Annotated in this window: 49 protein-coding genes (2 of these 49 running past the window's edge); 21 read left to right on the top strand and 28 right to left on the bottom strand. The window is 34.5% G+C overall.

What is annotated here, in order from left to right; all coding sequences use genetic code 11:
- A protein-coding gene (locus DFQ05_RS01360; protein ID WP_132702805.1) for a nucleoside-diphosphate kinase crosses the window boundary here: on the bottom strand, window positions 1–92 show its start. 328 nt of this gene lie to the left of the window's left edge; 92 of the gene's 420 nt are visible here — the first part of the coding sequence; its start codon is at window positions 90–92; its stop codon lies off the left edge, out of view.
- A 160-nt stretch (window positions 93–252) separates the two neighbouring features.
- On the opposite strand from DFQ05_RS01360, the gene DFQ05_RS01355 reads away from it, so the two are divergent.
- Genes DFQ05_RS01355 through DFQ05_RS01345 form a run of 3 tightly spaced genes read left to right on the top strand, consistent with a single transcriptional unit; the run spans window position 253 to window position 3,050 of the window.
- Entirely contained in the window at window positions 253–1,269 is a 1,017-nt protein-coding gene (locus DFQ05_RS01355) for a DHH family phosphoesterase (protein WP_132702803.1), read from the top strand.
- Between the two features lie 25 nt (window positions 1,270–1,294).
- Window positions 1,295–1,834, top strand: a complete 540-nt coding sequence (gene gldI / locus DFQ05_RS01350) for a gliding motility-associated peptidyl-prolyl isomerase GldI (protein ID WP_132702800.1) — start codon at window positions 1,295–1,297, stop codon at window positions 1,832–1,834.
- A complete protein-coding gene (locus DFQ05_RS01345) occupies window positions 1,827–3,050 on the top strand; it encodes a peptidylprolyl isomerase (RefSeq protein ID WP_132702798.1) in 1,224 nt (407 codons plus the stop codon). The genes gldI and DFQ05_RS01345 overlap by 8 nt, the downstream gene beginning before the upstream one ends.
- 71 nt (window positions 3,051–3,121) lie before the next feature.
- On the opposite strand, the gene DFQ05_RS01340 is transcribed toward DFQ05_RS01345, so the two are convergent.
- Window positions 3,122–4,588 (bottom strand): aminoacyl-histidine dipeptidase, encoded by a 1,467-nt coding sequence (locus DFQ05_RS01340; RefSeq protein WP_132702796.1) that lies wholly within the window; start codon window positions 4,586–4,588, stop codon window positions 3,122–3,124.
- Window positions 4,589–4,641: 53 nt separating this feature from the next.
- Here DFQ05_RS01340 and DFQ05_RS01335 point away from each other — a divergent pair, with 53 nt between their 5' ends.
- The 3 genes from DFQ05_RS01335 (at window position 4,642) to DFQ05_RS01325 (ending at window position 10,093) form a co-directional block, all read left to right on the top strand.
- On the top strand, window positions 4,642–5,709 hold the full coding sequence (locus DFQ05_RS01335) for a DUF3810 domain-containing protein (protein ID WP_199221951.1): 1,068 nt from the start codon (window positions 4,642–4,644) through the stop codon (window positions 5,707–5,709).
- 80 nt (window positions 5,710–5,789) lie between these two features.
- Window positions 5,790–8,759, top strand: coding sequence for an amidohydrolase family protein (locus DFQ05_RS01330; RefSeq protein ID WP_132702794.1), 2,970 nt, complete (start codon window positions 5,790–5,792; stop codon window positions 8,757–8,759).
- A gap of 23 nt (window positions 8,760–8,782) precedes the next feature.
- A complete protein-coding gene (locus DFQ05_RS01325; RefSeq protein ID WP_132702792.1) occupies window positions 8,783–10,093 on the top strand; it encodes an amidohydrolase family protein in 1,311 nt (436 codons plus the stop codon).
- 120 nt (window positions 10,094–10,213) lie between these two features.
- Here the strand turns inward: DFQ05_RS01325 and DFQ05_RS01320 are convergent, their stop codons facing one another.
- The gene (locus tag DFQ05_RS01320; protein WP_132702790.1) at window positions 10,214–11,011 is read right to left on the bottom strand and encodes a DUF6503 family protein; all 798 of its coding nucleotides are present in this window, start codon (window positions 11,009–11,011) and stop codon (window positions 10,214–10,216) included.
- Between the two features lie 67 nt (window positions 11,012–11,078).
- Here DFQ05_RS01320 and DFQ05_RS01315 point away from each other — a divergent pair, with 67 nt between their 5' ends.
- The 3 genes from DFQ05_RS01315 (at window position 11,079) to DFQ05_RS01305 (ending at window position 13,903) form a co-directional block, all read left to right on the top strand.
- Entirely contained in the window at window positions 11,079–11,876 is a 798-nt protein-coding gene (locus DFQ05_RS01315; RefSeq protein ID WP_132702788.1) for a TrmH family RNA methyltransferase, read from the top strand.
- An 84-nt stretch (window positions 11,877–11,960) separates the two neighbouring features.
- Window positions 11,961–13,193: a M48 family metallopeptidase gene (locus DFQ05_RS01310; RefSeq protein ID WP_132702786.1), complete on the top strand. Its 1,233-nt coding sequence runs from the start codon at window positions 11,961–11,963 to the stop codon at window positions 13,191–13,193.
- A 20-nt stretch (window positions 13,194–13,213) separates the two neighbouring features.
- A complete protein-coding gene (locus DFQ05_RS01305; protein WP_132702784.1) occupies window positions 13,214–13,903 on the top strand; it encodes a hypothetical protein in 690 nt (229 codons plus the stop codon).
- A 4-nt stretch (window positions 13,904–13,907) separates the two neighbouring features.
- Here the strand turns inward: DFQ05_RS01305 and DFQ05_RS01300 are convergent, their stop codons facing one another.
- The 5 genes from DFQ05_RS01300 to DFQ05_RS01280 form a co-directional block, all read right to left on the bottom strand.
- A complete protein-coding gene (locus DFQ05_RS01300) occupies window positions 13,908–14,618 on the bottom strand; it encodes a hypothetical protein (RefSeq protein ID WP_132702782.1) in 711 nt (236 codons plus the stop codon).
- Entirely contained in the window at window positions 14,615–20,074 is a 5,460-nt protein-coding gene (locus DFQ05_RS01295) for a T9SS type A sorting domain-containing protein (protein ID WP_158281881.1), read from the bottom strand. The genes DFQ05_RS01300 and DFQ05_RS01295 overlap by 4 nt, the downstream gene beginning before the upstream one ends.
- A 33-nt stretch (window positions 20,075–20,107) precedes the next feature.
- Entirely contained in the window at window positions 20,108–22,297 is a 2,190-nt protein-coding gene (locus DFQ05_RS01290; protein WP_132702778.1) for a hypothetical protein, read from the bottom strand.
- A 26-nt stretch (window positions 22,298–22,323) separates the two neighbouring features.
- Window positions 22,324–22,830, bottom strand: coding sequence for a T9SS type A sorting domain-containing protein (locus DFQ05_RS01285; protein WP_132702776.1), 507 nt, complete (start codon window positions 22,828–22,830; stop codon window positions 22,324–22,326).
- Between the two features lie 111 nt (window positions 22,831–22,941).
- On the bottom strand, window positions 22,942–23,589 hold the full coding sequence (locus tag DFQ05_RS01280; RefSeq protein WP_132702774.1) for an outer membrane beta-barrel protein: 648 nt from the start codon (window positions 23,587–23,589) through the stop codon (window positions 22,942–22,944).
- A gap of 477 nt (window positions 23,590–24,066) precedes the next feature.
- Between DFQ05_RS01280 and DFQ05_RS01275 the strand changes: the two genes are divergently transcribed.
- Window positions 24,067–25,755, top strand: a complete 1,689-nt coding sequence (locus DFQ05_RS01275) for a tetratricopeptide repeat protein (RefSeq protein ID WP_132702772.1) — start codon at window positions 24,067–24,069, stop codon at window positions 25,753–25,755.
- A 455-nt stretch (window positions 25,756–26,210) separates the two neighbouring features.
- Here DFQ05_RS01275 and rimO read toward each other — a convergent pair whose 3' ends face one another.
- Window positions 26,211–27,515, bottom strand: a complete 1,305-nt coding sequence (gene rimO / locus DFQ05_RS01270) for a 30S ribosomal protein S12 methylthiotransferase RimO (RefSeq protein ID WP_132702769.1) — start codon at window positions 27,513–27,515, stop codon at window positions 26,211–26,213.
- Between the two features lie 132 nt (window positions 27,516–27,647).
- Here rimO and DFQ05_RS01265 point away from each other — a divergent pair, with 132 nt between their 5' ends.
- On the top strand, window positions 27,648–28,715 hold the full coding sequence (locus DFQ05_RS01265) for a serine hydrolase domain-containing protein (protein WP_132702767.1): 1,068 nt from the start codon (window positions 27,648–27,650) through the stop codon (window positions 28,713–28,715).
- Here the strand turns inward: DFQ05_RS01265 and DFQ05_RS01260 are convergent.
- The 9 genes from DFQ05_RS01260 to DFQ05_RS01220 form a co-directional block, all read right to left on the bottom strand.
- Window positions 28,712–30,385, bottom strand: coding sequence for an amidase family protein (locus DFQ05_RS01260; RefSeq protein WP_132702765.1), 1,674 nt, complete (start codon window positions 30,383–30,385; stop codon window positions 28,712–28,714). The two genes, DFQ05_RS01265 and DFQ05_RS01260, sit on opposite strands and share 4 nt — an antisense overlap.
- 156 nt (window positions 30,386–30,541) lie before the next feature.
- On the bottom strand, window positions 30,542–31,516 hold the full coding sequence (gene ftsY, locus DFQ05_RS01255) for a signal recognition particle-docking protein FtsY (RefSeq protein ID WP_132702763.1): 975 nt from the start codon (window positions 31,514–31,516) through the stop codon (window positions 30,542–30,544).
- Between the two features lie 301 nt (window positions 31,517–31,817).
- A complete protein-coding gene (locus DFQ05_RS01250; RefSeq protein WP_132702761.1) occupies window positions 31,818–31,970 on the bottom strand; it encodes a DUF4295 domain-containing protein in 153 nt (50 codons plus the stop codon).
- A 6-nt stretch (window positions 31,971–31,976) separates the two neighbouring features.
- The gene (gene rpmG / locus DFQ05_RS01245) at window positions 31,977–32,159 is read right to left on the bottom strand and encodes a 50S ribosomal protein L33 (RefSeq protein WP_076616981.1); all 183 of its coding nucleotides are present in this window, start codon (window positions 32,157–32,159) and stop codon (window positions 31,977–31,979) included.
- A gap of 25 nt (window positions 32,160–32,184) precedes the next feature.
- Window positions 32,185–32,421: a 50S ribosomal protein L28 gene (rpmB, locus tag DFQ05_RS01240; protein ID WP_132702759.1), complete on the bottom strand. Its 237-nt coding sequence runs from the start codon at window positions 32,419–32,421 to the stop codon at window positions 32,185–32,187.
- An 80-nt stretch (window positions 32,422–32,501) separates the two neighbouring features.
- Window positions 32,502–33,749 (bottom strand): competence/damage-inducible protein A, encoded by a 1,248-nt coding sequence (locus DFQ05_RS01235; protein ID WP_132702757.1) that lies wholly within the window; start codon window positions 33,747–33,749, stop codon window positions 32,502–32,504.
- Between the two features lie 3 nt (window positions 33,750–33,752).
- Window positions 33,753–34,094: an Hpt domain-containing protein gene (locus DFQ05_RS01230; RefSeq protein WP_132702755.1), complete on the bottom strand. Its 342-nt coding sequence runs from the start codon at window positions 34,092–34,094 to the stop codon at window positions 33,753–33,755.
- A gap of 57 nt (window positions 34,095–34,151) precedes the next feature.
- Entirely contained in the window at window positions 34,152–34,763 is a 612-nt protein-coding gene (locus DFQ05_RS01225; protein WP_132702753.1) for a fumarylacetoacetate hydrolase family protein, read from the bottom strand.
- A gap of 2 nt (window positions 34,764–34,765) precedes the next feature.
- Window positions 34,766–35,542, bottom strand: a complete 777-nt coding sequence (locus DFQ05_RS01220) for a 3'-5' exonuclease (protein ID WP_132702751.1) — start codon at window positions 35,540–35,542, stop codon at window positions 34,766–34,768.
- Window positions 35,543–35,709: 167 nt separating this feature from the next.
- Here DFQ05_RS01220 and DFQ05_RS01215 point away from each other — a divergent pair, with 167 nt between their 5' ends.
- Together DFQ05_RS01215 and DFQ05_RS01210 are read left to right on the top strand one after the other, a co-directional pair.
- Window positions 35,710–36,438: a hypothetical protein gene (locus DFQ05_RS01215; RefSeq protein ID WP_132702749.1), complete on the top strand. Its 729-nt coding sequence runs from the start codon at window positions 35,710–35,712 to the stop codon at window positions 36,436–36,438.
- Window positions 36,439–36,766: 328 nt separating this feature from the next.
- Window positions 36,767–37,180, top strand: coding sequence for a hypothetical protein (locus DFQ05_RS01210; protein ID WP_132702747.1), 414 nt, complete (start codon window positions 36,767–36,769; stop codon window positions 37,178–37,180).
- Window positions 37,181–37,224: 44 nt separating this feature from the next.
- On the opposite strand, the gene DFQ05_RS01205 is transcribed toward DFQ05_RS01210, so the two are convergent.
- From DFQ05_RS01205 to recR, 4 genes are all read right to left on the bottom strand, one after another.
- Complete coding sequence (locus DFQ05_RS01205) at window positions 37,225–38,529, bottom strand: dihydrolipoamide acetyltransferase family protein (RefSeq protein WP_132702745.1); 1,305 nt, start codon at window positions 38,527–38,529, stop codon at window positions 37,225–37,227.
- A gap of 119 nt (window positions 38,530–38,648) precedes the next feature.
- Entirely contained in the window at window positions 38,649–39,269 is a 621-nt protein-coding gene (locus DFQ05_RS01200) for a haloacid dehalogenase-like hydrolase (protein WP_132702743.1), read from the bottom strand.
- Complete coding sequence (locus tag DFQ05_RS01195; RefSeq protein WP_132702741.1) at window positions 39,262–39,834, bottom strand: phosphoribosyltransferase; 573 nt, start codon at window positions 39,832–39,834, stop codon at window positions 39,262–39,264. Before DFQ05_RS01195 ends, DFQ05_RS01200 begins: the two co-directional genes overlap by 8 nt.
- A gap of 10 nt (window positions 39,835–39,844) precedes the next feature.
- Window positions 39,845–40,462, bottom strand: coding sequence for a recombination mediator RecR (recR, locus tag DFQ05_RS01190; RefSeq protein WP_132702739.1), 618 nt, complete (start codon window positions 40,460–40,462; stop codon window positions 39,845–39,847).
- 193 nt (window positions 40,463–40,655) lie between these two features.
- Between recR and DFQ05_RS01185 the strand changes: the two genes are divergently transcribed.
- Window positions 40,656–42,173: a sodium:solute symporter gene (locus DFQ05_RS01185; protein ID WP_132702737.1), complete on the top strand. Its 1,518-nt coding sequence runs from the start codon at window positions 40,656–40,658 to the stop codon at window positions 42,171–42,173.
- Here the strand turns inward: DFQ05_RS01185 and DFQ05_RS01180 are convergent.
- On the bottom strand, window positions 42,170–42,532 hold the full coding sequence (locus DFQ05_RS01180; RefSeq protein WP_132702735.1) for a CoA-binding protein: 363 nt from the start codon (window positions 42,530–42,532) through the stop codon (window positions 42,170–42,172). The genes DFQ05_RS01185 and DFQ05_RS01180 overlap by 4 nt on opposite strands.
- A gap of 137 nt (window positions 42,533–42,669) precedes the next feature.
- Between DFQ05_RS01180 and DFQ05_RS01175 the strand changes: the two genes are divergently transcribed.
- Window positions 42,670–45,138: an outer membrane beta-barrel protein gene (locus DFQ05_RS01175; RefSeq protein ID WP_132702733.1), complete on the top strand. Its 2,469-nt coding sequence runs from the start codon at window positions 42,670–42,672 to the stop codon at window positions 45,136–45,138.
- Window positions 45,139–45,819: 681 nt separating this feature from the next.
- On the opposite strand, the gene DFQ05_RS01170 is transcribed toward DFQ05_RS01175, so the two are convergent.
- The gene (locus DFQ05_RS01170; RefSeq protein ID WP_132702731.1) at window positions 45,820–46,830 is read right to left on the bottom strand and encodes a 3-oxoacyl-ACP synthase III family protein; all 1,011 of its coding nucleotides are present in this window, start codon (window positions 46,828–46,830) and stop codon (window positions 45,820–45,822) included.
- A gap of 184 nt (window positions 46,831–47,014) precedes the next feature.
- Between DFQ05_RS01170 and DFQ05_RS01165 the strand changes: the two genes are divergently transcribed.
- The 5 genes from DFQ05_RS01165 (at window position 47,015) to rlmF (ending at window position 53,960) form a co-directional block, all read left to right on the top strand.
- Window positions 47,015–49,471, top strand: coding sequence for an alpha/beta hydrolase family protein (locus DFQ05_RS01165; protein ID WP_132702729.1), 2,457 nt, complete (start codon window positions 47,015–47,017; stop codon window positions 49,469–49,471).
- A 119-nt stretch (window positions 49,472–49,590) separates the two neighbouring features.
- Window positions 49,591–51,474 carry a molecular chaperone HtpG gene (gene htpG / locus DFQ05_RS01160; protein WP_132702727.1) on the top strand — a complete coding sequence of 628 codons (1,884 nt, stop codon included), beginning with the start codon at window positions 49,591–49,593 and terminating at the stop codon, window positions 51,472–51,474.
- A 95-nt stretch (window positions 51,475–51,569) separates the two neighbouring features.
- On the top strand, window positions 51,570–52,124 hold the full coding sequence (locus tag DFQ05_RS01155) for a hypothetical protein (RefSeq protein WP_132702725.1): 555 nt from the start codon (window positions 51,570–51,572) through the stop codon (window positions 52,122–52,124).
- 109 nt (window positions 52,125–52,233) lie between these two features.
- Window positions 52,234–52,815, top strand: a complete 582-nt coding sequence (locus tag DFQ05_RS01150) for a Crp/Fnr family transcriptional regulator (protein WP_241974186.1) — start codon at window positions 52,234–52,236, stop codon at window positions 52,813–52,815.
- A 233-nt stretch (window positions 52,816–53,048) separates the two neighbouring features.
- Window positions 53,049–53,960 carry a 23S rRNA (adenine(1618)-N(6))-methyltransferase RlmF gene (rlmF, locus tag DFQ05_RS01145; protein ID WP_132702723.1) on the top strand — a complete coding sequence of 304 codons (912 nt, stop codon included), beginning with the start codon at window positions 53,049–53,051 and terminating at the stop codon, window positions 53,958–53,960.
- Here rlmF and DFQ05_RS01140 read toward each other — a convergent pair.
- The 3 genes from DFQ05_RS01140 to DFQ05_RS01130 form a co-directional block, all read right to left on the bottom strand.
- Window positions 53,949–54,854, bottom strand: a complete 906-nt coding sequence (locus DFQ05_RS01140; protein ID WP_132702721.1) for a TIGR01777 family oxidoreductase — start codon at window positions 54,852–54,854, stop codon at window positions 53,949–53,951. The two genes, rlmF and DFQ05_RS01140, sit on opposite strands and share 12 nt — an antisense overlap.
- 63 nt (window positions 54,855–54,917) lie before the next feature.
- Window positions 54,918–55,598 (bottom strand): tRNA (5-methylaminomethyl-2-thiouridine)(34)-methyltransferase MnmC2, encoded by a 681-nt coding sequence (mnmC2, locus tag DFQ05_RS01135; protein ID WP_132702719.1) that lies wholly within the window; start codon window positions 55,596–55,598, stop codon window positions 54,918–54,920.
- Window positions 55,598–56,113, bottom strand: a complete 516-nt coding sequence (locus DFQ05_RS01130; RefSeq protein ID WP_132702717.1) for a DUF4920 domain-containing protein — start codon at window positions 56,111–56,113, stop codon at window positions 55,598–55,600. Before DFQ05_RS01130 ends, mnmC2 begins: the two co-directional genes overlap by 1 nt.
- Before the next feature lie 118 nt (window positions 56,114–56,231).
- Between DFQ05_RS01130 and DFQ05_RS01125 the strand changes: the two genes are divergently transcribed.
- Entirely contained in the window at window positions 56,232–57,302 is a 1,071-nt protein-coding gene (locus DFQ05_RS01125) for a branched-chain amino acid aminotransferase (RefSeq protein WP_132702715.1), read from the top strand.
- Window positions 57,303–57,338: 36 nt separating this feature from the next.
- Here the strand turns inward: DFQ05_RS01125 and DFQ05_RS01120 are convergent, their stop codons facing one another.
- A protein-coding gene (locus DFQ05_RS01120) for a pyrophosphohydrolase domain-containing protein (RefSeq protein ID WP_132702713.1) crosses the window boundary here: on the bottom strand, window positions 57,339–57,671 show its 3' portion. Its footprint extends 54 nt past the window's final position; the window shows 333 of its 387 coding nt (coding positions 55–387); its start codon lies off the right edge, out of view; it ends in the stop codon at window positions 57,339–57,341.

The following is a 57,671-nucleotide window of genomic DNA, read 5'->3' as shown; positions in this document are numbered from 1 at the left end:
CCCGAAGCATTAATTTTTTCTAGTATTGCGCCAATGTGTCCTTTTTCAACAGCATCTGGCTTTAACATTGTAAATGTTCTGTTAGTTGCCATATTTTTTTAGTTTACTTACCACCAAAACCCCTTGGTGAATTTTCGTGCAAAAATACGCTATTTTATAGAATACACAAGCCCTAAGATTGGGCTTTAATACTTATACTTTTCTTGGTTTATCATTTTAGAGATTTGCCATTAAATTGTATATTCGTCCGTTATGAAAAACGAAGATATCAAAGCCATAAAGGCGCTGCTTAGTATTCCTAAAAACATTGTTATTGTTCCGCATAGAAATCCAGATGGCGATGCCATTGGCTCAACACTTGGGTTAATGCATTATCTCAAGGGTTATAATCACGATGTTACCGTTATTGCACCAAACGATTATCCTGAATTTTTAAAATGGATACCTGGCGAAGCTTCAATTTTAAAATTCGAAACCGAGCAAGAGGCGTCTCAAGAGCTTATTTCTAAAGCAGATATAATATTTACTTTAGATTTTAATGCGTTACAGCGCACAGGAAACGACATGGCTGAAGTTTTAGAAGCTTCGGATGCTCTGAAAATTATGATAGACCACCACCAAGCACCTGACAATTATGCTACTTACATGTACTCTGATGTATCAATGTCTTCAACATGCGAAATGGTTTACAATTTTATTGAAATGCTTGGCGACACAGATAAAATTACATCAGAAATAGCCACATGTATTTACGTTGGTATTATGACGGATACGGGTTCTTTCCGTTTTAGGTCAACAACAAGCAGAACGCACCAAGTCATTGCTAACTTAATTGATAAGGGTGCAGATAATACCAACATTCACAACCAAGTTTATGATACTAATAGTTATAGCAGATTGCAATTATTGGGTAGAGCGCTTCAGAATTTAAAGGTTATTCCAGAGTTTCATACTGCTTATATTACACTTTCTCAAGCCGAGTTAGATGAATTCAATTTTAAAAAAGGAGATACCGAAGGTGTCGTGAATTACGCACTATCAATTCAAAATACGCGATTAGCTGCTATTTTTATTGAAAACACGCAAGAAGGTATTATCAAAATATCGCTACGCAGTAAAGGTGATTTTTCGGTGAATGAATTATCTAGAGCTCACTTTAACGGAGGTGGCCATACAAACGCTGCTGGTGGTCGTAGTGAAGATACCTTGGAAGCTACGGTTGAAAAATTTATTGCTATATTGCCTGAATATAAAAGCCAGCTGACCTAAGGTTTTTATATTAAACCATAGAAGCATGAAACACCTACTAATTCTATTTATGGCTTTACTTCTTTTGGGATGCAAATCACCCGAAGCAAGACCTCCTGTAAACACAAAATCAGGCTCGTTTATTAAAGAATCTGTAGAACGAAATAAAAAACTTAATAAAGTAGAGCGTAAAAGAATTGAGGAAGTTATCTCTAATTTGCCTAATAAAAACTTTACGATTTCAGAAAATGGATTTTGGTATCGTTATAATAAAAAGGTTGATACTAGTGCTGAAACTCCACAATTTGGTGACCGTATAGAGTATTCTTACGATGTTTCTAATCTTAGCGGACAAACCATATACTCTAAAGAAGAGCTTGGTAACCAAGTTTACTTTATGGACAAAGAAGAATTATTTTCTGGCTTAAGAGAAGGACTAAAACTCATGAAACCTACAGAAGAAATAACATTTATATTCCCATCGCAGAAAGCCTACGGTTATTATGGAGATGATAATAAAATAGGCGCAAATGTGCCACTAATTTGTAACGTAACTTTAAAAACTATAACCCAAAACAATGACTAAGAAATTATTTATGCCCCTAGCAGCAATTTTGTTATTACTAACAGCAAGCTGTAAAGAACCAAGATACGATTTAGAAGACGGTTTGTATGCCGAATTTGTTACTACAAAAGATACTATGGTTGCTAAATTATTTTATAAGGAAGCACCTGTAACCGTTGCTAATTTTGTTGCTCTTGCCGAAGGCAAACACCCATTAGTTAAAGAAGAGTACAAAGGAAAAAAATATTACAATGGCACAACGTTTCACCGTGTTATTAATGATTTTATGATACAAGGTGGTGACCCAACCGCAACAGGTTCTGGTGACCCAGGTTACAAATTTGAAGACGAATTTAGTAATGATTTAAAACACACAAAACCGGGTATTTTGTCCATGGCTAACTCTGGGCCAAATACTAATGGTTCACAGTTTTTTATTACTGAAAAAGCCACTCAGTTTTTAGATGCTTATCAAGCCGATGGTACACTTAAAAAGTGTGGTCGTTTTCCTGGTGGCGGTTGTCACGCTGTATTTGGAGAGTTAGTTTTAGGCCTTGATGTTCAAGACTCTATTTCAAATGTCAAAGTACAACCAGGAAGTAATAAACCTTTAGAAGATGTGGTTATAAAAGAGCTTAACATTATCCGTATTGGCTCTGAAGCTAAGAAGTTCGACGCTGCTAAAGAGTTCACAGAAGGCTTACCTAAATTAAAAGAGCAACAAGAAAAAGCAGCGGAAGAAGCTCGTCTTAAAGCCGAAGAAGAGAAGAAAGCTGCAGAAGAAAAGAAAGCTGAAGCTGCGGCAGAATTTAAGCCAACGTTAGACGATTACATGTCTAAAGCAAAAGCACTGCCTTCTGGTTTAAAAGTACATTACTTAAACAAAGGAACAGGTACTAAGCCAAAAACGGGACAAATGGCTATGATAAACTACCAAGGCTATTTTACTGATGGTAAATTGTTAGATAGTAACATCGAAGAATGTGAAGAACGTTACGGTATGCTTAATCCTATGAAAGTTCAACGTAATATGTATGCCCCAACACCAATGAAAATAAGCCCTGATGCACAGTTATTTGCAGGCTTTAGAGAAGCATTAGCCATGATGCGCGTTGGAGATAAGGCATTCTTCTACTTCCCATCACACTTAGCTTATGGTGAAAGCGGACGTCCACCAGTAGTGCAACCAAACACAGATTTAGCTTTTATTATTGAAATGGTAGATATTCAGAAATAATCTGAAATAAAACAAACAAAAAAGCAGCTACTCTCTGGAATAGCTGCTTTTTTAATTTTTAGAAATCGTTGTTATTTCTTTTTAGGAATATTCTTCAATATCTCTAAAACAAATTCCCAATATTTTTGTGTAGATGATATCTGAGCGCGTTCGTCTGGTGAGTGTGCGCCTTTAATATTTGGTCCAAAACTAATCATATCCATGTTAGGATAATTTTGTCCCAAAATTCCACATTCTAATCCTGCATGGCAGGCAGCAACATGAGGTTTTTCGCCATTATTCAGTCGCTCATAAATAGGAACCATAGTTTTTAGAATATCAGAGTCCATATTTGGTGCCCAACCTGGATAATCACCAGAAAATTCGACCTCACATCCTGTTAGCTCAAAAGTTGCGCGCAACGTATTAGCTAAATCATACTTAGAACTCTCAACGGAACTGCGCGTTAAACAGCCAATTTTTATCTGTCCATCCTTAACAATAACTCGCGCAATGTTATTGGATGTTTCTACCAAGTCAGGAATGTCTGGACTCATGCGATAAACGCCATTTAATGCTGCGTAAAGTGCCCTTGTTAAACCTTCTTGGACGCCCAAATCCATAATCTTTTCAGGAGTATCAATTTTAGAAATTTCAATTTCTAAATCTGGTTCCATGGTTTTATATTCTTTCTTAATTGTTTCAGAAAGTTGTTGCATCTCCAATTTAAAAGCTTCTTCATGAACAGCATCAATAGCTACAATGGCTTTGCTCTCTCTAGGGATTGCATTTCTTAAACTTCCGCCATCAATTTCAGCAATACGTAATCCAAAATTCTCAAAACCATCAAATAACAAGCGATTCATCAACTTATTAGCATTACCCAAACCTTCGTGAATCTGCATACCCGAATGTCCGCCTTGTAAACCTTTGACTTCAATCTGATAACCAATTTTGAACTCAGGTGTTTCTTCTTCGTTATATTCTCGAGTTGCCGTGACATCAACACCGCCAGCACAACCAACACCAATTTCATTGTCTTCTTCGGTATCTAAATTCAGTAGTATTTCACCTTTAAGCAAACCACCTTTAAGCCCCATTGCACCAGTCATTCCTGTTTCTTCGTCAATTGTAAACAGCGCTTCTAAATCTGGATGAGCAATACTATCACTCTCTAAAACAGCCATAATTGTTGCAACACCCAGTCCATTATCGGCACCAAGTGTTGTACCTCTAGCTTTTACCCAATCACCATCGACATACATGTCAATACCTTGAGTATCAAAATCGAAAACTGTGTCGTTATTTTTTTGATGCACCATGTCGAGATGACTTTGCATCACGATTGGCTTTCTATCTTCCATTCCTTTTGTGGCAGGTTTACGGATAATAACGTTACCAACCTCATCCTCAATAGTTTCTAAACCAAGACTTTTACCAAAATCTTTCATGAACTTAATAACACGTTCCTCCTTTTTTGAAGGTCTAGGAACAGCATTTAAATCTGCAAACTTATTCCATAATGCTTTAGGTTCTAAAGCTCTTATCTCTGAACTCATATCTCTTTTTTTTGTGAAGCAAATGTAACCAAACTATTTCCTATTTTTGAAACATGCGCATTACAAAACGAGGAGCTTTTCTTATTTTTTTAATTATTCAGATTATAGGAATTAACCTTTTGAAGCTTTTTCCTGAATTTGTAGAAACCTATTACAGTAACGGACTTTACGTTTTTTTATCCAAACTCATGCGCTATAGCTTTGGGTGGATATCTTTCTCAGTTGGTGATGTTTTCTATACAATCGCTGTTATTTATTTACTGAGGTGGCTTTATAAAAACTTCAAACGCATTTACAAAGACACCCTTAATTGGTTTTTAGATGTGGTCACAGTAATTTCTATTGCTTACTTTGCGTTTCATTTGCTTTGGGCTTTTAATTATTACCGTTTACCGCTTCATAAATCTTTAGGCATAAAAGCGGAGTACTCTACTGAAGAATTGGTGAGTTTCACCAAAAGACTTATTGAAAAGTCTAACACTATTCATCTTCAATTGTCAAAAAACGACAGTTTAAAAGTGGATTTGCCTTATACCAAAAAAGAGGTTTTTGATAAAGTAAAGAATGGTTATCAAATACTTTCAGAAAGCTATCCGCACTTATCATACAACCCAAAGAGTTTAAAACAATCGATATATAGCTTACCATTAACTTACATGGGATTTTCGGGCTATCTGAATCCCTTTACTAACGAAGCTCAAGTCGATGGATTGATTCCTATTTATAAATTCCCAACCACGTCCTGTCATGAAGTTGCGCATCAATTGGGTTATGCAGCAGAAAACGAAGCTAATTTTATTGGTGCTTTAGCTGCAGTGAATAACGACGACTTATATTTTAAATACTCAGGATATACGTTTGCATTGCGCTACTGTCTCGCTGAAGTTTATAAGCGAGATAAAGACATCTATAATTTACTTATAAAAACCATCAACAAAGGCATTTTAAAAAACTACCAAGAAGCCCAGGATTTTTGGAAATCTTATGAAAACCCTATTGAGCCTTTCTTTGAAAAAACGTTTGACACATTCTTAAAAGTAAATAACCAATCCCAAGGGATGAAAAGCTACAGCTATGTTGTGGCGCTTTTGGTGAATTACTACAATAACAAACCTCTCTAAAAACGTTAAAAATTCTTAATACGAATTAGGGTTTGTTCTTAAGTCTTATCTTTAGAAATCTAAATTAAACTAACTATCCTATGATTAAATTCTATTTAAGGCTGCTGATTCTCTCATGCAGTTTTTCGTTGTTCGCACAGGATTATTTCCCAAGTAATTCTGGTGTAAAATCTGACAACAACAGTAATTACACGGCATTTACTAACGCTACAATCCATGTCTCTCCTTCAGAAGTTATTAAAAACGGAACACTTTTGATTAAAGATGGAAAAGTAGTGAATGTGGGAAAATCTGTAAAAATACCAGCCAACACAACTAAAGTCGATTTGTCTGGAAAGTCCATTTACCCATCTTTTATAGACATGTACACGACCTTTGGCGTGAAAAAACCAGAGCGTGGAGGAAACGGACCACGATACGCTGCAAGTCGAAGTGGCTTTTATTGGAACGACCATATTATGCCAGAGCAAGATGTTATGGCCAGTTTTAAATATGATGCAAAAGATGCCTCAGAATTACATAAACTTGGTTTTGGTGCCGTAACCACGCATATGCCAGACGGTATTGTTCGTGGAACAGGTGCATTAATAGCGCTCAATAACGATGCAGACAATGCATTACGCGTGGTTGATGGTGAAGTGTCTCAGCATTTATCATTTAGTAAAAGTGTGCGCTCTAATCAATCCTATCCATCGTCTATTATGGGCAGCATGGCATTGTTACGCCAAATGTACGACGATGCCAAATGGTATGCCGCTGGAAATATAAACACTAGAGATTTATCATTGGAAGCTTTAAACGAGAATCGAAATTTAGTACAAATTTTCGAGGCTGGAAGTCGAGCTAATGTGCTACGTGCAGATAAAGTTGGCGACTCGCACAACATTCAATATACAATAGTTGGCGGTGGTGACGAATATGAGCGTTTAGACGAAATAAAAGCGACGAATGCCACCATAATTTTACCAATAGATTTTAGAATGGCTTACGATGTTGAAGACCCATTCTTGGCATCAACGCTATCGCTAAGCGATATGCGCGCTTGGAGTCAAGAACCACACAACCCAAGATTATTAGCCGAAAATAGTGTAAGATTTGCATTAACAACGCATGGTTTAAAATCCAAAAAGACCTTTAAAGCTAATTTGATGAAAGCCATTGAAAGTGGACTTTCTAAAGAAAAAGCCTTGGAAGCATTAACCACAGTTCCTGCAGCCCTATTAGGAAAATCTAACGAGCTGGGCACACTAAAAATAGGTGCATATGCTAATTTCTTAATTACCTCTGGTGATATCTTTGATAAAAAGACAAAGCTTTATGAAAACTGGGTACAAGGGATGCAGCATGTGATAAGCAATATGAATATTAAAGATATTGACGGCGAGTACACATTTAAATTAGCCGGTCAAGATTATGATTTAACTATTAGCGGAAGTACAAGTAAGCCAAAAGGAAAACTAGAATCGGATAATAAGTCTTATGACACCAAAATGAATTACGCTGATGATTGGGTAAACTTCACATTTAAAACAGCAGATAGTACCAAAACGGAATATATTCGTGTCGCAGCTAATGTAGCTAATGGCAATACGCTCAGCGGAACTGCCATTATGCCAAATGGTTCAGAATATAGCTTCTTTGCAAATAAAACATCTTCAGATTCAGATAAAAAAGACAATAAATCTAAGGAAGAGGAAACAGACGATGCCTTTATGAGTCCTATTACTTACCCTAATTTAGCCTATGGTTTTTTAGAAAAACCAAAATCTGAAACGCTCTTATTTAAAAATGCTACCGTTTGGACCAATGAAGCTGAAGGTATTTTAGAAAATACGGATGTGCTAATTAAGAATGGTAAAATTGCAAAAATCGGAAAAGATTTATCCGATAGAAGCGCAAAAGTTATTGACGCCACTGGAAAGCACATTACCGCTGGTATTATTGATGAGCACTCGCATATTGCCGCTGCTTCAATTAACGAAGGTGGACACAATTCTTCCGCCGAGGTTACTATAGAAGATGTGATTGATGATGAAGATATTGACATCTATAGAAATCTGGCTGGTGGTGTGACTTCAATTCAAATATTACACGGTTCGGCAAACCCAATTGGTGGACGCTCGGCAATTATAAAATTGAAATGGGGAGAAGCCGCTGATGATTATATCTATGACAACTCGCCTAAATTTATCAAGTTTGCTTTAGGTGAAAATGTAAAACAATCTAGAGCTAATAGAAACGAACGTTTCCCACAATCGCGTATGGGTGTTGAGCAAGTCTTTATCGACTACTTCTCAAGAGCAAAGGCTTATGACGAGGCTAAGAAAAGTGGTAAACCTTACCGAAAAGATACAGAAATGGAAGTCTTAGTTGAAATATTAAACGGTGAGCGTTTTATTTCTTGTCACTCTTACGTACAAAGCGAGATTAATATGCTTATGAAAGTTGCTGAGCAATTCAACTTTAGAATTAACACTTTCACACACATACTTGAAGGATACAAAGTAGCAAACAAAATGAAAGAACACGGTGTTGGCGGTTCTACATTTAGTGATTGGTGGGCTTACAAATATGAGGTTAACGATGCCATTCCTTACAATGCGGCAATCATGCACAATGCTGGTGTTACCGTGGCTATAAATAGTGACGATGCCGAAATGTCCAGACGCCTTAATCAAGAAGCGGCAAAATCTGTTAAGTATGGTGGTGTTAGTGAAGAGGAGGCTTTAAAATTTGTAACGCTTAATCCAGCAAAATTACTGCATTTAGATGACCGCGTAGGTAGCCTGAAAGTTGGCAAAGATGCAGATGTTGTTTTATGGAGCGACCATCCGTTATCTATATACGCTAAAGCTGAGAAAACAATTATTGAAGGTAAAACGTATTTCGATTTAGAAAAAGACAAACAAATGCGAGCTGCAATTCAGAAAGAAAAGAGCGACCTTATTAATAGAATGCTAAAAGCCAAAAACAAAGGTCTAAAGACACAACCTATCAAAAAGAAAGAAAAAGAATTATTGCATTGTCACTCCACACAATCTGGTATTTAATGCAAATTCTAAATTATAAGATTATGAAAAATTATATATACATCGCCGTACTTTTATTAACGTTAAGTATAAGTCAGGCACAACAAACTCCTGCACCAGAGCAAACCAAGCCTATTGCAATTATGGGTGCTACAGCACATATCGGTGACGGCACGGTAATAGAAAACAGTGTTATTACTTTTGCAGACGGAAAAATAACCACAGTTGCGGATGCCACCAAAATTCGTATTAACACCGCCGAAATGGATGTTATCGATGCTACTGGTAAACATGTTTATCCAGGCTTTATTGTTGCAAACGGAACTTTAGGATTAGTTGAAGTAGATGCCGTAAAAGCGTCTAACGATTTATCTGAATTAGGCACATTTAATCCTCATATCCGTAGCTTAATAGCTTACAATGCAGAATCTAAAATCGTAGAATCTATGCGCCCAAATGGTGTCCTTTTGGGTCAAGTTGTACCACGAGGTGGACGTATTACCGGTACATCTTCCGTTGTGCAATACGACGCTTGGAATTGGGAAGATGCTGCTATAAAAACAGATGACGGCATACACATAAATTGGCCAAGCACCTTTAGTCGCGGTCGCTGGTGGCTTGGTGAAGACCCAGGATTAAAACCTAATAAAAATTATGGGAAACAAGTAAAAGAATTAGAGCTATATTTTGTTGAAGCAAAAACACATAACGCTGGTAATAAAGCAGAACGCCATTTGCCTTTTGAAGCTATGGCTGGACTATTTAATGGCTCTAAGCATTTGTACATTAACGTAAATGACCAAAAAGGAATCACTGATGCCGTTAATTTTGCTAAATCTCATGGAATTAATAAACTTACGATTGTTGGTGCTTACGAAGCAGATAAAGTCGCCAATTTTTTAAAGCAAAACAATGTTTCTGTTTTTCTAAGACGTGTACATACAAGACCAAATAACGAAGATGACCATTATGACTTGCCATTTAAACTTGCTAAAAAACTAGTAGATGCTGGTGTTTTAGTTGCTTTAGAACCAAGCGGACAAATGGAACGTATGAATTCTCGTAATCTTCCGTTTTACGCAGGAACAACAGTGGCTTATGGTCTAACAAAAGAACAAGCTTTACAGCTTATCACTCAAAACCCAGCAAAAATAATGGGTATTGATAATACGTATGGCACTTTAAAGGAAGGTAAAAGCGCCACACTTTTTATTAGCGAAGGTGATGCTTTAGATATGCGTGGTAACCAATTGACTCATGCTTTCATAGATGGCCGAGATATAAGTTTAGAAACGCACCAAACCGAACTTTGGAAACGCTATTCAGGAAAACTTGAACGAGAACAAAAAGATTAAAACGAAGAAGGGAACCATACTTCGACTTAGCTCAGTAACCAAGGTTCCCTTTTTTTTATAAAATTAAATGAGATGGTCAATCAATCCCGAAGCTGCGGGACAGTATGACAAATCGTTAATCTATTGTATAATTTTCGCACCTTGGGGCATCCCAAATATAGCATCTTTTGGCGCTTCTTCTGAAACAACAACATCTGCAAATTCAACAGTATTTCTTAATTCAGTTGGATTATTATCTTCAACTGTATACCAAGATATACGTTTAGGCAAAACTAAATCATTAACTGTTTGCCAGTCATCATAACGGATGTAGCTAAACTTATCGCTTTTTCCTTCTTTTCCGTATGTTACGGTATAAGCTAACCATTGCATTTGTCCAGAATCCGCATCATAGTAAATAATATATTCATCGTTAGGAGATTCGCCAATACCTGCCTCATAAGAAACTAAAACACCTGGATAAGTCTTACCTTCAAAAGTAAGCGGATCAGCTTCTTCATAAATAATACCATCATCACCGACAATAAAAGGCATAGCATAGAAGTACATCATTAAACCTTTATAGAAACGTGCTTTTCCTCTATACGGTTTTTCGTTCTTTTCATTTACCCATAGCGTTCTTCCGTCAAAACCAATCGCATAATCTGGAGTATCGATTAATTCGGCACGCGTTTTTAGATTTGTAGTTGTAACCTCAGCTCCATTTGGCTTATTCATGGTAAAGGATAAGGTTTTCATTTTATTCCAGTGGTCTATTCCGCCATGGGCATCAAAAACTTTAGTAATACTTTCTGGATAGATACTTGTTGTGATATCTCCTTTTTTAATATTCTTAATTTCTTCTATTGAGGAGGTTTTATCGTTTTTACAGCCGATAACAATTAAAGCTGTTGCGAATAATGCTATTATTTTTTTCATTGTATTGATTTTGTTGATGCCTTTGACGTAAGATTTCCTCCAAAATTACACTACTTTTGCTAATAGTATGCACAAAATAATTTCTAGTACGCAAAACCCATATATCAAACAGCTTATTCAGCTTAAGGATAAGTCTCGCGAGCGAAAGAAAACGGGACAATTTCTGCTTGAAGGTAAACGTGAATTGTCACTGGCTATAAAAGGCGGATATACTATTGAAACGCTTTTATTTTTCCCTGACTTATTTTCTGAAAGCGAGGCCAAAGCAATGCGGCATTACAATGTTGAAATTATCGAAATTTCTAAAGATGTGTTTCAGAAATTAGCTCATAGAGAGACTACGGAAGGTGTTATTGCTATTGGCAAAACAAAATCACATGAACTTGAAGCCTTAGAATTAAAAAATAAAAATCCACTTATATTGGTGGCCGAAGCTCCTGAAAAACCGGGTAATGTGGGTGCTTTGTTACGTACAGCAGATGCTGCAAATGTAGATGCGGTGATTATAGCCAACCCAAAGTCAGATATTTACAATCCAAACATTATTCGTTCTAGTGTAGGTTGTGTGTTTACGACTGAAATTGGTGTTGCATCTACTGAAGAAGTTATCGCCTTTTTACAGAAATATAGTTTTAATATTTACGCAGCGATTCTTCAAGAATCACAACCCTATCACAAACAAGATTACACGTTACCTACGGCTATTGTTGTTGGTACAGAAGCTACTGGATTAACACAAGAATGGCGAGACGCAGCGACTCAAAATATTAGCATTCCTATGCAAGGTGTTATCGATTCGATGAACGTTTCTGTCGCAGCTGGAATTCTTATTTTTGAAGCGAAACGTCAACGTGATTTTAAATAATATAACGCTCTGTCAGGTTGAGCGCAGTCGAAACCTAAGACCTTTCGACTGCGCTCAAGGTGACATCTATAAAAATTAAACTAAATGAATTCTGAAATTCTATTCTACATCATCATAGGTATAATCCTCGTTAATTTTCTAAAGGATAAAATTTTAGATGCATTGAATGCTAAACATTTTAACGATGCCGTTCCATCTGAATTAGAAGATGTTTACGATGAAGCTGAATATAAAAAATCTCAGAATTATAAAGCTATAAATTACCGATTTGGCATATGGTCCTCATTATTCTCGCTAACACTGACGTTAGGTTTTCTCCTTCTTGATGGCTTTGAGTATGTCGATGCTATTGCCCGAAGTTATTCAGAAAACCCAATTATCATCGCCCTTATTTTCTTTGGTATAATTATGCTAGCAAGTGATATACTTTCAACACCTTTCTCCTACTACAAGACTTTTGTGATTGAAGAACAATTTGGGTTTAATAAGACAACTAAAAAGACCTTTATTTTAGATAAAATAAAAGGCTTGTTTATGATGGCTTTATTAGGTGGAAGTATACTAGCGCTCATTGTTTGGTTTTATCAAATTACAGGCAGTCAATTTTGGTTATATGCTTGGGGAATTGTTATTATTTTCACCGTATTTATGAATATGTTTTATGCCAAACTCATTGTACCACTTTTTAATAAGCAAACGCCTTTGGAAGAAGGCGAATTGCGTGACAAAATTTCAAACTACGCCAATTCTGTTGGGTTTAATCTTGATAAAATTTTCGTGATTGACGGTTCCAAACGAAGTACAAAAGCTAATGCCTATTTCTCTGGATTTGGTAGCGAAAAAAGGGTGACGCTGTTTGATACCTTGATTACTGATTTGGATGATGAAGAAATCGTTTCGGTATTGGCTCATGAAGTTGGGCATTACAAGCGAAAACACATTATTTTTAATCTATCTGCTTCAGTATTATTGACGGGTTTCACACTTTTTATTTTATCTATTTTTATCTCCAATCCATTATTATCAAATGCTATAGGCGTAGAAACTCCAAGTTTTCATGCAGGCTTAATCGCTTTTGGATTGCTCTACTCGCCTATTTCTGAAATTACAGGTTTAATTATGAATTATTTCTCTCGTAAGTTTGAATATGAAGCTGATGATTACGCTAAAACCACTTATAAAGCAGAACCGTTAATTTCATCTTTAAAAAAACTATCTAAAAACAGTTTGAGTAATTTAACACCTCATCCTGCTTACGTTTTTATGCATTATTCGCATCCAACACTTTTACAAAGAATTAAGAATTTACAACAATAGGCTTTTTATCTTTGTAAAATATGCCACAAACCACAGTCATTTCATTTTTCACATACAAAGGCTTTAAAAATAAATGGCAAGCGCTTGGTCGCATGGGAAGACCTCCACTTCTTAATAAGGATATTTCTGGACTTACATTTTGGAAAGCACTTGGTGCTGGTAGCGGTAACGGATTTTCAATATGGCCAGATTGGTCAACCTTTGGATTGTTAACGGTTTTTAATTCGGAAGACGAAGCAAAGAAATTCTTAGATTCAGATATTATAGAAGAGTATCAAAGTAGCTCTGAAAAGCATAGTCATATTTTAATGCATTCTATAAAAGCACATGGTAAATGGAGTAAACAAGAACCGTTTAATGCCGAAGTAAAGTATAACGAATCTCAACCTATTGCCGTAATTACTAGAGCGACTATAAAACCAAAATTAGCTTACAAATTTTGGCGCTATGTGCCTTCAGTTTCAAAATCTATGGACGGACATGTAGGCTTAATTTTTTCTAAAGGCATCGGTGAATGGCCTATTTTTATGCAGGCTACATTTTCGTTTTGGGAAAAAGGAGAACACATGATGGCTTACGCGTATAGCAATAAAAAACATGCCGATATGGTTAAAAAAACCAGAGAACTCGGCTGGTATTCTGAAGAGTTATTCTCGCGTTTTCATCCGTTTGAAGTGAGAGGAAACTTAATTGATAATATCTTTATTTAGAACTTTAGTTTAATACTTTAAACTGAAAAACCACAGAACTAGACTCGTTACCTTCTGCATCTTTAGTTGTTATGCTCCAATAATAAATAGTATCTGGAGTAACTGCAACTGATTGTTCTGTATTGGTAATATCCGCGTTACTTATTTCAGGAGGATTACTCGTTCCAAAATACACATCATAACCTACAATATCATCATCTACATCATTTCCGTTCCATTGTAAAGTCACAGTGCTTGTTGCAAGAATATTTTGCGCCATTGTTGGAGAAATAATCTCTGCGGGGAAAGGTGGGTATGTTTGCACACCTATCCCAGCATTATAGAAGTTCCAAGATTCACTAGTCAATATATCATCCCTGTAAACATAGCTTACGAACCACCTAAAAGAATTTGCACGCGCTATAGTAATTGGCACTAAAAAATCAGTAGTTTCTAGTTCTATAATTTCGCCAGTATTTAAATTCTCAACTGTAACATTATAGCTATCTGCATTATTGTTGGGAACCCACTCAAATAATACGGTACTTTCGGTATCAGTTATGTTAGTTCCTGTTGTGCACAACTCATTCTCTAAAGGAAAAATTAATTGAACACCTTCAACCTCATCCTGAATTTCTCCAAAAGGAATAGTTGTATCTATCATATCGTCTGTAGTATCCTTACAGGAGGATAACAGTACCAAAAAAACACAGAATATGTAAACTATCTTTTTCATTCTTTAATAATTTTATGAGTTGTACGCATGGAATCAGATTGTAGCATAATCACATACATTCCTGAGGCTAAACTGCTAGTGTCAACTTCAATGGTACTACCTTGATTTTGAATAATCTTTGAAAAAACAAGCTGACCAAAAAGAGAGTATATTTTTATATCAACTTCTTCATCAGAAATACCGTTATATATCTTTAAGTCGTTATTGAAAGGATTTGGATAGACTAAAAACTCATCCGTAACAATAATTGTTTCTTCAAAAACACCTTGACACTCTAAATCTGTTGTGACTTTCAATGTATTAATACCTTGTTGGAGTTCTAACTGAAGTTCTGGATTATAGGTCACAAAAGATTCTCCATTAAACTCTATATTGTACCTTAAATTCCCTGACATATCAAGAGCCAATCTATTTGTGCCCGCAATTCTACTTGAAAATACCGATAATGGGTCTGGTTGCTCTATGACTATCGTATAACACAATTCGTAATCTGGCCATTCTTCAATGGTAATACATAACTCATAAGTCCCTGCTAATAGATTAAAAATATCAACATCATTCGTAAAATTATAAGCCTGATTAAAATCGTCGCTAGTTAAGGTTGCTGTATAGTTATAAACCTCTTGAGTTTCAATAGAAATGATTCCGTTATTACTATTTAAGCAAGTTTCACTGGTTATAGAGATTAAAAAATTGTTATTAGGTAAGTCTGGAATAGCACAACCAAATAAATCTACTGTTGCTCCAAATGGTGTTCCAGGACATAAATCATCAACGTTGGGTACACCATCATTATCAGCATCTAAACAAACAATTTGATAGGTTGCCGTATCGTCTTTACTCCAATTATCGTAAGTACCATCAGTGTTTTCTATAACCGCCACAGGATTATCAACCAAAATACAGCCTAAGTCTGGATTGTTGGTAGCGTTGAATATTTGAATGTTTTGATTATTTCCATTTTGAATATTCAATTGGTCATCAATAAGCATATTTGATTGACAGAAGAGTATTTCTAAATTTATGTTTTGAGTTAAACTTAAACTACCAATAAGATTATTTGAACAATTTAAATCTTCAAGATTTGTTAAGGTATCTACATTAAGGTTTTCAATAGAATTATCTGAAACATTTAAATCTATTAATCGCACATTGGCATCGATATCAATTTGAGATAAGTCATTCTTGGAGACATCTAAAACTAGTAGTTGTGTGAGAGAAGAAACATCAATTTCTGTTAGTAGATTATCTGAAGTATCTAAATCTACAAGTGCCGAATTATTACTTAAATCTACAGATGAAATAGTATTAATTTCGAAATTAAGGTTTTGTAAGGCTATAAAATCTTCAATTCCCGTTAAATCTGAAATCTCCCGAGAGGATATATTTAGAAAAGTAATGGTTTCTATAGTTGCTGTCTGCACATAATCGTCTAGAGCTCCAGAATCAAAGCCTAAATCGATTAAAGCCTGCTCAAAGTTATCGTCTGGCACAAAGGTTTGCCCAAAAAAGCAATTATCAGAAAACTGAGCCGTTGCATCTGTAAGCCAAGTTACACCTGCTGGTACCGTACCGTTATCTGTTTCGATACAAGTTAAATCTGGATTATTCTGAGCATCTAAAAAAGATAAGCTATTATTTTGTCCGTTCTTAATATTTAAAACTTCTAACAGGTTAGACGCACAATTAATACTCGTCATATTTTGATTTAACTGAAAATCGAGCTCAGTTATCTGATTAAAATCACAATTAAAACTTTCTAACGATAAGACTTCACTTGGCAAAAATGTAGTAAACGAATTATTAGAAATATCTAAATCTGTAAGGCTGCTATTGTTACTTAAATCTAATGCACTAATCGTGTTAGAGGCACAGTTAATTATATTTAGCAACGTATTATTTAAAACACTTAAGTTGCTTAATTGATTTTCTGAACAATTAAGACTGATAAGGTTAGTATTTTGGTCTATTATTAGTTCTGTAAGCGAATTATTAGAACAATTTAAAGTTTGTAAGGCCTCAAAATCTTCAATACCGGTAAGGTCAGCTATATTATTTCCACTCACATCTAAATTGATTAAAGTTTCAATATTAATAGTTGGCACGTAATCGTTTAGAGGTCCCGAGTCATAACCCAAATCTATAAGAGCTTGCTCAAAATTGTCATCGGGCACAAAGGTTTCTCCAAAATTACAATCTATGTTATACTCGGTAGCGTCATCTTTAATCCAACCTGCGCCGATAGAATTGGCATCATCTACTTGTATACAATCTAGATTAGGATTTCCTGTAGCATTTAAACTTGCGATTTCTGGGTTGATTCCATTTTGGATATTTAAAAAACTCAATAAATTATTAGAGACATTTATTGTAATAGTTTCTGGGCAAAAATCTGTTTGCCCAGGTTGAAACACACAAGCTGAAATTGCCATAGAGCTTAAATCTAAATCATCTTCAAGCTGATTATTACTGAGGTCAATGCGCTTTAAATTCCCAAGGTTAGACGAAAGATTTATAGTAGCTAAGCTATTGGTGCTTGCGTTAATTTCTATGAGATTTGTATTAGCTGTAAGGTCAATTGTAGTTAGTTGATTATTAGCACATCCTAAAAATTCTAAAAGTGGATTTGAAGCTAAATTGATTGAATTAATATCATTAAAACTACAATTAAGCTGTTCTAAAATTGGGTTTCCAGATAAATCTAGCTCTGTTAAATTATTTTGCGACAAAAGAGCTTCTACCAAATTGCCATTATTCATCAAATTGATAGCGGTAATTTGATTATTTGTTGCCGAAAGGAAACTTAAATCTGGATTATTCTGAACGTTAAGTGCATTTAAACTGTTTGTGCCACAATTAAGAAACGATAAAGCTTGATAGCTTGTTACTACTAAATCTGAAAGACTATTATTTGCGCAACTTAAACGTGTTAATGTTGTATTAAGTGTTGAAATAGTTGTAAGTGTTTGTAGCTGATTACTATCGCTATTTAAATCTTCTAAAAGTGTATTAGCACTAATATCTAAGGCAGATAGACTGTTGTTTGAACAATTTAACCTAACTAAGGCTAAATTATTTGACACATTGAGATTTGTAATATTATTGTCAGCACAGTCTAAAACCTGGAGGTTTTCGTTAAGACTAGTATCTAAATTAGAAAGGTTATTACCTGCGCAAAACAATTCTAATAATGCAATTGTTCCTGTTGTATTTAAAAGGCCATTAGTATCGTTAATATCATTTGTAAGAAAAAAATTAGAACTGCAATTTAATCGTTCTAAATTCACCATATTACTAACATCTAAATCATCTAAAAAGTTACCACTACAGTCTAACTCTACAAGAGATTTAAAATCTCTAATCCCTGTTAAATCCGAGATACCTTCATCACTAACATTTAGTGTCTGTACTAATTCAATATTTGCTGTTAATACTTGCCCATCAATCACATTATCGTATCCAAAATCAATAAGCTTTTGTTCAAAAACTGGGTCTGTGATGAGTGTAATTCTATTATTAACACAATCGTCATTATAGGATGCTGTTGTATCAATCTGCCAAGCCATAGGAATGTTTCCTAAAATTGCATTGTCTACGTTGATACAGAAAAGATTTGGGTTTCCTTCAGCATTAAAAGTTGTCAGACCAGCATTGTTGCCATTAGCTATGTTCAGCGAGATTAATGCATTATCGTTGCATATAATTGATGTTAAATTGGCATTTATTGATAGGTCTAAATCTTCAATCTGGTTATTTGCACAGTAAATTGTAGACAAAGCTAAATTTGTAGTTAACTCTAAAACCGATAGCGAATTATCTGAGCAATTTAAGTTTACTAAAGCTGTAAAATCTTCAATTCCGGTAAGGTCTTCAATTGCTAATCCAGAAATATCTAAATCGGTTAACATATTTATATCTCCGGTAGGCACATAGTTATTTAGCGTATTATCGGAATCTATACCTAGGTCGATTAATGCCTGTTCGAAATTATTATCCGGGACATAAGTACCACAATTGAGATTGTAATCAGCAGCAGCATCTTTTTGCCATCCAGCTGCACCGTTTGCAAAGGCTACATCGTCTACTTCAATACAAAATAAGTTAGGGTTATTTAGAGCATTAAAGTTTGTAATAGCTGCATTATTACCGTTAATCAAGTTGAGCGCAAATAAGTTATTATCATTACATAAAGTAGATATTAAAGCTGTATTGTTTGATAAGTCAAGACTTTCAATCTGATTAAAAGCACAATCTAAATCAGTGATTAACACATTAAAATCTAATGCTAAGTCTGTTAAACTATTTCCAGAACAATCAAGGTTTGTCAGTAACGTATTGTTTGATACATCTAAGCTAGGCATATTATTATCCTGAACATTTATTACCAATAAAGACGTATTTGCAGAAAGGTCTAAATCCAATAAAGCATTATCCGAAATATCTAAATCTTCTAAAGCCGTATTTGCAGATAAATCGACAGTTTCTATAGCGTTTCCACTACAATTTAAATTTACGAGTGCTATAAAATCTTCAATACCTTCTAAACTCACAATTGAGGCACTTGAAACATCGAGAGTGGTTAAATTTTCGATGTTTGCTCTTAACACCAAGTTATCCAAAAGGTCATCGTAGCCTTGATTAATGAGCTCTTGCTCAAAATTATCATCTGGTACATAGGTAAAAATGTCTGCACACATGTTTTCTGAAAAATAGGCCCAATCGTCTTTGACCCAATTATTTCCGGGCGTAAATCCAGCATCAATTTGAATACAAGGTAAATCGGGATTATCTGTCGCATCAAAAACAGAAACTAAATCATTAAATCCATTATTAACCACTAAAGCTGTTAGCTGATTTCTAGAGACATTAATTGTAGCAGCACCTTGACATAAGGTTACAGGGTCTGTTTGTGGGTCTGGGCATGCTATAGAATTAATGTTAGATAAATCTAAGTCAGTTAAGCGATTATTGGAAGCGTCAAGGTTTTTTAAAACCGTATTGTTATTTAAGTTTAAGAGATTTATTTGGTTAGAAGAACAAAATAGACTTTCTAAATTAGGATTGTTGCTAACAGTGAGCTCGCCTATCAATCTATTGTTGGACACATTAAGAAGTCTTAAGTTGGCATTAGCGGATACATCAATACTTGCAATCCTATTATTATTACAAACTAAAACCTCAAGAGCTAAGAACTCTTCAATCCCAATAATATTTTCAATTTGTAATTCGATAATATTCAGTGACGTCACCGTCTGAATTCTATTAGTCAGAACCAAACTATTATTCTCAATTCCATCACCCATGCTTTCTGGATTACCAACATTAACTTCAGTTCCGTCCGCAGTATGAGTTTCAAGATAGTTCTCGAAATTAGCATCTGGAATTATCGTAGTCTGAGCAAGTAAAATTTGAAAAGTACTTATAAAAAATACTATTAATCTTATGTTAGTTTTCATGGAAAACATGTTTACTTGATTCTATTTCTATTATTAATCTTTAGTAAAAACTGATTTATGATAGTGTAGCTGTTTATCCAACTTATCTATTAACTCCGTTATTAACGTTTCTTTATAAGCTGGGTCATTATCAATTTTATTCCAGAAATAATTATTTTCGACATCAACACCATTAAGCACCATTTGTTTTCTTGCCATATCAAAAGCTTTTTGAATATCTTCTTTAGTTATTTCCCAGTAAACAATTTCTCCATACTCAGCCTGCGCAACTTCATATTTTCTGTTATAATAATTATTAATAGGTAATTCATTATAAGATTCATCTTCATTAAGAGCATTTAGAGGTTTTCCGTTCTTAATATCATTAAGTGCTTTATATATGTCGGCTATTTGAGTTTTCAATTCTGTGATTTCTTGAGACTGTATCGATATTTTATTTTCAAGTTTTTTTATAATTGGATTATTATCATTTTTATTAATACCAACAGCTACATTGATCATACTCTTACTAATAGCTTGATTATTTTCTGACCAAGCTACACCAACTATATGCTTTATTTGTTCAACTCTAATATCCTCTGGTGAGATGGCAACCCCAGTACCATCATTCATTCCGCTTGGTATGATATAATCACCAATTTTAACTTTACCATAAACTTTAACTGGTACTTGGCCCATAAAAGCTACTTTTTCGTACTCTGATTCCCTATCTTTTGGTGGCATATTTCCTAATACAATTGGTTTATAGGAAACCACCATTACGCGTTCTGCACCAATGACATTTTTAGAAATTTTTCCACCTTTCAAACCCACAATATCACCATAAGTAATATTTTCATTTAAATCTTCTCGTTTTAAATATTCGGCATAATCACCAGCCCCAGAAGCATAGGTTACACCTTGATAAATTATTTTATTATTATCATAAATAGCTTTATTGAGATTAGATCTGTCCAGTACAAGCGCCGCAAGTACTGTTTGCGCTGTAGCTGAGATAAGTTCTACTCCTGCAAATCCTATATCTGCTGGACCAGGTGAAGCTAGGCAACCTCCTAATCCAATACAAGCTCGAAAATCTGTGGACGCCTTGATTAGTTGCGCGCCAGAAATTACTTGATGTGCTATTGCAAAACCTAAATCAATCTCTGAATCGTAAATATCGAATTCTAACGAAGATTGATCAAATTCATAATCTGCATTATTACCAAACTCACTTGGTATCTCCCCTTCTATCCTACCCCATGGTGTATTACTCATTTGATCATAAAAGGTTATAAAATTTGTATCGTTAGACCGACTTCCATTTACTCTAATGGCAAGACCATTATTTCCGCCATCAATTAAAAGCGGATGATTTCCTATTGTATTTCCTTGGTTTGGCAGATTAGATGTAATTCTTACTTGATTTCCTTGACCATCTATAAGTGTTTCTCCATTTATTGTAGTTACTCCGTTTAGGACGCTGCTTAAATTAACCGTTAGGTTATCTACCGACATATCTCCGAAACTGGCTTGTCCAGTTACAGTTAAATCATTTAGAGTCGTTAAGCCTAGTACACCTAAATCTCTCTCGAAATTTGCATTACCACCAACTCTTAAACTTCCTGATAAATCTGTGGGATTCTGTCCATTAACACTAAACGCATTATTTATGTTAGTTTCTCCGTCGACCGTTAATGTCCCTGACAGATAACTTGGTACATCGCCAATAACCGTTAGTGCATCGTTAAAATTAGCTGGTCCTTCCACGACCAATTCTCCGTTTAAAAATGTCCTATCATCGACAGTTAAAGTTCCTGTTGCTTTAATATCTCTATGAAGCACGTATGGCAAATAGGTTAACCTTTCGTTACTTAGAAATTCGAAATTAGTACCACCTTCAAAATCTATTTCTACCCTTAGAAATTTTATCTCACCATCCCAATTAATCTCTTTAAACTCGTCATTATCTAAACCGATAATAAGATTAACTCTACCAAACTCGTCTGTGTCTACAGTTCGTGTCTCAACAAACAATGGATTATTCTGGTCGTTATTTGCATCTAGTATAGAAAACTTTATCGCAATGGTGGCGTTTGGCAAATAATTCCCTTGAGAGTCTACGCCTGGTAATTCTAAATCATCTGGTCCAATGATGACCGCTTGATAAGATATACCATCTGTTTGCGAAAAAAGCAGTGTCGAAAAGCAAATACATAATGCTATTAATAGTAATTTTTTCATGGCTAATTGTATTGTGTTAGTTGTTTTTAAATTTTGATAAGTTTTGTATTAAAACGTTTTCTTTTTGAAGCGACTTTCAAGAAATAAGTGCCTTTTGATATGTTTTCAATCTGTATTTCTACGTCTTGTCTCGGCTCAAAGTTTTGATTGTAAATTAGTCTTCCGTTGATGTCAAAAATCAACACCGAAATATCGCTTTGAATACGTTCTGTAAAAACAATGTTTAATTGACGACTAAAAGGATTTGGAAAAACCTTTGCGGAAAGCAAACTACTGTAATCACGGCTTTGATGAATATTAAGAGGTTGCTGATAACCTTGTCTTAAGTAGTAGCCATTAGACTTATAAGTCCCTATAATACTAGATTGCCCAATACTTTGACTCACCTTATAAGTTCCTCTAGAAGTCTCTATAGTTTGAGAAGAACCTGCTACACCAAGATTTGACGATATAATTCGATAATCCGAATTATTTTGTGCTTGAAATACTTGAACACAACAAAGTAAAAATGCTAATCGTAGAAGTGTTTTCATAATTTATATTGTTTTTTGATAGTCGCAGATGACTCAAATCTATAATTAAAAACTATTAATAATCAGCTAATTATAGAATGTCCACCTTTTGTCTACTTATATTTAACAACTTTAAAAATCGCAATTACATGATGGTAGATTTATTATAAAACCAATACCAAATTGATGTGCATTTAGATTTAAGGTCTCTCTTGTATCTCCGCTATTAATTAATGCCGACTGTCCGTAGCTATAGCCAGCAGTAATAGCTGTGCTACTAGAAACTGGATATTGCATCTGAATACCTCCTCTAAAAAATAGGATTGTATTGTTAAACTCTTCTTCTCCTACCAGATTAAAAACAGAATTATTGATGGTTTGTGTACCACGAATTAAAAACTCTGGTGCTACTGTAAGATTTGCGAGAAAGGTAAGGTCTCTGACCTGAAATAGTTTTATCCCTAATCCTGCTTTAAGCCCTAAATAACTTACATCCCACTCAAAAAAATTATCTACACTCGCTTCACTGCCGATTGCACCATAGTTATTATAACTAAGTCCTACATTTAAAAACATGGTTTCTGCCGGGTTAATACTCTGACGATACCCCATACCGTAATACGATTTAGATGTAGAAATCAAGTTATCAAGAGGTTGACCCTGAGAGTTCTCGTAATCAAAAGCAGAAATTGTTGTACCTAGTTCAAAATAGAGTTGTTGAGATACACTTGGTAAACTGACCAGTAAAAAAGCCAAAAGTGACACTAATTTGTTTGACATACCTTAATGTTTTGTTTGTCGAAGATAGATTAAAAAACAACCGAAATGACTGAAAATCAGTCTTGTCCACCTTTTGTCCACCCCAAAATCATTAAAATTTTTAAAAAAATATTGACCTTTAATATGGGTGGACAAAACCTAATTAGCAATTGCTATGTTTTTGATTATCAATTAGATAAAAAATAACAAATACTATAATCACATAAATAACTTGAAAAACTAATCATTATGCTCTGCAAAAAGTCTCTCAAAAATGTCCTCGTTAGTAACTTCCTTAAAAACTTAATCCAAAGCGTAAACATTGCAATTAAATATATCTGCTTACTGTGTTTTATAATGTTTAGTATTAGTAGTCAGAGCCAGAACCAAAAATGGGTAGACAGCTTACAACTGATAATTAGATCTACAAAAAACGATAGTGTTAAAGCCAAAGCACAACTGACATTAGCTGAAAGGTTAGTTTATAAAGATCCAAGAATGGCCAAATTATATATAGATGAAGCAAGTCTTATTTACAAAAAAAGGCCTTATGTGCGTGGCTATGCAAGTTTATATGGCGTAAAGGCTAATTACTTTTACACACAGAGTGTTTATGACTCTTGCATGGTTTATTTAGAAAAATCTGGGAACGAGTTTATGAAAATTGGTGACACTCTGTTGGGCGCAACAATAAAATCTAATTTAGCCCTAACTGTAAAAGTACTTACTAGAGACTATGATAGAGTCGAAGAGTTAATCGACGAGATAGAACCTATTGCCAGAAAATACAAGGATACATCCTTATTAGCAACCGCAATAGAAAATAGAGGCATCATAGCGCTTAATAGAGGTTATAGAAATATAGCACTAAAGCATATGAAAGAAACTATTGAATTAAGAGAACAAGCCTTTGATTCGGTTTTACTGCCACAAGCCTATTATACTATTGGGAATCTATATCAAGATATGTATCAAAACAAAGAAGCTGTAAATCAGCTAGATATTGGTATAAAAATCGCCGATGCTATAGGACAAAATAATCAGAAAGCGCAATTGCTTAGAATGAAATCAATGTCGCAAATAAAATTATCTCAACTTGATGAAGCTTATGAAAGTGCTTTAAAATCTTTAGAGCTTTCTAAACAAATTAATCTAAAATCCAACATTCTATCGACCCTAATACAGTTAGCAGAAATTGAAATAAATAGAGAGAATTACAAAGAAGCTAAAGCATACCTCGATGAAGTAGAACGCACAGACGGTCAACAAAAAAATATTGGCATAGTCTATAATTATAATATAATGCGTGGTCTACTTAATACAGAAATTAACAATTATACGGAGGCCATAGCAAATTTTGATTACTGCATTTCTGAAGCAGAAAAAAACAATTCATATAGAAACTTAAAGAGAACTAAGCTCTTTAAGTCTAAAGTTCTCAATAAAATGGGAAAATATGATTTGGCATACGACTTATTGAAAGAGAGTATAAATGCCAGCGATTCTCTAAATAGTTATTTAAGAACGAGTTTGGCTGAAGAGCAAAAAGTAATTTTTGAAACCAATAGAAAAGAAAAAGAGATTGCTCTTCAAAAATCTGAAATAGAACTACTCAAAGAACAAGAAAAAGTTGCTGAATCAAGATTTCAGCTTTTAGTCATGGGACTCATTTCATTGTTGGTACTGGGAGGCTTATTATTCTATGCGATACGACAAAAAATGAAACGAAACAGACTTGAGCGTCAAAAACTAGATGGTGATTTAGAATTTAAAGAAAAACAATTGACGACGCATGCGCTTCATCTTGCTCATAAAAATGAAGTCCTACTAGACTTAAAAGAGCAATTAAAATCCATTAAATCGAAGAGTAATAACATAAGAGGATTTCAAAGTATTATTAATAATATTAATCTAGATATTAATAACGATAACAATTGGGAACAGTTTAAATCTTACTTCGAAGACGTACATAAAGACTTCAATACCAAAATAATGAGAAATTATCCTGAAGTGAGTAATAACGATTTAAGACTGATGTCTCTTTTGAAGATGAATTTATCTAGTAAAGAAATAGCCAACATCTTAAACATCTCTGTTGAAGGTGTAAAAAAAGCGAGGTATCGTCTACGAAAAAAACTAAATCTGTCTACGGAAGAGTCGCTTCAAGAATTAGTTATATCACTGTAATTCAATATTTTAAATAAATATGTCCACGTTTTGTCCGGTACTGTTATAGGCTAAGTCCACTTATTGTCCGTAGAGATTCTTTTATTTCGTTAAGACCATCATGTAGGTTTGTAGTGTCATTACAAATGACTACCAGTTTTGTGGTGTCTTGCGCTGGATATGGCTGCAGACTTCCAGTTGCGGGCCGCTACAAAAACTAATGTTTAACCACAAAACACAAACATTATGAATTTCTCTAAAAACAAATCAAAACGTGCTAAGCGTTCTAAAGAACGATTAGCTTTTACAATTTTTCTAATTCTTTCAGCTGTATTTATATTTTCTTGAGTATAGGTATCAAAAGTTGAAAACTTAAATTTTATAATATCAAATTAAACATCACAAAATCATGGGATTACTACTCTTGTATAAAATATACTGTCTAATAATAAAAAGTAAAAGAAAGCCCGCTTTAATTAGGGAATAACTTCACCATATAAGTCAAAATCTTCAGCTTCTGTGACTTTAACAGTGGTAAATTCACCTGTTTTAAGATACGTTTTAGTAGCATCGATTAAAACCTCGTTGTCCACATCTGGAGAATCAAATTCGGTACGACCTACAAAGTAATTACCTTCTTTTCGGTCAATAACTACTTTAAACTCCTGTCCTATTTTTTGCTGATTGAGTTCCCATGAGATTTGAGATTGAATTTCCATTATCTCATTTGCGCGCTGAATTTTCACCTCTTCTGGTACATCGTCTTCAAGATTATACGCATGTGTGTTTTCTTCGTGAGAATAGGTAAAGCAACCCAAACGCTCAAAACGCATATCTTTTACCCATTGCTTTAGGGTTTGAAAGTCCTCTTCAGTTTCCCCTGGATAACCAACAATCAGTGTTGTTCTAATAGTCATCTCGGGAACTTTAGCTCTGAATTCCTTAAGTAATTTAGTTGTCTTTTCTTTAGTAGTTCCACGACGCATACTTTTCAAAATAGAATCCGAAATATGTTGTAACGGAATATCTAGATAATTGCAAATCTTCGGTTCACGATTCATAATATCTAAAACATCCATCGGGAAACCTGTTGGGAATGCGTAATGTAAACGAATCCACTCAATACCTTCAACTTTTACTAAGTTTTCTAGTAATTCAGCTAAGTTTCGTTTTTTATATAAATCTAAGCCGTAATAGGTTAAATCTTGTGCAATGAGTATTAGTTCCTTCACGCCGTTTGCTGCTAATTTTTCAGCTTCGGTCACCAAATCTTCAATTGGCGTACTCTTATGTTTACCTCGCATTAATGGAATAGCACAAAAACTACAAGGTCTATCACAACCTTCGGCAATCTTTAAATAAGCATAATTTTTAGGCGTAGTTGTTAAACGCTCGCCAATTAATTCATGCTTATAATCTGCGCCTAAAGCTTTAAGTAAATGAGGCAATTCTGTAGTCCCAAAATACTGGTCTACATTTGGGATTTCTTTTTCTAAATCTGGTTTGTAACGCTCACTTAAACAACCTGTTACAAAAACCTTATCCACATCGCCATCTTCCTTTTTTTGCATATAGTGTAAAATAGTGTTTACACTTTCCTCTTTAGCATTATTAATAAAACCGCAAGTATTAATCACAACCACATTACCTTCTTGCTCATGAACCACATCCTTTCCACTGGCCTTTAATTGCCCCATTAACACCTCGCTGTCGTATACATTTTTACTACAACCGAGTGTTACCACATTAATTCTGTTCTTCTTAAGAGTTTTTGTACGCATAGTCTTTTAAATCAGCATGCAAAGATACATAATGATTTAGGATATATAATTTTTGATTCTACCATTTATGAATATTGGATTTTAAACTATTTTTATTTTTTGCAGTCTTAACTGTAACCAAATCAAAACAGCATGCGAATAAGGTTTCTAATTTCTTCATTTATAATTCTATTTTCTTGTAGCTCAACTGAGAATATTTCTCAAGAACCTATAGATAACAATACAGATATTTACTTTCCACCAATAAACTCTGATGAATGGGAAACACTTTCTATTTCAGAATTAAATTGGAATGCCTCTGAATTGCAGCCACTTTTAGATTTTTTGGAAGAAAATAACAGTAAAAGTTTTATTATACTTCATAAAGGTAAAATTGTTGTTGAAGAATATTTCAACGGACATTCCGCCACATCACCTTGGTATTGGGCTAGTGCAGGAAAAACGTTGACAACAGCAATCACTGGTGTTGCTCAATTTGAAAATCTATTAAGCCTTGATGATAAAGTTTCAGATTATTTGGGCGAAGGTTGGACCAGTATATCAAGTGATAAAGAGCAATTAATTACTAACAGAAATTTGCTGACCATGACTTCTGGTTTAGATGATTTTTCAGAAAATATAGCTACAGAGAATTTAAACTATGTTGCTGATGCTGGCGAGCGTTGGGCTTATCATGGTGTTTATGTAAAGCTTCAAGATGTTATTGCCCAAGCGTCTAACCAAGACTGGGACAATTATTTTAGCTCTAAATTAAAAAACAAAATTGGCATGTCGGGTGCTTGGATTCCTATGGGTTTGGCTAACGTCTATTGGAGCAATACGAGAAGCATGGCTCGTTTTGGCTTATTAACTTCCGCAAATGGGAAATGGGAAAACGAACAAATCATCCCTGAAGCCTATTTAGAAGATGCGACTACAACTTCTCAAAATTTAAATGAAGCTTATGGCTTCATGTGGTGGCTTAACGGAAAATCAACGTACATGTTACCGCAAACACAGTTTGTTTTTCAAGGAAAATTAATTCCAAATGCTCCAGACGATATGTATTGTGCTTTGGGAAAAAACGACCAGAAAATCTACATCGTACCCAGTAAAGATTTAGTCGTTATTCGAATGGGTAACGCTGCCGATGATGATAATTTTGCTTTGTCTGATTTTGATAATGAACTTTGGGCAAAAATCAATACATTAATCAATTAATTATAGTCTTTTGGTGCGACTCTAGCTTTTGATGCTTGCTCATAAACGTAAGCCCACTCCAGTAATTGTTTCTCTCGTAATCGACTAGAAATAAAGGTTAATCCCATTGGTCTTCCATTATCTTGGTATCCCATTGGTACTGTCAATGCCGGATATTCTGCGACAGCTGCAAAACCAGCATGATAGTTGTTAATAGACAAAAAACCATCTAGATTGTGAGCTCGCATTGGCTTGTCAAAATACTGTCTTCCATTGGTTTTTAGAGTGTCTTTAATACGCTCTAAAAAAGTAGCATCACCTTTATCGTTGGCAATACCTTTAAACAGATTTTGTCCATAAGGCATCGACGTTAATGAGTCTTTTAAGTTGAATGCCATAAAATCTTCAATAGTTCGCATAGCTATGTCCTTATTCGCATAGGCTTCCATATATGCTGGTAAATCTTTTTTCATATCGAGATTTAATAATCTTAGGAAGTTTGGTAAACCTAGCTTCTCTTCATTGATTTCAACAATCACTGCGCCTTGCGCTTTTAAAACTTCTAAAGCCCTAACATATAATGAATCCTCTAGTAAACGCTTAGGTGCTCCAAAACGCTTACCGTTAATACTTGCATTTTTTAGGTTTTCATAATAGAATCCATTATCTAGAAGCGCATCTATTGTTTTCGGGTCAGATGTATCCACTCCAAAAATAGCATCCAACAAAATGGCGTTATCCATCACAGTTTTGGTCATTGGACCTGCTGTATCTAAGGTTGAAGAAATTGGTACAACTCCAGTACGACTTACCAAGCCAATTGTAGGTTTTAGTCCAACAATAGAATTACTACTCGCTGGCGATAAAATAGAGCCCGAAGTTTCACTACCAATAGCCGCCGCTGCAAAGTTTGCAGAAACGGCAACACCAGAACCAGAACTCGAACCGCCAGTATCTATAATTCTGCGCCCGTATGGATTTAAGGTTTGGCCACCTACCGCAGAATAACCACTAGGGCAATCGCCACAGAAAAAATAAGCCCATTCGCTCAGATTGGCTTTTCCAAGAATCAACGCACCTTTAGATTTTAACTTTGCCGTTAAAACAGCATCACCCGTTTTATTATTCATTAATGCTGCTGCACCAGCAGTTGTGACCATATTTGCTGCATTAATATTATCTTTTAAGAGAATTGGCATTCCAAAAATAGGGTGCATACCTTCTTCAAACTCTGTCCCATCGGCTTCTCTTGCTTCTTTTATGACATTTGGGTTTATTGAGATAACTGAATTTAATGATAAATCGTTTTCTCTGTCAAATTTTCTAATACGGTACAAATAGAATTTTGTGAGTTGCTCGTAATTAAACTTCCCATCAGCAATATGCTTTTGAAGCGTCATTATATCGCTTTCTAAAATCAAAGGTTTTAAACGATTATAATCTGCTTCTTTTAAGTCTTCCATCTGAGGGTTAATACGTTCCCAGATTTCTGTTTTTGTGATTAGTTTAGAGTCTAGGACTTTAAACTCTCTAAAATCTTTGGTAGAAATTGCACTTAAATCGTCATCCGTATTTGTATTGTCGATTACGGTTTCTGACTCGCTGATTGGTGTACGTGCTTCATTAGATTTTGAAGCATCTTTGCACGAGAAAATAAAAAATAATAGAAATAAAGTAAGGTACTTAGTCATGGTTCGTATTTTTTATAAAAATACGAAAAGCACAACTTATATGGAATAAAAAGACCCCACAGGTTTTAAAAACTATGAGGTCTAATATTTAGATTAAATTATAAGATACTGAATCAATCCCGACGCTTCGGGACAGCATGACAAAGTGAACCTTATTTACTTGAAAAACGAATCCACAAACTCGTACTTATTAAAGACTTGCAAGTCTTCGATACCTTCGCCAACACCAATGTATTTCACTGGGATTTGAAATTGGTCACTTATACCAATCACCACACCACCTTTTGCAGTACCATCTAATTTGGTAACAGCAAGCGATGTCACTTCTGTTGCCGCAGTGAATTGTTTGGCTTGCTCAAATGCATTTTGACCTGTTGAACCATCTAAAACTAAAAGTACATCGTGTGGCGCATCGCCAACTACTTTTTGCATGACACGTTTAACTTTAGTTAGCTCATTCATTAAGTTGACTTTATTATGTAAACGTCCTGCCGTATCTATAATAATAACATCGGCATCTTGGTTAACACCAGATTGTAAAGCATCAAACGCAACAGATGCTGGGTCACTTCCCATTTCTTGACGAATCATTGGTACGTCTACTCTATCTGCCCAAACTTGCAATTGGTCAATCGCTGCAGCTCTAAAGGTATCTGCTGCACCAAGAACCACTTTAAGTCCTTTCTTTTTAAACTGATACGCTAACTTTCCAATGGTCGTTGTCTTGCCAACTCCGTTTACACCTACGACCATGAGTACGTAAGGCGTTTTCTTTCCATTTTCTTGTGCTGGAAATTCGGGAATTGTATAATCGACATCTTCACCCGAATTAGTTTCGGATAATAAACCTGCGATTTCTTCTCTTAAAATCTGATTCAGTTCTGATGTACCTAAATATTTATCTTTCGCCACTCTAGCTTCGATACGTTCAATGACTTTAAGTGTCGTGTTCACACCGACATCACTGGTGACTAGGATTTCTTCAAGATTATCTAGCACATCGTCATCAACTTTAGATTTTCCTGCTACAGCCTTGTTAAGTTTGTTGAAAAATGAGGATTTAGATTTCTCTAAACCTTTATCTAGGGTTTCTTTCTTTTCTGAAGAAAATATTTTTTTGAAAAAACTCATCGTTTGCGTTAAGTCGTTTTTTGTTAAGTTGTTTATCTTTCTGCGTTAGGGATTACTCATCCATTTTTATTTTTCTTGTACGAAATCGTGAATACTTCGTATTTGTATACTTTGTCGGAGTTCCTCGAAGAGAGCGACTGCCGAAAGCCCGACCGCGCCTTAGCGTGGTGACGCCCAAAAAATAAATCAACAACCTTGCCTTTATCAATGTTCTGCTAAGTTGTCAGATTCCGTTCAAATATAGATATAAAAAAACTGCTTTCAAACGAAAGCAGTTTTGCAAAACATTACAAAATAATGTTTATTTCTTTGCTAAAAAGTCATTGACAAATTCTGGTGCCATTACTGACTCCACAAATGTATAAGCACCTGTTTTAGGTGACTTTACCATTTTGATAGCTTTTGTCAAACGCTTTGATCCTGTCTGTAACGACGCTACTGATTTCTTTGCCATGTCTTATTATTTTATCTCTTTATGAACAGTCATACGCTTAAGTATTGGATTAAATTTCTTAATCTCCATACGGTCTGGCGTATTCTTTTTATTTTTTGTTGTAATATATCTAGAAGTTCCTGGCATACCAGAAGCTTTGTGCTCTGTGCACTCTAAGATAACTTGTATTCTATTTCCTTTTTTTGCCATTGTAAATTGACTTTAGCTAATGCTATTATTTGTAAAATCCTTTTGATCTAGCTTCTTTAAGTGCAGCAGAGATACCAATTTTATTGATAGTCTTTAATGCAGATGTAGAAACCTTTAATGTTACCCACTTATCCTCTTCTGGAATGTAGAAACGCTTTTTCACTAAGTTTGCATCAAACTTGCGTTTTGTCTTATTCATGGCGTGAGATACGTTGTTCCCAACCATTGCTTTTTTCCCAGTAAGTTCACAAACTCTTGACATTGTATTGTTCTTTAGGTATTCGTATTTTTTAAACAGGGTGCAAATTTAGTAAAACTTTACGTTTCAGCAAACAGAAAGTTTTACTTTTTTAAAATTTCTTTTTGAAGCATTTCAAAAGCCTTATTCGTAGCTTTTAAAATGGTCTTTTCACGTTGATTACTAAACCTGTAAACTTCGGCATAAACAGCATCTTTTGTAGCAATACCAATCCAAACTGTACCTATATCCGCATCTGCATCTCCTTTTGATGGCCCAGCATTTCCTGTTGTACTAATGGCAAAATCGGTATCGTATAGCTCTAAAACACCTTTTGCCATAGACTTAGCGACTTCTTCGCTAACCACAGAATGCTTTTCGATGGCTTTTGGATTAACTCTTAATATATTTATTTTAGACGCTGTAGCATAGGTTACGACACTACCTTTAAAATAATTTGATGCACCGGCATTAGCGGTAATAGCTTGCGCAATGCTACCGCCTGTACAACTTTCTGCCACGGCAAGCGTTTTCCCCATTTTTGTAAGTTGCTTACCTATAAGCGCTTCTAAAGATAAATCTTCTTCGTATCCTACGAATATATCTTCTATATAGGGTAACAACAAATTAACCTGCTTTTGTATTTCGGCCTTAAGCCTAGTTTCATCTGAGTGTTTCCCTGAAAGTCTGAGCCGTACACGGCCTAAATTGGGCAAGTAGGCTAATTTGATAAAATCTGGAAGATTCTCTTCAAAGTTTTCTATTCTGTTGGCAATTGCACTCTCACCTAGACCATAAGTCAATAATGTTTTGTGTTGGATAAAGGGAAAACTAAACGTTTTACGTAATTGCGGAAATACATGATTTTTAACTAAAGCCTTCATCTCGTATGGCACACCAGGGAGCGATATAAATACTTTTCCGTTTTTCTCTAGCCACATGCCAGGCGCTGTCCCAAATTCATTTTTTAAAACTTTACATTTCGAAGGCACTAGTGCTTGTTGACGATTTATGTCTGATATTGGTGTGCTAATGTATTTTTCAAACAAATGTTCTACATGAGCTAAAACCTCTTTATTCTGAACTAGGGTATCGTCAAAATAGTCGCATAAGGTGTGTTTGGTAATATCATCTTTTGTAGGTCCTAAACCTCCTGTAATAATAATGATATCCGCATTCTCTTCAGCTTCTTTTAATACTTTAAGAATATGTGATTTTTCGTCTTGAATGGAGGTTATCTGGTAAACTGAAACACCTATTTTATTGAGTTCTTTACCGAGAAAGGCAGAGTTTGTATCTATAATTTGACCGATGAGAATCTCATCGCCAATGGTTATAATTTCAGCATTCATAAGTTATAAGCCAAAATCTTGTTTCATTTCTTCCACAGCGTTATCTATAGCCGTAAGAAGTTGTTGAAGTTGATTAGACACATCTTTCTCTGTTTGCTCAAATTTTCCCCAATCTTGAACCTCTATTAATTGGTCGTAAACACCTAAACCAAATAAATCTATGGTAGGTTTCATCTTATGGGCTGCCTGGTAGGCTTCTTTATAATCTTTGGCTGGTACTGCATTTTTTAACCGCTCTGCATCTTCAGGGACTTCCTCTAAAAATGCGCCAACTAATGCCACAACAAAATCTTCATCGTTATCGGCTAGTTCTCTTACGCGCTCTAATTTGTAATGTTGTGCCATTGTTAGAAAATCGAAATTAATAATGATTTTGAGATTAGACCCAAAATCAAAAAGTTATTACTTCACTTTTATTGAAAACAATTCTTCATCTTCTATGAAGCCTTGCAACTGGTCGTTAGCAAAAACTTTGCCAACTCCAGCCGGTGTTCCTGTAAAGATAATATCTCCAATCTTTAAAGTGAAATATTTTGATACATATTCGATAAGCTCATCGACTTTCCAGAGCATGAGTTGTGTATTTCCTGATTGTACAACTTCATCATTTCGTTTTAAACTAAAGTTGATGTTATTGATATCCTGAAACTTAGACTTTGGTAACCATTTTCCTATCACCGCCGCGCCGTCAAAAGCTTTGGCTTTCTCCCATGGCAAACCTTTTGCTTTTAAATCGGCTTGAAGATCTCGTGCTGTAAAATCAATCCCCAAACCAACTTCATCATAATATTTATGTGCAAATTTTTTATCGATGTACTTCCCTACTTTATTGATTTTTACCAAAAGTTCGACTTCATGATGCACATCATCAGAAAACTCAGGAATAAAAAAAGGCTGCTTTTTAAGCAGAATGGATGTATCTGGTTTTAGAAATACAACTGGGTCTGTTGGTTTCTGATTTTCTAATTCTTCAATATGTGCCGTATAATTTCGGCCAATGCAAATAAGTTTCATGTTTAGCTTAACTTGTTATTAAACTGACTTAATTTAATGGCTGTCAATACCTTCTTTGTATATAAGGGAAAATCTGCATTAAGCAACCAACCAAAATAACCTGGTTCTTGTTCTAATACGTCCAATACTTTTTTTCCTTTATGTTTTCCGAACGAAAAGCATTCCTCGCCTTCTTTATTATAGATAATAAAACCTGCAAAATCAGCAAACTTTTTACGAGAACTGAATTCCGCTAAAAAATTAGCGTTGTTCTCTAAGTTGTCATAACAATCTAATTGCGCTTTTAACACTTCGTAAGTGGCTTTAGTGTCTGCCTCTGCAGTATGCGCATCATCTAGATTTTTATCGCAGTAAAATTTATACGCAGCACTTAATGTACGTTGTTCCATTTTATGAAATATAGTCTGCACATCTATAGATTGTCTATTTTTCATATCAAAATCTATCTCGGCACGTAATAATTCTTCTGCCAGCAACGGAATATCAAATCGGTTAGAATTAAAACCTCCTAAATCTGAATCTTTAATGATATTATGAATCTCTTTTGCCAATTCTTTAAATGTCGGTGCATCCTTTACATCGTCGTCAGAAATACCATGAACTGCTGTGGTCTCAGGCGGAATAGGTATCGTAGGGTTAACACGTTTTGTGTAAGTTTCTTCTTTTCCGTTAGGATGTACTTTGAGAATAGAAATTTCTACAATACGGTCTTTAGAAATATTGACACCTGTGGTTTCTAAATCGAAAAAACAAATGGGTTTGCTTAAGTTGAGTTGCATAGTCTGATTTTGTGAACTGCAAAGATATGGAGATTAAAAGTATTCATCTTGACTTTATAAAATTTAAAAGCTAACTTCGTTTAACAATCGATATAGTTCATTATTAACAAACCATATCTAAACGTTATATACCATTATGACTCGTCCTGAATAAAGGCTACTAATTAATGAAACAATACACATTACTTTATAAAACTTGGACCTCAATTGGATTTATTCTTACAATTATTGGTATGCTTAGTTTATTTGGGAATTTACCTGAAATTACTTTTGGTGAATTTATTCAAAGATTTATCTCATCATATCGTTCAATAATATACCCTGTTTTAGATTTTTTAAATTTCAATAAATCAAACCTTTTTAAGGATATTTTTTCTGCATTCTTTTTCTTGTTTAGCTTTTCAATGAGTTCACTAATGGAAATCAAAGTTTTTAATAATAAGGAGTTTATTATAAAACTTGAAAAGGAAAAAAAATCAATCTTGTCATTTAGGATTATTACTTATCTTTTTCAATCATTCGTAATAATAATTATATGCTATTTTATATCGTGGCTAATTTTAAACAATAACGACAATGTAAGTGTTGAAATAAAAAAAATTATGCTATTATGTCTTTGCACTCTATTACTATTTCAATTTGCTATATTTTTAATGATTCCTTTATTAACTATTGTTAATACAAAAATCGGTATTGTGCTAAGCAAATTTTTATACATAATATTTAGGAAACTAAAGTATCTCAAATTTATTATTTACGCCAGAAAAGCACAGTTTTCAAGTTTAACGGAATTTAAATCAGGCATTGCTGATTACACTAAGATTACGATTAAAACATTGTCTGTATTTTTAATTGTCTTATTAATTTTAGGGTTAAATCACTATTTCAGATTGTAATAAATTCTAAAAAACGGTATATAACACCGTGTATACTTAATTGCTTTGGTCGTTGCTTATTTGGAAAATTCCTTCGGAATTTTCTCGGGTTCGTATTTGTTTACTAAATTAGTTGCTTAACCACGCAACTAACCATACACAAACACGTTAAACGACATAAAAAAAGTAAAGTCTAAATCTGTGCTTTTTTCTTAAAACCTTATCCATTATTAAACACTTATATACTTTTCATATTTTAATAAAGCAAAAAATGCAATAGCTAGTTTAGGATAACTAGATATCGAAAAAATTATTAATTTTAATGTATTAACTACTAAATCAATACATTATGAAAAAAATTAGTCTTATTATTTTACTTGTAGCGGTAAGTTATTCTTTTGGACAACGTAAAAGTTTAGTAACTGATACACCAAAAGATAAATACGAAAATGTTTTTTATAAAAAAAGCGGTTACAATCCAACACCTACTGAACTTGAAGTCGATGTAGCAAAAGTATCATTCACAATTAGTCATGATGAGATAAAATCTCAGCCCGTTTATGTTATAAGTATTCTTGGAAAATCAAAAGACCCAAAACAAAACTTTACTGGATTTATGTATTACCCAAAAACGCTTGAGGAGTTTATGTATTTTAAAGATGGGATTTTAAATGGTGCTTACAGCAAAATACAACTAAATGATAACAGATATAAATCTGGTGGAAAGACTTATAATATTAAAAGCATATCCTTAGAATATTAAACTCATTGCTTTTACGCTTAGTATTAAGCTTTAGGCAATATTTTTTAAATCTCTCTATCCATATCCCAAGACTCTAGATAGTCTTTTACGGCTTTTACAAACTGTCCGCCAAGTGCACCATTAACCACACGGTGGTCGTAAGAATGTGATAAGAACATACGGTAACGGATGCCAATAAAATCGCCTTCAGGAGTTTCAATCACTGCTGGCACTTTACGTATGGCACCTAAAGCTAAAATACCTACTTGTGGTTGGTTAATAATTGGTGTACCCATGATACTACCAAAGGTACCTACATTGGTTACGGTGTATGTTCCGCCTTGGATATCGTCTGGGTTTAGTTTTCCTAAACGTGCACGGTTAGCTAAATCGTTAACCTTTTTGGCCATTCCTAAAAGATTTAGCTGGTCTGCGTCCTTAATTACTGGCACAATTAAATTACCATCTGGTAGAGCAGCTGCCATACCCAAATTAATATGCTTCTTTTTTACAATGCTATCACCTTGGACAGAAATATTCATCATCGGGAAATCACGTAAGGCTTTTGCCACGGCTTCCATAAATATTGGTGTAAAGGTTAAGTTTTCACCTTCACGCTTTTTAAAGCTGTCTTTATGCTTTTTACGCCAGTTCCAGATGTTAGTGACATCTGCTTCAATAAACGATTGCACATGCGCAGAAGTTTGTACTGAATCAACCATGTGCTTAGCCACCAATTTGCCCATACGACTCATCTCAACGATTTCGTCATCACCGGATGCAACAACTGGAGTTGGTTCTTTTGTAACTTTTGGCTGCGAGGTTTCAACAGCTTTAGCTTCTGCTTTAGGAGCTGAACTACGAGATTCTAAGTAAGCTTTAATATCATTTTTAGTCACGCGGCCATCTTTTCCAGTACCACCAATACTATCAAGCTCCGTTTGAGAAATACCTTCTTCCTTGGCTATATTTTTTACTAATGGTGAGTAGAAACGTTCTCCTGTAGACTCAATTGGTGCCACAGTTTCTTTAGCTGTAGCAACGGTTTGAGCAACTTCAGCCGCTTCTTTTACAGGCTCAGCTTTTGGAGTTTCAGCCGCAGGTGCTTTTACTTCAACAGTTTCTCCACCTTCAGTTTCTATAACAGCAATGGTTTGCCCAACTTGCACAACATCATCAACATCGAATAATTTTTCGACCAACACGCCATCAACTTCACTTGGCACTTCACTATCTACCTTATCTGTAGCAATCTCTAAAACCGCTTCATCAGCTTCAATAGTTTCGCCAACATCTTTAAGCCACGAGGTTATGGTTGCTTCTGCAACACTCTCACCCATCTTAGGTAACTTTAGTTCAAACTTTGCCATATCTATAATTTGGTGGTCGTTATTTAATAATCGAATGCAAAATTAATAAAAAATCAGTTTGTTTACTGATAATACACTAACTATTAATCAAATTTTAGCATTCTAACAACTCTTATATTTTAAGTTATTTTTCGTACTTCAAAATTAACTAAATTCTCTTTCAGCCAATTAGAAAATTTTACATCGGGATTAATAATTATATTTTTTGTAGCTAATTGGGTTATAGATGCATCATCTATATGGTCTGTGATAAAAACATCAACTGACGTTATAGCTTTAGATTCTAGATACTTTAGAAGATTTTTCTTTTTCTGCTCTCGAAGATTTTCAAAATCTGGAGAAAATCCATTTTCAGGAAAATCTGTAGCCAAACAAACATCAAATCCACGGTGCTTAGCAATTAGCTCTGCATAACAACTTGGCGCTGCTGTAGCCAAAATTTTAATATCGAACGAAGAATCTGAAACTTCTTCAAACTCATTTCTATATTTTGAAAGCTTAGAAACAAAGGCTTCAAAATCTATAGTTTCATTCTGAATGAGCTTAAGTACTTCATATTTTAATCTTGCATGAGAAATAATTCGAAGAAACCGGAGTTTCATTAAAACAATGAGATACTTGAGTTTAAACAGTCTAAAATCATTGAAATAAAAGCTCAATAAAAACTTTAAAAATTGATGAAACGTGTTGGTATTATAAAGCGTTCCATCTAAATCTACAACCAAGACCTTTTTACTCATGACATTGAGATTTATAATCTAATGACCAAGGGAAACGTACAAGTGTATTTTTAAATATATAATAATCTGGAGCAATAATTGATTTCGAATTTGTCCATGAAATCACGGCTGTTTTAATCTCTGAATTCGGAAACTGATTTTGTAAGGATTGAATAACGGATTTGATGGTTATACCTGAATCTAAAGCATCATCGAGAATTAAAATCGTATTTACGGTTTCAGGTTTTGATTTTATTTTAATCTCTAAATCCGATTGAATTTCTTTTAGCTTTCTATTCAAGTTTCGGCGATGTTCCATACGTCTTAAACCATCTAAAAGCGTACTTGGCGAAGCTTTTAAAAATTTCTGTAAAAGACTTTTCTTCTTTAATCCTTTTGTTGAATCGCGCTGCAATTTTATAGTTGTAACTTCGGTATTTTTCGAAGCTATTTTTTGGTATTCTTTTAAGATAAATCCACCTCCATTTAAAATTCCAACAACAACATCTGGTTGTACGTCAATTTTAGAAAATAGCTCTTGGCAACGCCCTTCGAAATCGGTTTTATGTAGTGTTATAACCTTCACACTAAAAAATCTATAATTTTAGTGAAGCTTCAAAAGGCACACGGTCAATAATACTACGTCCAAGCGTAACCTCATCTGCATATTCTAACTCATTACCCGCTGCAATTCCTCTTGCTATAGTAGATGTCGTAACATCGAAATCTTGAATTTGTTTAAAAATATAGAAGTTAGTCGTATCACCTTCCATCGTTGGGCTCATCGCAAAAATAAGCTCTTTAATCGCTCCAGACTTAACACGTTCTACCAAGGCTTCGATATTTAAATCTTGTGGTCCAATACCATCCATTGGTGAAATTTTTCCACCCAAAACGTGGTACAAACCTTTAAAAGAACCTGTACTTTCAATAGCCATGACATCGCGGATATCTTCTACAACGCAGATTAACTCTTTTTTGCGCATGGGATTGATACAGATTTCGCATAATTCTTGGTCGCTTATGTTGTGGCAAGATTTACAGAAATTAATTTCTTCTCTGACTTTTTGCAAAGCGCCTGCTAATAAAAACGATTGCTCTTTGGGCTGACGTAACAAATGTAAAACCAAACGTAATGCCGTACGCTTACCAATTCCTGGTAATTGCGACATTTCGTTGACTGCGTTTTCTAATAACTTTGAAGAAAATTCCATGATTGCGAAGTTAAATAATTTTATTGCAATGATTTCTCGACTTTCGCTCGAAATAGAATAAAAAGTTTATTTTCGGACTATATAATTTGAATCTTGTCCATTCGAGCGCAGTCGAGGACTATTAAGTTTAAGATTATTATTCACAGAGGTTTCGACTGCGCTCAACCTGACATTCAGTAAGATAAATAGAAATATGTCTCCGACGTCCATCCTACTACTAATCGCTGCCTATTTTGGTGTATTGGTTTTAATCTCTTATTTCACAGGGAAAGAAGACACTAACGCAGCATTTTTTAAAGCTAATAAATCGGCGCCTTGGTATTTAGTAGCGTTTGGAATGATTGGCGCATCGCTTTCTGGTGTGACGTTTATTTCTGTACCTGGATTAATTGGCGGACAAGAATTTGCATACATGCAAGGTGTTCTCGGTTTTTTTGTAGGGTATTTTGTTATTGCTTTTGTGTTGCTTCCGCTTTATTATCGTCTGAATATCACTTCAATTTATCAATATTTAGAACAGCGTTTTGGTATCGTAAGTTATAAAACGGGTGCTTTTTTCTTTTTATTATCTCGTGTTACTGGTGCTTCTTTTCGCTTATTTTTGGTAGCCTTAGCCATGCAATATATTGTATTTGAACAAATGGGCGTTCCATTTTGGTTAACGGTTGTAATTTCAATTTTACTCATTTGGATTTACACCTTTAAAGGCGGAATTAAAACCATTATCTGGACAGATACCTTACAAACATTGGCCATGTTGACCGCAGTAGGCTTGGCTATTTTCCTAATTAATCAAAAACTAGATTGGTCGTACATGGAATTTCTAAATTCTGAAAGCTTTGCCGAAAAAGGACAAATTTTCTTTTTTGATGATGTCAATTCTAAAGAATATTTCTGGAAGTATTTCCTCGGCGGAATTTTCATAACTATCGCCATGACTGGTCTCGACCAAGATATGATGCAAAAAAACCTGACGTGCAAATCTGAAAAAGATGCCAAAAAAAACATGATTAGTATGTCTGTGCTTTTGGTAATAGTCAACTTTGCTTTTTTATCGTTAGGTGCATTATTGTTTATCTATTCAGAACAGTTTGGAGTCGATATTCCATTAGTTGATGGACGTGTAAGAACCGATCTATTGTTCCCAGAAATTGCTATGAATCAAGGTTTAGGAAAGCCTCTAGCTGTAATTTTTATTATTGGTTTAATTGCTGCAGCTTATTCCAGTGCAGATTCGGCATTGACATCGCTAACAACCTCCTTCTCTGTAGATTTTTTAAATATTGAAAAACGACCTAAAGCTGAACAAACACCACTACGTAAAAAAGTGCACGTTGGAGTATCTGTTGTATTAGTTATTGTTGTTATAATTTTTAATTATTTAGATGGAAATGTAGTGAGCAATCTATTTAAATTCGCCACGTTTACTTACGGACCTTTACTTGGTTTATTTGCTTTTGGCATACTAACTAAATTGCAAATTAAGGATAAGTATGCTTGGATTATTGCTCTACTTTCTATAGGTATAAGCTTCGCTATTACGCTTTTACCAGAATCTATAATAGGGAAGTATCAATTTCATTGGGAAATCTTAATTATTAATGGATTTATCACTTTTGTTGGCTTACTGCTTATTTCTACTAAAACGAATATGAAAAGTAAAAAAGAGATTTTAGAAATTCTAAAAGACGATTCAAAAAAAATTGCTTAATACTGATTGGTTCCTAATAAAACTAAAGTACAAGCCACTTCGTATTCAATATTATTTTCTGATAGTAATTTGTAGAATTCAGGATTTTCTGTTCCTGGATTAAAAATGACGCGCTTTGGATTTAATCCAATAATGTAATCGTAATACTGTGCTTGTCGTGCCGGGTTTAAGTATAATGTAACCGTATCAATACCTTCATAATCTAACAATTCTGTATCAATACTAATACCAGCAATTTCACCTTCTCGTAATCCAAAAGCCTTAACCTCATGATTATAATTGACCAATCTATTAATTGCAATATTAGAGTAACGCTCTGGTTTTAAAGAGGCTCCAAGTACCAATGTTTTTTTATTCATTATTGAAATTTGTTAAGAATTGTTAAAAGAAGTAACAAGATACAAAAGTAGTCGTCTATACTTTAACAAACTATCATCAATCAATCGATACGTCACTTTTGCTTAAAAAATGACGTATCACAAAAAACGAACAATCAATGAAACATTACTTAATGTTAATAGCTGTGCTATTTTCTTTCGCAGCTTTTTCTCAACCAAACGCAAATTCTGAAATCAAAGACGGCACCATTTCTGGCCGTGTGTTAGACGCCAATCTTAACGAGCCTTTACCCTATGTAAACATCATTATAAAGGATAAAAATCAAAAAGTAATTACAGGAGGAATTACAGATGCTGAAGGTAACTTTGCTATTGCTAAAATCCCTGAAGGAGCTGTAACTGTAGAAATCACTTACATTGGTTATAAAACAGTAAGCAAATCTGTAACCTTAGAAAAAGGAAATTACAAAGTTAATCTTGGCGATGTAAAATTAAGTGAAGATGCCGCAGCTTTAGACGAAGTGGTCGTTGTAGCCGAAGTATCTACAATTCAACAAAAAATTGACCGTAAAGTCGTTACCGTTGGTAAAGACTTAACTACAGCTGGACCAACGGCTTCGGATATTATGAATAATATTCCGTCTGTAAATATGGATGCGCAAACTGGTGCAATTTCGCTACGTGGAAATGCGAATGTACAAGTAATGGTCGATGGTAAATTATCAAATGTACCTGTGGCGCAATTACTAAGACAAATTCCCTCAACTTCAATAAAACAAATTGAACTAATTACGAATCCTTCAGCAAAATACAATCCTGAAGGCATGAGTGGTATCATTAATATCATTTTATATAAAAACGTAAACATCGGTTTTAACGGTAATCTTAATGTTGGTTTAGCTTACCAGATTGAACCGAAATTCAACAGTTCTATTGATGCTAATTACAGAAACGGAAAACTGAATTATTATGGAAGTTATGGTAATAGCTTTTCGGACAATGTCAACGAAGGAATTTTTCAGCAACAACAAACTGGAAACATTCAAACTTTAGATATTTTGAATGAAAATAACTCACATTTGTACAAATTTGGTATTGACTATTACCTAAATGAAAAACACACACTTTCTGTTTTTACCAACCAGAACGTATTTGACGGAAGTGCAATTGTAGACACAGAATTGTCTAATACAGGAAACAATAACGTTCAATTTCAAAGTATTTTAGGTGATAGCGAAAACACAAGTCAGCAATACAATTTTAATTACAAATACGACATCGCAGATGGCCATAATATTGAATTAGAAGTGGACCACAATATATTTGATAGCTCGTCTGAAACTGACAATTTATTTTCGGGCAACGCGCAACGACCGAACTTTGTAGAATTTACAGACAATGGCCGGACGAGAACAACTATAAATTTAGATTACGTGTATCCGTTTTCGGAAAGTGCAAAACTCGAAGCTGGTTTACAGGCTCGAATTTTTGAGAATGATTTAGGCTACAACTCTGATGGTCGAGTAAGAAACATGATGGGTAATTTTGTACCTACAGAAACAGATTTTACATACTCTAGAGATATTTTTTCTGTATATGCGAGTTACGGAAAGCAACTCGAAAAATGGTCTTATCAGTTAGGTTTGCGTGCCGAGAGTGTTCAAGTAGATGCGTTTGCCGTAGATACTGATTTATCGAATAACACAAGCACTGATTTTCCATTTGAGAACGACTATTTTCAATTGTATCCATCCATTTTTGTAAATTACAAAGCTTCAGAAAAAAACGCTTACCAGTTTAGTGTAAGTCGTCGTGTAGATAGACCAGGTGTTGGTGATGTAAATCCTGTTCCTAATTTTAATACTGCTTTAATTTCAGAATTTGGAAACCCAGAACTATTACCACAATTTACAAATTCGGCAGAGTTTAATTTTACAAGAAACCTTGAAAAAGGGAGTATTACGGCTGGTGTATTTTATAGAATTATTGAAGATGAAATTAATCAGGTGGTAATTGTTGACCGTTCAGATTTAACATCGGGTCGCGTTATTTTAACCAGAGGAAATTTTGATACAACAAATGCTTACGGTTTTGAAGTGTCTTCAAATTATAAAGTCACCAAATGGTGGAGTTTAAATGCCAGTTTTGATTTGTACAACCAAAAACAAAAAGGTATCGCAGAATCTATTGACCCAACGTTACCAAACCCAACAGAAAACGATATTGTAACATCGGTTACCGAAGTTGATAATTTAATTATGAACTTTAGAGTCTTCAATAATTTTAAAGTTACTAAACGATTATCCCTATCTGCTTTCGGATTTTTTAGAAACAAGGAAACTGGATTAAATTTTGAAGTTGACCCTATTTATTTTCTTAATCTCGGCTTACGATACAGCTTCTTAGAAGACGAAAGAGCTACCTTCAGCTTAAACTTTAACAACGTGTTAGATACGCAAGAAGTAAGCGTATTTAGTGCACGACCAATACCAGCACAAGTTAATTTTGAAGGCGAATTTAAACAAATATTTGCCGGCCTGTCTTACCGATTTGGAGGTGGAAAGTATAGAGCCAAATCAAGAAAGAACCGTGATAACGATGAGAAGAATGACGGAGGATTCTTCTAAAATTTTAGAATGAAATAAAAGAAATTTTAATAGCCTTTATTAATAGTTGATGGTTAGTGTTAGTAGGCTATTAAACAGAAAACCCGAAGTAATTTTACTTCGGGTTTTTATTTGGCATACTATTTGAAACCAAAGATGTTGTAATGATAATTAATACTTATCGACTTATCCTATAATTAGTTAGAGTTACAATTATTTGAGTTAGTCTTCAAAATAAAAAAACCAAACTAAGTATAGTCAAATCCAAAAGTTGTCCGCTTTTGGATTTTTTGTTAATCTAGAGTTAATAATGTTAAAGTTTGCAATAAACTTGAAGTTTCAACGTCTAAGTATATGATAAGTTTTTTAAGTAATATAATTTATAAACAATCCGTTTATAATAAGTGTTAGTTAAGTTTAGTTAATAGCTAAAAAAGCCGAAACTGGGGAGTTTCGGCTTTTTTTTATTTAATTGGTTTATTTTTTAGAATGCTCATTTTTTAAATAATTGGCATATACTATAAATGCAGTTATCATTAAACCAGACATTATTAGTAAAGTCACTACATTTTTAGATTGAAATAATGATTCCTTAAATCTGTTTGTTGCTTGCGTAATGAGTAAAATATTGCCTACAAAACAAACTATGAAAAATGCAATCACAGTAATTTTATTTGGATGGGAGAAAAAGTTTTTACTCATTTACCACTTAATGATTGCACTTCCCCATGTAAAACCACTACCAAAAGCGGCTAAAACTACATTATCTCCTTCTTTAATTTTTCCTTCTTCCCAAGCTTCAGTTAATGCAATAGGTATAGACGCTGCCGTGGTATTACCATAACGCATTATATTATTATAAACTTGGTCATCGCTTAAACCAAATTTCTTTTGGATAAATTGAGAGATACGTAAATTAGCTTGATGCGGTATTAACATATCTATATCTTCTTTCTGAAGTTGATTTTTAGTCAATCCCTCGATAATCGCTTCACTAAAACGCACAACCGCGTGTTTAAATACAAATTGCCCATTCATATATGGATAGTAAGACACATCATTAGGGTCGTTTTCTTCCATAATGGCATCTACCCAACGTCCTGTACTTGGTCCTTCTAACGCTAATTCTGCTGCATGCTTACCTTCAGAATGTAAATGTGTAGATAAAATACCTTTTGTATTGTCCTCTTCTCTGCTTAAAACAGCTGCTCCTGCTCCATCACCAAAAATTACCGTAACGCCACGACCTCTTGTAGATTTTTCAAGACCACCGGAATGGTTTTCGCTACCTATGACCAATACATTTTTATACATTCCTGTTTTAATAAACTGGTCTGCAACAGATAATCCGTAAATAAAGCCAGAGCATTGATTTCTGATATCTATGGCGCCAATGGTATCCATTTCTAATAGTTCCTGTACACGTACACCACCACCTGGGAAATACATATCCGGACTCAACGTTGCAAAGACAATAAAATCGATATCATCTTTGGTTAGTCCTGCACGCTCAATAGCAATTTTAGCAGCTTTAGCACCCATTATAGATGTCGTATCATCACTTGTTTTTGGGTCTATCCAACGACGCTCTTTTATTCCTGTTCGTTCTTGTATCCACTCGTCGCTAGTATCCATAAACGCTTTAAGGTCATTGTTAGTGACCACATTTTCTGGAACATATTTTCCTAAGCCCGTTATTTTAGAATTGTACATATTTTAGTTTTTAAAGGGAACTGCAAATTTAACCATTTAAAGGCTATCGAAGCTTGTATTCGTTATGCGTGCATAATAACTGATATTGTTTGCAAACAGTTCTATTTTAACACATCATAAAGAAGCCTAACTATTCATTTTTATTAACTTACAAAGCAATTTTAAGACTAAAAATCAACACACTATGAAAACCATAATTAAATACTTCTTTTTTTTCTTTGTTTGTTTTAGCTATGCGCAAACAAGTCTAAATTATCAAACCCCACCTAAGGACATATTAGAATTAGCCGATGTCGATTTAGCGCCTGGTGTTCAAATTGATAGTAAGGGCGAATACATGGTACTTATCTACAGAAATCAGTATAAATCAATTGAGGAATTATCTGAAACAGAAATGCGCCTAGCAGGATTACGTATTAATCCTGTAACCAATATAGGTAGCCGTACTACATTTTATAACAATCTTAAAGTCAAAAAAACGACGGATGATTCGGCAAAACAAGTTATTGGCCTTCCAGAAAATCCAAGATTATCTGGATTTAGCTGGTCGCCAGACGAGTCTATGATTGCATGCTTAAATACTACTAATGCAGGTGTCGAAGTTTGGATTCTAGATGTTAAAGCCGCAAAAGCTTCAAAAATTACAGACACCAATGTAAATGCAAATATGGGTAGCACCATTAGCTGGTTTAAAGACAATAAACATCTATTAGTTAAAACACTTCCTTCAGATAGAAAACCATTAATAAATACGTCCATTGCCGTACCAACAGGACCAACAATTTCCGTAAGCGACGGCTCTAAAGCCCAGAACAGAACCTATCAAGATTTATTAAAAACACCTAATGATGAGTTTAATTTTGAGCAATTGGCGCATTCTGAAATTAAAAAGGTATCTATCAATGGAGCCTCTGAAGATTTTTTACCTTCTGCGATGTATCGTGGCATTAGTTTTTCACCAGATGGTAATTATGTTATGATTACAAAAATTAAAAGACCGTTTTCGTATTTAGTGACGTATTCAAGATTTCCTAATGAAAGCGTTATTTATGACACAAACGGGAATGCAATAAAAACGGTTAACGATGTTCCTCTTGACGAAGTAAGACCAAAAGGTTTTATGGCCACGAGACTTGGTAAACGTAATATGTCCTGGAGAGCCGACAAACCAGCAACGCTTGTCTGGGCGGAAGCGTTAGACCAAGGAGACCCTTCTGTTGATGTCGAGTACAGAGATGCAGTGTACCAAACAGATGCGCCTTTTAATGGTAAACCAGAATTACTTTTAAAAACGAAACAACGATTTGCTGGAATAAACTGGGGTAATGATAATGTTGCCATAGCATACGATCGATGGTGGAATACAAGAAATACCAAAACGTATTTGTTTAATCCTTCTGATGCTAGCCAAACTCCTAAAATTATTTCTGACAGAAATTATCAAGATGTTTATAGCAATCCAGGAAGTTTTGTCAATTCAAAAAATGAGTATGGCCGTTATACGTTAGAAATGGATGGCAACAAGCTTTACTTAATGGGAGATGGTTATACAAAAGACGGTCAATTTCCGTTTGTAGACGAATATGATGTAACATCTAATAAAACTAAACGATTATACACCTCAACTTACACCGATAAAGTAGAAAATCTTAGTTCTGCAATAGATATGAAAAAAGGTGAAATTCTTGTACGTATTGAGTCGCCTACAGAATATCCAAACTATTATATCAGAAACATCAAAAAGAAAAATAACCTTAAAGCCATAACGTCTTTTGATAATCCATTTAAAAGTCTTAAAAAGGTAAACAAACGAGTGATTACCTATAAACGTGATGACGGTTTAGACTTAGATGGTACACTTTACTTACCATTGGACTATGAAGAAGGAAAAAAATATCCTATGATTTTATGGGCATACCCAAGAGAGTATAAAGACAAAGCTAGTGCTTCTCAAAGTACATCTAATGCCAATGAGTTTGTATATCCGTATTGGGGTTCACCAATTTATTGGGTAACTCGCGGCTATGTGGTTTTAGACGATGCTGCCTTTCCTATTGTTGGTGAAGGTTCTGAAGAACCAAATGACTCATTTAGAACGCAGCTTGTAGCCAATGGTAAAGCAGCTATCGATGCAGTTGACAATTTAGGGTATATCGATAGAGACCGCGTCGCTGTTGGTGGACACAGTTACGGTGCCTTTATGACGGCCAATCTATTGTCGCATTCCAACTTATTTGCCGCAGGTATTGCTCGTAGTGGTGCGTATAACAGAACTTTGACGCCGTTTGGTTTCCAAAGTGAAGAACGCAGTTATTGGGAAGCTCCAGAAATATACTATAGCATGTCTCCTTTTATGCACGCAGACAAAATGAAAACACCACTACTTTTAATACATGGTGTTGCCGATAATAATTCAGGAACATATCCATTACAAAGTGAGCGCTATTTTAATGCCCTAAAAGGATTAGGAGCGCCAGTAAGGCTAGTGATGTTACCTAAAGAAAGTCATGGCTATAGAGCAAAAGAGTCTATTATGCACATGCTTTGGGAGCAAGACCAATGGCTAGACAAACATGTGAAGAACAAGAAAAAGGAGAACAAAAAAATCGAAAATAAACCCTCTAAAGTAAAAGGAAAGTAATTAAAAAAGCCATTCTAGTTGAATGGCTTTTTTATGTCATCTTGTCACTAATCTTCAATTGGCATTTTTGTTGTCTTAGTAGTATTGAATTAATTTGATAACTCAAAACACAAATAATCATGACAAAAGGAAATATTAATGTTTCAGTAGAAAACATCTTCCCTTTAATCAAGAAGTTTTTATATAGTGACCACGAAATTTTTCTTCGTGAGTTAATTAGTAACGCCACCGATGCCACATTAAAATTGAAGCATCTCACTAACATTGGCGAATCTAAAGTGGAATACGGCAATCCGCAAATCGAAGTTAAGATTGATAAAGATGCCAAAAAATTACACATCATCGACCAAGGTTTAGGTATGACGGCTGAAGAGGTTGAAAAATACATTAACCAAGTAGCGTTTTCTGGTGCTGAAGAGTTTTTAGACAAATACAAAGACTCTGCTAAGGATGCGGGTATTATTGGCCATTTTGGTCTAGGTTTCTATTCTGCATTTATGGTGGCAGATAAGGTTGAGATTATTACCAAATCACACACAGATGCACCTGCCGCACATTGGACCTGCGATGGCTCTCCAGAGTTTACTTTAGAAGAAGCCGATAAGACCGAAAGAGGTACAGAAATTATTCTTCATATTGCTGAAGATTCTACAGAATTCTTAGAAGAAAGTAGAATAAGAGAGTTACTATTAAAGTATAACAAGTTTATGCCTGTGCCAATTAAATTTGGTACCAAAACAGAAACACTTCCAAAACCTGAAGGCGCCAAGGAAGATGACCCGGCACCAACAAAAGAAGTAGATAACATTATCAATAATCCAAATCCAGCATGGACTAAACAGCCAGCCGATTTAGAAGCTGATGATTACAAAAACTTCTACCGCGAGTTGTACCCTATGCAATTTGAGGAGCCATTATTCAATATTCATCTTAATGTAGATTATCCGTTTAACTTAACGGGTATTTTGTATTTCCCAAAAATGTCTGCGGATTTACAAATTCAGAAAGATAAAATTCAGTTATATCAAAATCAGGTGTTTGTAACCGATAATGTCGAAGGTATTGTACCAGAATTCTTAACGATGCTTCGTGGTGTTATCGACTCTCCAGACATTCCATTAAACGTGTCTCGTAGTTACTTACAAGCCGATGGTGCTGTAAAGAAAATTTCATCTTACATCACACGTAAAGTGGCCGATAAGTTAAAATCTTTGTTCAATAACAACCGTGAAGATTTTGAAGCTAAATGGAACGACATCAAAATTGTCATCGAATACGGTATGCTTTCTGAAGAAAAATTCTTCGAAAAAGCAGATGCTTTTGCACTTTACCCAACAGTAGACGGCAAGTATTATACGTTTGAAGAATTGACAAACGCTATAAAAGCGAAGCAAACCGATAAGGATGATAAAATGGTGATTCTTTATGCTTCAGATAAAGATGCACAACACGCATACATAGAAGCTGCTAAAGAAAAAGATTACGAAGTCTTATTATTAGATTCGCCTATCGTTTCGCACTTAATGCAAAAGTTAGAAACCACTAAAGAAAAGATTTCTTTTGCACGTGTCGATGCAGACCATATTGATAATTTAATTAAGAAAGAAGATTCTTCGATTTCAAAATTATCTGAAGATGAAAAAACAAAACTAGACGAGTTACTAAAAGAAGTTATTCCTTCTGAAAAATTCATGGTACAGTTAGAAGCTATGGATAGTAATGCTTCACCGTTTATGATTACACAGCCCGAATTTATGCGCCGCATGAAGGAGATGCAACAAACTGGTGGCGGCATGTTTGGTATGGGTAATATGCCAGAAATGTACAACCTTGTGGTTAACACAAATTCTGAGTTGGTTGGTGAAATTTTAAATACCAAAACAAAGAAAAAGCAAGAACGCTTAATTAATCAGAGTTTAGACCTAGCACGCTTATCTCAAGGCTTACTAAAGGGTGAAGAGCTAACAAACTTCATCAAACGAAGCTATGATATGATTAAGTAAAGCTTTGAGAGCTATATTATAACTAAAACCACCTTGTGAAAGCTTGGTGGTTTTTTTATTGACTATTTTTTCAGACATTAGTCAAAATTTGAAATTTGAAACTCACCTTAAAAGACCGCATTAATTTTTCTATAGAAGCTATTAAAAAGCACCTCTTTTTAATTCTTGGTGGATTATTGTTTATTAGCATTGGGCTAGTACTAATTTACATAGGTACAATTGTAAACAAAGACCAGCTGTTCTTTTATATATTTGGCGGTGTTTTTATTGCCTTTATTCTGTTCGTTTGGATATACACATTACCATCTAGTTTATTGTTTTATTACGAAAAAGCATTGATTAAAAAGTATGGAAGCTACACAACAGCCATAATAACAAATAAAGAAGTTGAAGACCATTCTCATACAGAAGGCATGGGAAGGCACAGAAAATTCGTAGAGCTGTTTATGTATCTTCTAGAATATAAATTTGAATACAATTCACAAGTATACACTGGAGCTTTTTACCTCAACGAAAAAGCTGTTTTTGATGCCATTAATATTGAGGATAAGATTCCTATTCAATTTTTAAAAACCAATCCAAAAACATCTAAAATTCGTCGACAAAAACTGTGTTTAGATTTAGGCTTTAAAAGAAGTATGTGTGCCTGATTCTAAAACAAATCCCTAAATATCAATAAGATTTAGGGCTTAAGTTCTTTCTTATAGGATTTTTTTTGCTTATATTAGAAAGGCTAACAAACCGCTAAAGTCTTAGTTCTTGTCGTTAAAATATGCACATATTGAAAATGTATTTACAGGTGTTTCTTTTTCGAATACAGAAAAAAAATTATTATATAGTAAACTACACAAAGAGCATTATGCTAAAAATGAAATTATATTTCGCCCTGGTGATATAATTCAAGACATGTTTTATATTCAAGAAGGCTGTTTACGTACATTTTACGTTGATAAAAAAGGAAAAGAACACACGGTTCAATTTGGAATTAAAGATTGGTGGATAAGTGATTTTACAGCATTTTTTTCATCATCAAACGCTATAATGTATCTCGAAACTTTGCAAGATTCCATAGTTTATAGAATATCTAGAGATGATAGAGAAATGTTAATGGAAAAAATACCCGAGTTTCATCTTTATATTAGAAAAAAATTAGAGAATGCCTATGCGGCATTTCAAAAAAGAATTTTATCTAATTTATCTAAAACCGCCAGACAGCGATACATAGATTTTCTCAACACACACAAAGACATAGAGAAGATGGTCAAGAATTACCACATTGCATCTTATTTGGGCATAACTACAGAAAGCTTAAGTCGTATTCGAAGAGATTTATATAACTAAATTAACATACGTCAATTTTCGACATAAATTTTTGCCCTATGTTTGTAATCGCAAGGAGAAAATCCCCCATTCTCTTAGTTATTAATAGCATAAAAAGCGTAGCTTGTTATAAGTTACGCTTTTTTATTACAGAATACCTATCACCGAATATTGTCTTTTTCAGCTATCATGATATAACAATAGATATGAAAGGATTGTGTTAAATTTGCATTACTATTGATAACTTGTACCACTTGTCTAAAAAACATAAACCTGAACAAACAAAATCGAAACTTCACCCAAGAAGTAAACATAGAGAACGTTACAATTTCGAAAAATTAATTGAAGTAGCTCCGAGTCTTAAACCGTTTGTTGCAAAAAATAAATATGGCAGTTTATCTGTAGATTTCTTCAATCCAGAGGCTGTAAAATCGCTTAATGCTGCCTTATTAAAACTACACTATGATATTGAATATTGGGACATCCCAGAACAATACTTATGTCCACCAATTCCTGGACGTGTAGATTACATCCACTACATCGCAGATTTGATTGAAGACTCATCTTACAACTCGAGCATCAAAGGTTTAGATATTGGTACTGGCGCAAATTGTATCTACCCACTTTTAGGAAATAAAATTTATGGTTGGCAGTTTATAGCTTCAGATATTGATGAAACTGCTGTTAGCTTTTCAAAAGACATAGTTTCTAAAAATAATTTAGAAAATCACATCGACATTAAATTTCAATCTAATAGTGCAAAAAAGTTAGAAGGCATTCTAAATCTAAATGAACAAATTACCTTCACGATGTGTAATCCGCCTTTCCATGCATCAGAAGAAGATGCTAAGAAAGCTGCAAGCCGTAAGCTCAGAAACCTAAAAGGAAAACAACAAGAACTAAAACTCAATTTTGGTGGTCAGCACAACGAATTATGGTGCAAAGGTGGCGAGGCACGTTTTATAAAAGACCTCATTTTCGAAAGCAAGCATTTTGGTGAGCAATGTCTTTGGTTTACAACTCTGGTCTCTAAAGCATCTAACCTAAAAAGTATTTACAAGCATCTAAAAACTGTAAACGCAAAAGCAGTTAAAACAATAGATATGGGTCAGGGACAAAAAATCAGTAGAATCGTAGCGTGGACATTTCAGGATTTAACCCAATAAATCTTCCAAAGCTGGGCAAAGATTGGCGTATTTAAACTGAAATCCTTCTTGCTCGATTTTTTTAGAGCTTACACGTTGACTTTCAAACAAAATAATGTGCATTTCTCCTAAAACTAATTTCATTGCAAATTTTGGAACGTTTGGTAAAATCAACGGACGTTTTAAGACTTTTGCCGACATGTTTGTTAGTTCTGCATTTGTCACAGGATTAGGCGCTACAGCATTGTAAACACCTGTAAGACCTTCTTTAACAGCGTAGAGGAAAATTCTTGCTAAATCTTCTACATGAATCCAACTCTGCCATTGCTCTCCACTACCAAAAGCGGCACCAGCGCCGATTTTAATAGGTTTAATAATTTCTGGTAATGCACCACCATTATTAGATAACACAAGTCCTATCCTTAGCTTACATACATCTATACTAGAATCTTTAAATGCATCTACAGCCGCTTCCCATTGTTCTACAACTTCACCTAAAAACGTATTAGAGACCTTATTAAAATCTTCTTCGTAATAATTGGTTAGAGATGACGGATAAACCCCAATAGCACTAGCAGAGACAATTTGTTTTACAGGGTAATTATTCTCGTCAATTGTTTTTTTGAGTAGCGCTGCAGTTTTCGTTCTACTTTCTAAAATTTCTTTTTTGTAAGAGGCAGTCCAACGTTTAGAAATTGAGGCACCAACCAAATTAATAATAGCATCGACATCTTCTAGACATTTGTGATTAATTTCACCTTTCTGGGGATTCCAGTAAAAGCCTTTGTAATTATCTTGAGTTTCTAACTTAGATTTTGAAGTGGTTAAATAATTTACGGCAATACCATCGTTATGGCAAAGCCTTACAATTTCTTTACCTACCAAACCTGTAGCTCCTGTAATTAAAACCCTCACAATTATTAATTTTAAGCAAAGATACGAGTGCTAAAACTGCAAGAAATAGGATTTAGTTAAGTTTTAACGTTTAATTGCTCTTAGCATATGGCGTTTGTTTGGAGGTCCTTCAAGTCGCTCTACTTCAAAACCCACAGATTGCATAGCACGCCTAACACTTCCTTTAGCAGAATAGGTAACTAAGACACTATTGGGTTTCATAGTGTGATACATTAATCTGAAGATATCTTCGGTCCATAATTCTGGTTGAACACGAGCTCCGAAAGCATCAAAATAAACGATATCAAATTCTGAAATAGCAGAAATGTCTTTAAAAAACTTTTCTTCTTTTTTAAGTTGAAAATATTTTGAAACAGCGATGACTTCATCCCACGGAGACGTATGAAGCAGCTCAAACTCAGTTTGATGTTGAGTTGAAATTAAATCGAAATAATTCAAAACGTCTATTTCATCTTGCCTAACTGGGTAGGCTTCTACACCAACATAATTGATGGTTTTCTTTAATTTTTCGGCTTCAATTAACGTTAAAAATGCATTAAGACCTGTGCCGAAACCTATTTCGAGAATATTGATAGGTTTTGAATGAGATTTTGAAATGCATTCAGAATAAAAAAGCAAACCATGTTTAATAAATACATGATTTGCTTCGTTAATTGCACCATGGATGGAATGGTATTGTTCGTTCCAATCCTCAATTTGGATGGTTTTAGAACCATCTCCTGTGGTAATAATTTTTCGTTTCACTATTGCTTCAGTAGAACACCATCTGCCTCAAAAGACATTGTTATTTCTGACTCAGTGATTTTTGCAATTTCTTCAGGAGTTTTGCCTGCATCTTCGGCATAATGCCTTAAGTCTTCTACAGACGTTTCTTTTACAAACGCCTTACCATTTACGATAACGTCTCCACTCGCATCTAAAGGCATGAAAAAACCGTAATCTTTAAACGTGACACGCACAATTTGGTCATTCCCCATATCTAACTTCATCCAACATCCTTTTTTAGAACAGACTTCTGTTATTGTCCCTTTCATTTTAGCATTTAGTGTGTCACCCACTTTCATATCCTTATAATACGCTAACATACGTTCTGATGTTAAGGCATCAGCATCTGTGATTTTATCACCAAAGCTGTTGTAAGCTATTTCCTCTGATATTTCTTTAACTTCAACTTCTTTCGTTTCCACGGATGTCTTTGTATCGTTCTTACATGCCGTGATAAAAACAGTAATTATTAATAGGCTTAAAATTTTTTTCATTTTTATAGTATTTAAATTGTTGATAAAAGTTATACAAATTTACTAAAATTTAAGGTAATCTTTGGTTTTGCTACGCGAATGATTACGTACTTTTGCAACATCAAAATTTCGATATTTTATGACTTTAATTTCCACTAACGACATCGATATAGAAAAGGCAAAAACGTCTAAAATTACAGCTGTAGATTTTAACAATCTAGCATTTGGTCGCGTCTTTACAGACCATATGTTTGTGTGTGATTTTAAAGATGGTAAATGGCAAAAACCACAAATTATGCCATATCAAAGCATGACTATTGAGCCTTCTGCACGTGTTTTTCATTACGGTCAAGCTGTTTTTGAAGGAATGAAAGCCTATAAAGATGAAAGTGGAAACGTATTTTTGTTTAGACCTGACCAAAATTTTGAGCGTATAAATAAGTCGTCCGCTCGTATGGCAATTCCAGAATTTCCGAAAGACTACTTTTTTAATGGGCTTAAAACTTTATTAAAATTAGATTCTGAATGGATTAAACCTGGCGTTGGTAGCTCTCTTTATTTAAGACCGTTTGTAATTGCAACGGAACCTGCAATATCGGCTTCTCCTGCTAATGAGTACCGTTTTATGATTATCTGCTCACCAGCAAAAGCCTATTACAGCGAGCCTGTTAGAGTCTTATTTGCAGAAAAATTTAGTCGTTCGGCTGATGGAGGTGTTGGTTTCGCCAAGGCTGCTGGAAATTATGGCGCTCAGTTTTACCCAACGAGTTTAGCGCAGAAAAAAGGATTTCAGCAAATTATTTGGACGGATGCTAACACGCACGAGTATCTAGAAGAAGCAGGTACGATGAATATCTTCTTTAGAATTGGAGATAAGCTAATTACCGCACCGAATAACGATAGAATTTTAGATGGTGTTACCCGTAAAAGTGTGATACAACTTGCCGAAGATTTAGGCATTGACTGGGAAGTAAGACGTGTTAGTGTTAAAGAAATTAAAGACGCAGCAAAAAACGGAAGCTTAAAAGAAATTTTTGGTGCTGGGACAGCTGCTGTTATTAGTCCTGTTTCTGCTTTTGAGCATGCAGATGAAGTTTATGAAATTGCAGAAGTGGAAGATTCTTATGCGATGCTATTTAAATCGACATTACTTAATATTCAACACAATCTATCCGAAGATAAACACGGCTGGCGATATGAAGTGAAATAATACAATCAAAAAAAGCAGCCTTGGGCTGCTTTTTTTTTATGATTCTAAGATGGATGCAATGTTTGGCTTAAAATAATTTGGTCCTTTAAGTACTTTACCATCTTCCCTATAGATTGGTTCTCCATCTTCTCCCAGTTTACTCATATTACTGCGCTGTATTTCGTTAAAGACATCTTCTATTTTATGTTGTAAACCATGTTCGATTATGGTTCCGCATAAAATATAAAGCATATCGCCTAAGGCATCTGCAACTTCGACTAAATCGTTGTTATTAGCAGCTTCTAAATATTCTTCATTTTCCTCGCGCATCAGTTTATAACGAAGCTGATTTTTTTCCATACCTAAATGGGCTTTAGGAGTTTCTCTGTA

The sequence above is a fragment of the Winogradskyella wandonensis genome, assembly GCF_004346845.1.
Taxonomy (GTDB): Bacteria; Bacteroidota; Bacteroidia; order Flavobacteriales; family Flavobacteriaceae; genus Winogradskyella; species Winogradskyella wandonensis.
The sequence above is the reverse complement of the archived record's forward strand: the minus strand, read 5'-3'. Positions and strand labels throughout refer to the sequence as shown.

Bases quoted from the DNA above. Each gene is read 5' to 3' on its own strand.
- DFQ05_RS01355 (WP_132702803.1), top strand. From the start codon at position 253: ATGAAAAACGAAGATATCAAAGCCATAAAGGCGCTGCTTAGTATTCCT.
- gldI (WP_132702800.1), top strand. From the start codon at position 1,295: ATGAAACACCTACTAATTCTATTTATGGCTTTACTTCTTTTGGGATGC.
- DFQ05_RS01345 (WP_132702798.1), top strand. From the start codon at position 1,827: ATGACTAAGAAATTATTTATGCCCCTAGCAGCAATTTTGTTATTACTA.
- DFQ05_RS01340 (WP_132702796.1), bottom strand. From the start codon at position 4,588: ATGAGTTCAGAGATAAGAGCTTTAGAACCTAAAGCATTATGGAATAAG.
- DFQ05_RS01335 (WP_199221951.1), top strand. From the start codon at position 4,642: ATGCGCATTACAAAACGAGGAGCTTTTCTTATTTTTTTAATTATTCAG.
- DFQ05_RS01330 (WP_132702794.1), top strand. From the start codon at position 5,790: ATGATTAAATTCTATTTAAGGCTGCTGATTCTCTCATGCAGTTTTTCG.
- DFQ05_RS01325 (WP_132702792.1), top strand. From the start codon at position 8,783: ATGAAAAATTATATATACATCGCCGTACTTTTATTAACGTTAAGTATA.
- DFQ05_RS01320 (WP_132702790.1), bottom strand. From the start codon at position 11,011: ATGAAAAAAATAATAGCATTATTCGCAACAGCTTTAATTGTTATCGGC.
- DFQ05_RS01315 (WP_132702788.1), top strand. From the start codon at position 11,079: ATGCACAAAATAATTTCTAGTACGCAAAACCCATATATCAAACAGCTT.
- DFQ05_RS01310 (WP_132702786.1), top strand. From the start codon at position 11,961: ATGAATTCTGAAATTCTATTCTACATCATCATAGGTATAATCCTCGTT.
- DFQ05_RS01305 (WP_132702784.1), top strand. From the start codon at position 13,214: ATGCCACAAACCACAGTCATTTCATTTTTCACATACAAAGGCTTTAAA.
- DFQ05_RS01300 (WP_132702782.1), bottom strand. From the start codon at position 14,618: ATGAAAAAGATAGTTTACATATTCTGTGTTTTTTTGGTACTGTTATCC.
- DFQ05_RS01295 (WP_158281881.1), bottom strand. From the start codon at position 20,074: ATGAAAACTAACATAAGATTAATAGTATTTTTTATAAGTACTTTTCAA.
- DFQ05_RS01290 (WP_132702778.1), bottom strand. From the start codon at position 22,297: ATGAAAAAATTACTATTAATAGCATTATGTATTTGCTTTTCGACACTG.
- DFQ05_RS01285 (WP_132702776.1), bottom strand. From the start codon at position 22,830: ATGAAAACACTTCTACGATTAGCATTTTTACTTTGTTGTGTTCAAGTA.
- DFQ05_RS01280 (WP_132702774.1), bottom strand. From the start codon at position 23,589: ATGTCAAACAAATTAGTGTCACTTTTGGCTTTTTTACTGGTCAGTTTA.
- DFQ05_RS01275 (WP_132702772.1), top strand. From the start codon at position 24,067: ATGGCCAAATTATATATAGATGAAGCAAGTCTTATTTACAAAAAAAGG.
- rimO (WP_132702769.1), bottom strand. From the start codon at position 27,515: ATGCGTACAAAAACTCTTAAGAAGAACAGAATTAATGTGGTAACACTC.
- DFQ05_RS01265 (WP_132702767.1), top strand. From the start codon at position 27,648: ATGCGAATAAGGTTTCTAATTTCTTCATTTATAATTCTATTTTCTTGT.
- DFQ05_RS01260 (WP_132702765.1), bottom strand. From the start codon at position 30,385: ATGACTAAGTACCTTACTTTATTTCTATTATTTTTTATTTTCTCGTGC.
- ftsY (WP_132702763.1), bottom strand. From the start codon at position 31,516: ATGAGTTTTTTCAAAAAAATATTTTCTTCAGAAAAGAAAGAAACCCTA.
- DFQ05_RS01250 (WP_132702761.1), bottom strand. From the start codon at position 31,970: ATGGCAAAGAAATCAGTAGCGTCGTTACAGACAGGATCAAAGCGTTTG.
- rpmG (WP_076616981.1), bottom strand. From the start codon at position 32,159: ATGGCAAAAAAAGGAAATAGAATACAAGTTATCTTAGAGTGCACAGAG.
- rpmB (WP_132702759.1), bottom strand. From the start codon at position 32,421: ATGTCAAGAGTTTGTGAACTTACTGGGAAAAAAGCAATGGTTGGGAAC.
- DFQ05_RS01235 (WP_132702757.1), bottom strand. From the start codon at position 33,749: ATGAATGCTGAAATTATAACCATTGGCGATGAGATTCTCATCGGTCAA.
- DFQ05_RS01230 (WP_132702755.1), bottom strand. From the start codon at position 34,094: ATGGCACAACATTACAAATTAGAGCGCGTAAGAGAACTAGCCGATAAC.
- DFQ05_RS01225 (WP_132702753.1), bottom strand. From the start codon at position 34,763: ATGAAACTTATTTGCATTGGCCGAAATTATACGGCACATATTGAAGAA.
- DFQ05_RS01220 (WP_132702751.1), bottom strand. From the start codon at position 35,542: ATGCAACTCAACTTAAGCAAACCCATTTGTTTTTTCGATTTAGAAACC.
- DFQ05_RS01215 (WP_132702749.1), top strand. From the start codon at position 35,710: ATGAAACAATACACATTACTTTATAAAACTTGGACCTCAATTGGATTT.
- DFQ05_RS01210 (WP_132702747.1), top strand. From the start codon at position 36,767: ATGAAAAAAATTAGTCTTATTATTTTACTTGTAGCGGTAAGTTATTCT.
- DFQ05_RS01205 (WP_132702745.1), bottom strand. From the start codon at position 38,529: ATGGCAAAGTTTGAACTAAAGTTACCTAAGATGGGTGAGAGTGTTGCA.
- DFQ05_RS01200 (WP_132702743.1), bottom strand. From the start codon at position 39,269: ATGAGTAAAAAGGTCTTGGTTGTAGATTTAGATGGAACGCTTTATAAT.
- recR (WP_132702739.1), bottom strand. From the start codon at position 40,462: ATGGAATTTTCTTCAAAGTTATTAGAAAACGCAGTCAACGAAATGTCG.
- DFQ05_RS01185 (WP_132702737.1), top strand. From the start codon at position 40,656: ATGTCTCCGACGTCCATCCTACTACTAATCGCTGCCTATTTTGGTGTA.
- DFQ05_RS01180 (WP_132702735.1), bottom strand. From the start codon at position 42,532: ATGAATAAAAAAACATTGGTACTTGGAGCCTCTTTAAAACCAGAGCGT.
- DFQ05_RS01175 (WP_132702733.1), top strand. From the start codon at position 42,670: ATGAAACATTACTTAATGTTAATAGCTGTGCTATTTTCTTTCGCAGCT.
- DFQ05_RS01170 (WP_132702731.1), bottom strand. From the start codon at position 46,830: ATGTACAATTCTAAAATAACGGGCTTAGGAAAATATGTTCCAGAAAAT.
- DFQ05_RS01165 (WP_132702729.1), top strand. From the start codon at position 47,015: ATGAAAACCATAATTAAATACTTCTTTTTTTTCTTTGTTTGTTTTAGC.
- htpG (WP_132702727.1), top strand. From the start codon at position 49,591: ATGACAAAAGGAAATATTAATGTTTCAGTAGAAAACATCTTCCCTTTA.
- DFQ05_RS01130 (WP_132702717.1), bottom strand. From the start codon at position 56,113: ATGAAAAAAATTTTAAGCCTATTAATAATTACTGTTTTTATCACGGCA.
- DFQ05_RS01125 (WP_132702715.1), top strand. From the start codon at position 56,232: ATGACTTTAATTTCCACTAACGACATCGATATAGAAAAGGCAAAAACG.